We start from the raw sequence: 50,774 nt of genomic DNA, 5'->3' as shown, positions 1-50,774 counted from the left end.
TTCACTACGCCTATGACTGGCTAGGTCGCCTCACCTCTTTTTCCTCTAACGATAACTCTTTGCATTACCATTATACTTATGATGCTAACTCTAATGTTGTAGGTGTGGAGGATAAGCATACAGGAAAGTCTACCACGCGTATTTTCGATAAAAATAAACGTTTGGTCCAAGAAACTTTATCTCATGGGTTAACTCAAAAATATAGTTACGATAATTTAGATAGGATTCAGGAAATTATACTTCCAGACCATTCTTCTATTCAATACTCTTACAAATCACTTTACCTTCATCAAATTAGTCGAGGCCCTTATCGACACACTTATCAGCATTACAATCTTTCGGGGGCATTAGAAGAGGCTAAATTGATGGCTGAAGCAGGCACAATTCAATACGCTTACGATGCCTATTCTCGTCTGATTAGCATTTCGTCTAAGTCTTTAAAAGAAGATATTCCTGAGAACGGTTTTGATCAAGTGGGCAATCTTTTAAAAAGGACAACCCTCGACCCAGTAGGCAAAGTAAACAGTACCTATACATACGATGCTTTATATCAGCTCCAATCCGAAAAAGGCCTCGTAGATCATATTTATCGCTACGACTCCCTCAATAATATGGTGGAAAAAAATAAACGTCCCCATACCGTTAATGCTCTCAATCAGCTCCTTCATGATGGCTTAGACCCACATGCTTATGACCTAAATGGAAACCTTATCCGTAAAGGCTCTTTAAACTTGTCTTACGATGCATTAGATCGCTTGATTGCCATTCATACTTCTACTCATCAGGTCACCTATGCCTATGATGAGCTTAACCGCCGTTTAAGCAGCACCTTCTATTCCCGCTCTAAAGTTGAAAAGAAGTGGATACCTGAGAAAGAAATTCGTTACCTGTACCACGGACTCAACGAAATCGGCGCTTGTGACTCTAAAGGTAACATTCAGCAATTGCGTATATTAGGTAGAGGTAAAGGAGCTGAAATAGACGCTTCGGTTTTGCTAGAACTCCAAGGTAAGGCTTACATACCTATCCATGACACGTTAGGCAATATCCGACTACTGATTAACGCCAAGACCCATACCATAGAAGAAACTTATCGATATACCGCTTACGGGCAAGAGTCTATCTATGGCAAAAATAATAAGCTTATCAAGCAATCGATCAACCCTTGGCGTTTTTCTTCTAAACGCGTAGACGCTGAAACTCAGTTTGTTTACTTTGGACGCCGCTATTACAACCCCGCCACCACACGCTGGGTAACTGCCGATCCTTTAAGCTTTGAGGCGGGCCCTAATCTATATGCCTATCTTTTAAACAATCCTTTAAATGATAGAGACCTGTATGGATTAAGAGGTTCCAGTCCTAGCCGTGGAGAGAAACACCGTGAAAGTGTGATCATGTATGGCAAAGAGCGCGCCTCTTATAGAATAGAAAAAACACCGATTAGAGGAAAAGGTGAAAACACAAGAAGCCTGCCTAGAGTTAGCTTTACAGATAGATTTGAAAGAAGTTTTGTTCGTAGCGAAAGCTCCTCATTAGCCGTATTGCTAGGGAGTAAATCAGAAAATTTTCGTCTGGGTGTTCATAATGGCATTATGACAACCCAACTAGAGGCTATTAATAATGCCATCCACCTTAGAGAATTAGGGTGGGAATATTCAATAGATGTCATCCATAATGCTACGCATAATTTGCTTAACGATTGTGTTGAATCAGGCTTAGGTTTATGTTATATAGCTACGACTCCAGTACGCGTTAATCATGAAACATGGAATAGATTCTTTGACGAATATCCACGCGGAGAGTATTTTCAAATTTGCCATAGCCAAGGGGCCATAAATGTCAGAAATGCTCTTTTAAGTTATGATGAAAAGCTACGCAAGCAAATTACTGTGTTAGCCATTGCTCCAGCAGCTTATATATATGCTGACTCCTGTAGAAAAGCTTATCATTATCGAGCACAAGCTTGGCGCGATCCTATCCCTTATATTGATGTGGGAGGCTTAATACGGAGTAAGCGTGATACAGTGACCTTAAATTCTTGCCCCGGGGCCGCTTTTCATGACCACTCTTTCCAAAGCCCTACGTATGAAGAAGTGATAGATGACCATATTAGTACTTTCCTTAAAAATAAAAGGTGATAGCAAAAAATATGAATAAAATCTCTATCCTCATTTTTATTACTTTAATAGCAGTTTTATCTAGTTGTGCGTTAAGCTTATTGAATAGCTATGAAGAACCAGAACAAGCGAAATTTGTAGGCGACATTTTAAATAACGTCTCTAAAAAGCTTCAAAAAAAATATAGCATGCGTACCATTGGTACAGGGATAGGCATGCCTGACGGAGTGGTGACTATGTTAGCATTAAGTTTTGAAAAAACGGGTCCCTTAAGCCGAGAAGAAGGGCGTAGAATCATTGTAGATTGCGTACAAGAAATGCTTCAAATTATCAATACTCATGAAAGGATTAGACCCCATTTAAAAAATTATCCCTTTACCCCAAGTGATATTGAAATTGCAATTTTTTTAAAGGATCCATTAGGCTACAATATTTTTTACCCCCATTTCGGGGCTCTTTCTTCTACAAATGCCCAAATAGATTATATGTTTACAGCTTCAGAAAACCCCAAAAGGTACTTGAAAATAGAGGAAGAAAAGTTTGAGGAAGCTTTGGAAATGGTTCAAAATGAAAGTAAGAAATAAATTTATATTCGCATTTATATCGCTTTAAGCCACCTGATGTGGTGCTGTACTAAGCTTGCTAGATAGCTATAAAGAAGCTGAACAGGCTAAACTGGTAGGCGAAATTTTAAGTAATACGCTTATAAAGGTAGGCTTGCATACCCAATCCTTTCAAAGCTACCAATCGACTTCAGGGGATGATTTTATAAAGTAGGGAGGTGCATGAGGGGCAGCTTAGAGGTGTATGAGACTTTTCCAAACTTTCTAGGTAAACTCTAATGTGCGTACCAGGGGGTATAGGTATGAACATGCCTGGCGGAACGGTAACAATGTTGATCCAAATTTTATATTTCTTATTATACGCTTTAAAAAAGCCTGCCTACTCAGCCCTCTAATTGATTAGCGATTGTGTTGAATCAGGTTTAGGTCTATGTTATAGAGCTACGCCTCCAGTACGCGTTAATGATGAAACATGTAATAAATTCTTTGACGAATATCCACGCGGAGAGTATTTTCAAATTTGCCATAGCCAAGGGGCTATAAATGTCAGAAATGCTCTTTTAAGTTATGATGAAAAGCTACACGAGCAAATTACTGTGTTAGCCATTGCTCCAGCAGCTTATATGTATGCTGACTCCTGTAAAGAAGCTTATCACTATCGGGCAGAAGCTTGGCGCGATCCTATCCCTTATATTGATGTGGGAGGCTTAATACGGAGTAAACGCGACACAGTAACCTTAAATTCTTGCCCCGGGGCCGCTTTTCATGACCATTCTTTCCAAAGTCCTACGTATGAAGAAGCAATAGATGACCATATTAGTACTTTCCTTAAAAATAAAAGATAAGGATGACAAATTATGAATAAAATTCAAGTTTCCATTTGTATCATTTTAATGTTCATATTATCTGGTTGCGTATTGAGCTTATTGGATAGCTATGAAGAGCCTGAACAGGCGAAATTCGTGGGTGACATTTTAAATAATGTCTCTAAAAAGCTTCAAAAAAAATATACCATGCGTACCATTGGTACAGGCATAGGCATGCCTGACGGGGTTGTAACCATGCTAGCCTTAAGTTTTGAAAAAACGGGCCCTCTAACCCAAGAAGAAGGACGTGCAATTATCGTAGGGTGTGTAGAGGAAATGATTCAAACAGTAAATAAGAATGAAAAAATTAGACCCTATTTGGAAAATTATCCCTTTACCTCTAATAACGTTGAAATTAGGCTTTTTTTGAAGACAAAAGAGGGAAATAAAATTTATGAACCTGATTATGGTGTAATTTCTGAAATCGATGGATCAGTTAACTACAAATATAAATCTTCAGAAAACCCCAAAAAATATTCAAAAATAGAGGAAGAAAAATTTGAGGAAGCTTTAAAAATGGTTCAAAATAAAAGTAAGAAATAAATTTATATTCCCGATTTATTGCTTTAAGCCGTCTATCTGGTGCTATACCAAGCTTGCTAGATAGCTATGAATAAACTGAACAGGCTAAATTTGTAGCAAAATTTTAAGTAATACCGTTTGAAGAAACTTCGCCTGTATACCCTAACAATGGAATGAACCCTTTAAAAGCTAGTTGCTCCTTAAATGCAGGTTTTTTATTAAGCATATGATTGCATAAAGAGCTGTTCAAAAGCGTATAATACGCTTATAAAGGTAGGTTTGCATACCCACTCCTCTCAAGCTACCGATCGACTTCTGGAGATAGTTTTATAAAGTATGGGGGCGCATAAGGGGCAGCTTAAAGGCGTATGAGAATCCGTCAAACATTCCAGGCAAACTATAACCTGCACACCATGGGTACAGGTATAGACAGGCCTAGCGGAGTGGTAACAATGTTGATCCAAATTTTATATTTCTTATTATACGCTTAAAAAAAACTTAACCTGTCTACCCAACCCTCTGAAAGATGACTCTCTACTCAACGAGAGGGCTTTTATAAAGTAACTGGCTGCATAAGGATTAGCTCAAAATCATATTGTTAACCTGAGTTGCGAGGTTTTTTAGGAGTTAATCAGATTTTTTATAAAATCCTTTCAGACGACCTGTTGTTGAGATTTTTCTGCAATAAATCTGCTCCTCCTCCTTCCTTATGTCAATGATAGATAAACCTTTATGAACGTAATAATAGGGCATTACTTAAGAAAGAATTTATCCCTTTGCTACTGTAAATCCATAGGCCCTTAAGATGCATGCGTCGCACTGCCCACAAGGCTTTTGTTGCGGCGTCGGATCGTAACAGCTAAAAGTCATATGCATAGGCACGTTTAAAGCGATGCCGTGACGGATAATTTCGGCTTTATCCCAATGGATTAAAGGTGTTAAAAGCTGAGGCGCGTTTCCTTCAGCAGCTTGCTTAGTGCCCACATTTAAAACCCGCTGAAAAGCTTGAATGTAGCTAAGTGTACAGTCGGGATAGGAGGGAGCATCTAACGCATTAGCACCTAAATAAATTTCCTGGGCATCTAATATTTCAGCTTGCCCCATAGCATAAGCTAGAAAGAGAGTGTTACGCGCTGGCACATAGGTATTGGGGGTTTTCCCTGAGCCTATATCTTCTTTTGATCGATTTTTTGGTACCGCTAGATCTGACACTAAAGAGGAGGATTTAAATACATTGGAGTCAATTTGGACAATACAATGTTTAACCTGGTAGTATGTAGCAATTTTGCTGGCGTGCGTAAGTTCTATACGATGCCTTTGACCATAGTCGAAACTCAGAGCATAGCATTCTCTCCCTTGAGCTAGAGCAAGAGCTAATATAACTGTTGAGTCTAATCCCCCACTCAATAAAACGATAGCTCTTTTCATATCTAAACGCCCCTGGTATGGGAAGGCCATATAAATTTATGAATTTGCAAATTTAAGCGTACTGCTAGCTGATCTTCTAATATCCAATTGACTAAGGTCTGGGAAGGCAACACCTCAAATACAGGCGAAAACAATATCTCACTGACTTTCTTAAATAATTGATATTGACTGCAGACCATCTTAGCATAATCGTAATCTTCCCGATTGCTGATCACAAATTTTATCTGATCATGAAAGCGCAAATGGTTAAGGTTATCCCAAAGGTTTTTATTGCTCATCTGGCTTCCCGGACATTTAATATCTAAAATAATGCGTACGTTTGCATTCACCTTTTGGGTAGACAAAGAACCGCCAGTTTCTAGACTGACAATATATCCTGCCTGGCATAATTGCTCCATTAAAGGGATGACGTTAGCCTGCAAAAGGGGCTCCCCTCCCGTCACACACACATATTGACAGCCAAAAGAAGCTACCTTTGAAAAAATATTTTCTAAGGTATAAGAGACCCCTCGTCCAAATGAATAGGTGGTATCACACCATGAGCAGCGAAGATTACAGGCCGCCAGGCGTATGAAAGTTGTGGGTAGCCCGGCTAAGCTTGTTTCCCCTTGAATGCTACGAAAAATTTCAATAATATTAAGAGAATTCATTTATTTACAAAGAGTAATTTTTTATCAGAAATAATTTGACAATCGATAAGTTATAAGGAAAAAAAAATTTCAAGCCCCCCTAAGCATTTAGCACTTAAGAAAAAGATGCTGGTAGCTAAACACTTAATTTATATAGGCAATAAATATTTTTTGTCTAGATGAGATATCTCATCATATTAAGTAGGCTTTACTCTCTTTTAGAGTTTTACATGCATTAAAGCCATAATTTCCCTCCTCTTAAGAATTTAATATAAGAAAACAATAAAGCTATATATAATTAGCAGTAAAATTATAGAGAGATTGTTAGCAATGAAAATATCAAAATTTTTTTCCTTAATTAACCCTTGTTCTTCTCAACATCATGCTCTTCGAGATTTTAGCATTCTTCAGAGTAAATCAAAGCTATGGGTGGGTAGCCTTACTGCCTTAATTACCTTAGTGGCCCTCCCTCTTTTACCCTTAACTGTGCCCATCGCTGTCTTCTCTTTTCGCACGTTAGTGAAAAAATTTTCTGCTGCTAAAATATCTACAAAACCTAGGCTTCAAGACCAGGCTAATGCGGTGCAATACACTGCCCGCCAAATTATTTTTAAGCGGATAAATGCTGAGCATGTGAATAGAGCTGTCGCCGACGATCTAGACAGCCCTAAGAAAGAAGTGACCTCTACAAGCGAGAATGATATTTCCTCCCTGGTTAGCTCTTCAAGCAATATAGATAGCATCTTGTTGCCAGAAACGGAGGAAATTAATTTAAATGAAGAGAAGCTCCCCCCTTTACACTTGGCAGCAAAAAGAGGAAATCTAGATGAGATCGAAAGACTTCTTTTCATTCATCCCATTAATGAAAAAAGCCCCAAGTCTCAGCGCACGGCTTTAAGTGTAGCCGCTGAAGCTGGGAAACTACATATTGTCAAATATTTATTGCAAAAAGGTGCTAATCCACAACTAAAAGATCAACATTTTCATCGTGCTTTGGAGCTAGCAGCTCAAGCAGGGCATTTAGATATTGTTAAAGCTTTGCACCAGCAGAACACCCATCCATTCAGAGAGCTTTTAAGCGAAGCGTTGCTTTTATCTGCCAGAACTGGAAAAAAAGATGTGGTTAGCTATTTACTAGAACAAAAGGCAGATGCAAATAGTACCGATAGAGAGGGCAATCTGCCCCTGCACCTTGCTACCCAAGCTGGGCATTTACAGGTTGTTGAGATCCTTGCAGGCCTTACTAAAAATATTGATGCTTTAAATCATGACAAGCGCACCCCTTTAAGTTGTGCAGCAGAATCAGGAGAAGTAGCAGTTGTAGAGTATTTATTAAATCAAAATTCCAACCCTGCCATTAAGGACAAAAATAATGAGCTGCCTATCATTTGGGCAGCTAAGAAAGGACATGTAGCTATTGTTGAAATCTTACTTTCAAACATTGATAAGGCCTACGAGCGGGAAAAAGTCTTAACTTTAGCATTGAGATTTGCTTGCCATTATGGAAAGAAAAAAGATATTAAAACCTTACTCACCCTAGGGGGGGATGTTAACAAAGAAGATGATGATGGAAAGCTACCTTTACACCATGCTGCTGAGAAAGGCTCTTTATCTACTGTTAAAATTTTGCTTCCACTAACTCAAAATGTGAATGCCAAAGAAGGGGATAAGGATCAGACGGCTTTAAGCTTGGCAGCTGAGAGCGGAAAAATTGAGATAGTTAATTACTTATTAGAGCACGGTGCGGATGCTAATGAAACTGACCACTTTAAAGCTTTACCTTTACATTATGCCGCTCTGGCAGGGCATTTGCCAGTTATTAAAGCTTTGATAAAAGCGACCCCTCATATTAATGAAAGAGATGATAGCGAAAGCACCGCTTTAAGTTATGCTGTACAAGGAAATCATCGAGAGATTGCCCAATTTTTATTAAAACATCACGCGGATGCAAACATCTCTGATAAAAACTTAAGGTTGCCCTTGCATTATGCTGCAAAGCATGGGAATGTAGAGTTAGTAAAAATTTTGGTAGATAAAACGACAGATATCAATGCCAAAGATTACCGTGGCATTACAGCTTTACGCTGGGCAAAAGAGCATCTTTCCGAAAAAAATCGGATGAACTACGAACAGATAATCCAACTTTTAGAGACTAAAGGCGCCTTAGAATAGCTGCATGGCAAAACTAAATATATAAAGGCATAGACACCATCTTTTAAAAGAAAACATAAAATCTTTAATGAGTGATGGATTGACTGCTGGAGATTTGCAAGATTTTTTACTCTCTATAAAAAATTTCTCTCAAAATATTGAGTGCATCCAGGAAAATCTTAGAGAGAAAAAGCCATTGTAGATGGTACCTTATAGAGGGAAATGACAGCTTCACAGCTATCTTTAGCCCCAAAAGAGTAACAAAGATAAAATTTTTCTTAAATTATGTAGGTAAGCTTCCAACCTTAGGTCCTTAAAGCTCCCTTGGCTCTATAAGTTTAGCTTAGCCAAAATTGAGCTTTACTTTTAGAATCCCCTTATTCTTTAATAGCAAGAAAGAAGAATTTTTATGCCTCTACCTCTGAAACGTATCGCTGTCACAGGCGGAGCAGGGCAAATCGCTTATAGCCTCTTATTCCGTCTAGCCAATGGCGACTTATTAGGCGCTACTCAGCCCATAGGATTGCATCTTTTAGAAATCCCAGAAGCCATGCCTATTCTCCAGAGTGTAGCTATGGAGCTTGAAGATTGTGCTTTTCCCCTTTTAAGAGAAATAATCATTGGAAGCAACGCTGATGAGGTCTTTAAAGAGATAGATTATGCCTTCTTAGTAGGTGCCAAGCCACGGGGTCCTGCCATGGAAAGAAAGGATTTGCTCAATGAAAATGGTAAAATTTTTGTTGAGCAAGGTCAAGCATTAAATAAGTCCGCTAACCCGCATGTCATTGTGCTGGTCGTGGGAAATCCCTGTAATACTAATTGTTTAATTGCCCTCAGCCATGCTCCGCGGATTCCTCAACAAAATTTTCATGCGATGATGCGTTTGGATCAAAATCGTGCCGTAAGCTTATTAGCAAAAAAAGCAAATGTTAATAGCAATGAGGTGACAAGAGCCGTGATATGGGGCAACCATTCTTCTACGCAAGTACCAGACTTTACCCATGTGCATATAAAAAATAAGCCTTTGATAGATTTTCCGATAAGCCAGCATTGGCTGGAAAATGATTTCATGAGTGGAGTACGAGAAAGAGGGTCTGAAATTATTGCCGCCAGAGGAAAATCATCCGCAGCTTCAGCAGCCAGCGCAGCTATTGATGCTATGAAAGCTATTATTAACCCGACTCCTCTAGGAGAGTGGTATTCTTCAGGAGTAATTAGCAACAATAACCCTTATGGAATTCAAGAAAATCTAGTTTTTTCCTTTCCCTGTCGTACTAAGGAAGATAAAACATATGAGATCGTAAAAGATCTTCCTTGGCATAAGTGGATAAGAAATAAGATTATGGCCTCTGAAAGCGAGCTAATTGAAGAGCGCACTTTTGTGAAAGATAAGCTAGGTGCACGTTTACACATAATCTAGCAGCCTAGAAGATGAGTGAATTCTTATTTGGAATAACTTAAGGCCCCTTTAGAGATTAGCTTATACAGCTATCCATATAAATGAGGCCCTCTTGAGTTGATTTCTTCTGGAGTACTAGCTATTTTGAGTATGTGAATAAAATTACATTTGAGCTCTAACCTTTTACGAATACTGAGAAGGCCATAAAAGCAAAGATATCCCTATCATAGGAACTAAATATTTTTTACAAACCTCGAAATGAGATAAAAAACAATTATGACATTCGATGACTTACAATTAATGTTTAATAGAGCGTTAGCCCTCTCTCTTAATAAGAAAAAATTTTTACTAGTCTTTACCATTTTAGCATTATGTGGTGTCTTGGTAGTGTTTTTTCGTGGCCTAGCTCTAGGAGCTAATGAATGGCTGATGATGAGTCTAACTTTTTTACCTATTTTTCTTTGTGCAGGATTTTTGCTTTCCACAGGGATTGTTCTTATTCGTATTTATCATGATGAAATAAAAAAAAAGCAGACCAGTTATACAGAGATATTAGCTAAATCGTGGGAGATCATGATTGGAGCTTCTTATTTTTGCATTCCTATTATTTTAAGCTACCTATTACTGTGGATGCTTTTGGGCCTCTTTTTCTTACTAGAAGAGATTCCTGCAGTAGGCCCCTTCTTCAGTGCTATTTTGGCTTTTGGTCCCTTTTTAATTAATCTAGGTACTCTGCTTTTATGCATATTAAGCCTGGCCATTCTCTTTTTTGTTACACCCGTGATTGCTTTGAAAGGCTTAAATCGCATACAAGTTGCTGACATATTATCTAAAAGAATGAGAGGGGATATATTTAGTAATATTATCTTGTCCCTAATAGCTACCTTTCCTTTATGGTGTCTTGCGGGCTTGCTAATTTTAGCCGCTTGGATGACAGGATCAGTATGTTTTTCGTGCCACAACCCTTTACATGCAATCCTTCAATGGTTTTTTACGATGATACCTTTCACTGCCGTCCTTACACCTGCTGTGATTTTTTTCTTTAACTTTGCGGCTGAAGCCCATGTTTTAATGATAAGAGGCCTCCAAAAAACTTCTCTATAAGTGCCTAACTTCGTATTAAGCTACAAATGAAGAGTTTTAAAATATGAATAAAAAAACTGGTAGAAAATTAGCCGAGCTTGCAAGAGTAGGTTTATAAATCCATTCAAGCATCATCGAGCAATTTGAAAGAAGCCAGCAATATATAATATTTTGATAATTAAAAAGAATGGCATGATTGCCTTTCTTTCATCATATCGACTAGCTTTTCAGCATATAAAGCATGATATAAAAGTCCTTTGGATCCCATGCCGGTAATTGCCCAAACGTTTACTCCTATTTTTTGTATGATAGGCATATGACCAGGAGTAGAAGCACGCACCCCTGCTCTGCAGTTTAACACTGTCGCACCTTCTAATGCAGGCAATAAAGCCAGGGCTTTAGGCATAATTTCTTCTGAAGCCATTCTCAAATTAGCCTGCGCTGATTGAAAGCCACGTTCATAAGTCGCCCCTAATATGCAGCTATTTTTTCCCTTATTCATAATTAGGTAGGCTTGTGAGCTTAAAGGACAGGGTAAAGGTTCCAAACTGTTAGGCCACACAATATCAATAACCTGACCTTTTACTTCGGTCACAGGCAGCTTTTGCGATGTTAGCAACCTATTAACGAAGGCACCCGTAGCTAACACGATATGGTCAAAAGCTTTCAATTCATCCAATGTTTCTATTTCCTGTCTTTCAAGCACAGCTCCTTTTTCATTGCAGGCTTTCCATAGTCCCTCCAAATAAAGAGAGCAATCTACTGCCATGCATTTTTTAATAAAGAGTGCTGGATGAAAAGACAGTCCTGAAATTTTTTGCTTGGCTTCCTTTGCTTCTAGCCATAGCAAATCATCATACTGAAAAGCTGAACGCTGAAAATCCTTTTCTTGTTGAAGTGAAAGAGCTACCCGCAAAAATCCGTTATAGCTGGCCACTGGCATGCCCATTTTTTCAGAGGCAAGGTTTAGCAGCTTCTCTGTGGCCTCAAAACCTTCTAGTCCATAACGATTAAGCTTAGCGGTAGCACCCACATAAGGGTGCAGCAGTCCGGCAGCTACTCCGGAGGCCCCTCCTCCCACCCCTAAATGGTCAAAGAAAGTGATACTAGGTCTTTGCTTGCAGGAAAATTTTTTTAGCAAAAACCATCCTGTGGCTAATCCTGATAGACCTGTTCCTATAATAGCTATACGCATAAGCACAAGAGCTTATTTGATTTATAGTTAAAATACAATAAGCCATCTTGCATTATTCCTCATACACTGTATAATAAGAACTTTTATATTTAAAGCTGATTAGAATTTTAACCATAATTCTTTCGCCCATAAAGCAAATAATAAAATTTTTAAGCAAATCTGAGCAGGATGGCTACATGCATTCTTGCTTGATTACTATAGATAAATAGCCTAACTATGCAAAAGCCTATGCCCGCTGTTATTCTTAAAAGCCGCGAAATCTTTCCCCAAGCTAGTGCAAAATTTCTAGCAAACGATAAAGAGAGTACAGCCTATATTCATTCAATAATAAGCACAAACTTTTCCTTGGGAACTTTTAATAAAGGCAAAACTTATAATTTTTCTATGAGTGTTTTTTCATGAAAATTGCAGGCAAATTTTTATTCTTTGGAACAGGCAGTTCATTGGGAGTACCGGTAATTGGTTGTGAATGTGCAGTTTGCCGTTCAGAATCCCCTTACAATAAACGCTTACGCTCCTCTGGGCTGATTAAAATCCATGATAAACAAATTGTCATCGACTGTGGTCCTGATTTTCGCACTCAGATGCTTCACCATCATATTAAACAGATTGATGGCTTAATCTTAACGCATGCTCATTATGATCATACAGGAGGATTTGACGAGCTTAGGATCCTTAATGCTCGTTCCAAGCAGCCTATCCCTTGCCTACTGGCTGAAGCTACAGCAGAGGAGCTAAAAATGCGTTTCCCCTATGCTTTTGATAAAACTTCTTCCACAGAAAAATTAACGACTCGATCTGTTTTGCATTATCTAAAGTCTGAAAGAGGAAAAGTAAATTTTTTAGGATTACCTATTCATTATGTAACCTACCAGCAAGGTGGCATGTTAGTCAATGGCTTTAAAGTAGGCAATTTTGCCTACATTTCTGACATCCGCCATTACCCTCAAACTATTTTTGAAGATTTGCAAGGAGTAGAGACTTTAGTGGTAAGCTGTCTGCGTCAGCAGTCCTCCCCTTTACACTTCAATGTTCAAGAAGCGATAGATTTTGCTTCCAAAGTGGGTGCTGACCAAGCATGGTTTACTCACATCGCTCATGAGCTGGAGCATGATTATACTAATTCCAAGCTTCCACCAAACTATCAATTAGCTTACGATGGCTTAGAGATTGATTTTGAAATCCCCTTAACCTCCTCAATATAAAGAGTAAATGTATGCCCTCTATTAAACCAAAAATCCTAGAATCCTCGGAAGACGAATATCAGCAGCCTAAAAAAGCTTTACTTGTTTCTGTTTATAAAGGATCTAACTTTCGCACAATCTGCGAAGAGCATCTGGATGAACTAGCCTTACTAGCTGAAACTTATGGCATTCATGTTAACGCTAAAGTTCCTTGTATGGTGCGTAAATATGATGCCTCTACTTTTGTCACGGAAGGTAAATTACAAGAACTTTTGCGGATGGCACAAGAGCAAAAAGTAGATTTAGTCATTTTTGATGATGAAATCTCACCAGGCCAGCAACGCAATTTGGAAAATATTTTTAAAATGCCTGTTATAGACCGTACGGGAGTGATTTTGGAAGTTTTTGCCCAACGAGCACACACTAAAGAAGCGCGTCTACAAATTGAACTAGCTAAAATTAAATATCAAGCACCACGTTTAAAACGCTTATGGTCTCATCTATCGCGCCAAGCGGGTACAGGAGGTAAAAGCGGAGGAGCCTACCTCAAGGGGGAAGGTGAAAAGCAAATCGAAATTGATAAGCGAATTTTAAAAAAACAGATGGATAGCCTTCAAAATGAAATTCATGAAGTACGAGCTAATCGCCTCACACAGCGCACTCTTCGCACTCGATTAGAAATTCCAGTTTTCGCCATTATAGGTTACACAAATGCGGGTAAATCTACGCTTCTTAATGCTTTAACGGATGCTAAAGTTTTTGTCGAAGACAAACTTTTTGCTACTCTTGATACCACTACACGTAAATATTTATTACCTAATAATCAAGAAATTTTATTGATTGACACGGTGGGCTTTATACGCAAACTCCCTCACTTACTTGTTGCTGCTTTTAAAAGCACATTAGAAGAAGCTTTGCAAGCAGATATTCTCCTCCATTTAGTAGATATTAGCCACCCTATGGCTGAAGAGCAAGCCGCCACCACTTACGAGGTATTAAAAGAACTGAATGCTGAAAATAAACCCATCATTACCGTACTTAATAAGATGGATGTATGTAATGATCCCCAGAAAATTACACGCCTACGCATTCTTTATCCCAAATCTGTTTGCATCTCTGCCCTTAATAAAATCGGCTTTGAAGATCTATTAGAGCAGATGATTCAAGAGCTCAATCGAAGACGTACTTCAGTCACCTTAAAAATCCCCCAGCTTGAATACCATAAAGTGAGTGAAGTCATGCGTTTAGGCAATATTATCCATCAAGATTATGAAGAAAATGATGTTTTAATTAGGGTAGATTTACCATGCGCATTAGCTGGCAAACTAAAAAATTATATTATCGAAGGCTCGGCATAATATCGCCTCATTAAGACTTCCATTGATCTATCTATTTAGATTTTTTGTAGAGTATGCTTGAAAAAGATTTTTATCGAATGGTCTCCAAGTTAAGAGGTAGCCTATAAAAAAAGAGGACGGTAAAGATAAAGTTAGAAGGACTTACAAAAAAATTTATGAGAGAGAAAAGGCTGAAAAAAAGTTTACAGAGAAAAATTGAAACCAATTCTTCAGAGAAGGAAGGAGAGGAAAATTTTATAGAAAGCCTCACAAGCAACTTGAGAAGCTATCCGCCCCAGTATTTTTTAGCTCAGTTTTTTGCAGAAAGAAAGTCGATTAATAATCGCACCCCAAACCCTGTAGCATACTTCGGATGGTAGCGTTTTTTCTCACTGAAAAATGCCGTGCTTGCAATATCCAAATGAGCCCAAGGAGTTTTCTCCACAAATTCTTGTAAAAACATAGCTGCGGTAATAGAGCTAGCAGAACGGCCGGAACTATTTTTCATATCCGCAATATCTGATTTTAGATAAGTGTGGTATTCCTCGTACAAAGGTAAACGCCAGACTCTTTCAAACGTTTTTGAGCCTGAGCGCATTAAAGCATTTGCAAGGTCATCATTATTGGAAAACAGGCCGCAAGCTTCGGGACCAAGAGCCACATCAATGCCTCCCGTCAAGGTAGCAACATCGATAAGACGAGTGGGTTTTAAATACTTAATGGCATAAGTGATCGCATCTGCAAGGACTAAGCGACCTTCAGCATCAGGGTTATTAACTTCAATTGTTAATCCCTTGCAACTCTTGTAGACATCCCCTGGTTTAAAACTATTAGAGTCAATACTATTTTCTGTGGCTGGCACTACTACCGTTAGATTAACCTCAAGCCCTAAAGAAGCTGCAGCATAGAGAGCGCCTAGTACGGCCGCACCTCCTGCCATATCAGCTTTCATCGTTTCCATTGAGCCTACAGGTTTTAAATTAAGGCCCCCGGTATCGTAGGTGATCCCTTTACCAATTAATACTGTATGTTCTTTAGATAGGGGATGGCCTTGGTAGGACAAAATAATCATGGCAGGATCGCTGGTTGAGCCCCTATTCACAGCTAAAAGTAATTCTAATTTCTCTTTTTCTATCTGCTTTTTATTAAGGATAGTCGCTTTCACATGAGGAAGCTTACTTTCAAGAGCTTTTGCAAAGCTAGATAAGTATTGAGGGGTAACCTCATCGGCATTCCTATTTACCAAGTCGCGTGCCATGTAAACACCTTCAGCAATTTTACCACAGCGTTGCGCAATCGCTAGCTCTTGCTTAGATAGATTGATAAAGGTCACTTGCTGCAATAATACAGAATGCTCAGCTTTGGTGACTTGCTTAAGTTCATCAAAATTATAATTAGCTAATAAAATTCCTTCCGCTATACCAGTAAGGAGGGCATCTTTTGCTAAAGTATCTACCTGGGGGCAAAAGAGGCAAATATTTTTGATATTTTTTTGATGACATAAGTGAGTTAACTTAGCATATATACGGCGTAATTTTTCTGTATCAATTTTTTCTTTAGCTCCTAACCCTATCAAAGCAAGCCTTTTGCCCTCCTTGGTGCTGGTATCATAGGCTACCAGAATTTCACCTTCTTTTGCGGAAAAATCTTGCATCATAAGGGGAGCAAAATGAAAAGCATATCGATCGATTTGAGCTGCCTTTTCTGCTTGCTTTTTCCCTTGCCAAAAAGGTAAAACAAGCAGCTCAAATTTTTTGCTATCTTCATTAGAGGAGGAAAAAAAACGCATTCACGCCATCCTTAGTTGGATCAAAAGGGAATATTATCATCATCGGGCACATTAGGAGCCGGCTTATAACTTGATTGATTGCCAGGATAGGAAGAATAGCCTGTATTCCCTGTCGATTGAGAGGTATAAGAGGGTTCAGAATAAGCACTCGGGCTAGTGTAGGAAGAAGGAGTAGAAGCTTGGCCATAAGAGGCTTGACCAGAGGGCTCTTGACCAGCTCGGTCTGCTTTACCAAAGGGGCTAAAGCGAATCATTTCTGCTGTTAAATCAAGAGATACTTGAGGACGTCCTTCTTTATCTGTATAGATTTCAGGCTTGCCCATTTCGCCAATTACAATAAGTGCGCTACCCTTTTTTATATAAGGCATCATCTTATCAAAACGCTCTCCCCAAATGGTCACACGCCACCAAACTGTTTCATCTTTCCCACTTTTACGAGTATTCGTTGCCAAGCGTAACATAGTAACTTTTTGGCCACCTGGTGTAAAACGAACTTCGGGATCTGTCCCTAAATGGCCTGCGATTTCAATGATAATCATTTTATTAAACCTCGCTAATTTTGTTCATATTGTACCTTTTCAAGGATACTTTTATTTTAATCTATACAATAGAGTATCAATCGAGCAAAAATCAAGGCAAAAATTAAGGACTGCTCCAAAGATTCACGATATAAAGTAAAACTTTTTTTTTGATCTGAGCTGTTGTAAATCAAAAACAGCTTTTCAGTTAAGTGTCCCCTTAAATAGTTTTTGAAAAATCAACAAAAATGCACCTTCTTTTAAGAGGGGAAGAAAATGTATTTTTAATAATTTTTACAAGGAAGCTTGCTAATAAGCATCTGAAGCTAAGGAAGCTTTAACATTAAAAGGAAAGTTTTTAGAGAATAGAGAAAATTAACAGACATTTTGCAAAGCACCTAAAAACAGGTATACGCAAGACACCTACATGCCTTGCGGTATATCTAGGATTAGATTTTGATAAATCCTGGGGTTTTCCCGCCGGGTCCCATGGAAGGTCCATCTGATAGATCTCCTAATAAAGAAGGTGAATCAGGCTGAAGTGCTTCATCGCGTCCGTCGCATACTTCTTGGCATGTCTTGCGCCATTTTTCAACAGTTTCAACATATAAAGGAGCAAAAGCGCGCAATCTATTGCCTTCAGCATGCTCCATTTCGATGGTGCAGTGAATCAAAATGAGTTCTTCTTTAACAGCTACTCCAACTCCGCCTCCAGCCATTTGGCCACCAAGCATCGAGCCCTCAAGCAAACGCTCATAAAGACGTAGCTTGGTTTTATTATCTTTTGGAAGGCCATCCAGTAGAGGTGAGTACAAATATAGCCTTTTTGAATTAGGCTCATAGGTAAGATGCAATGAAAATTCGTCATCTATCCCTAATATACACGTATTGTTTTCATCGAATTCAAGCCCTTCAAGGCCTAACTCTTTACCAAATTCTTTGAGATTTTCCTTCGCATTTTCAAAAGACATGTTAAAACCTCCTCAGGACATTTCTGCGAATTTTTTATTTATCCTATCATTAAACCAAGGTGGCATCACTTATTAAGCAAAGACCTTTTGAGAGATTACTACTCTCCTGATCTAACTTTAAGCTTCATTAACTCAATTATATTCTTGTTTAGCAATAAGAATCAATTAATTTTAGCAAGCAGAAAAAACCCTTGAAGCTATAGAACATCTAACCAACCTAGAGAATTATTTAAGTTTCTTAAAATCAAGTGCTTAGTAAAAAAATTGGTTATTTACACCTCTCTATGTTTCTAAGGCAGTTTACAATTCATCACCCCCTTATTTTTTTATAAATCCAACCAATAAAGCCTAAAAAAGGCTAAGTTTTTACTTTTCCAGGCTCCAGCATCCTATCTTCTCTATAAGGCTTTACTCCCCTTGGACCCCCAAGCTAGGTTTTCTTTACCCTTAAACCTTTGGGTTTTAAAAAAATCATTTTATAAAATTACCTTTATATTTATAAAATGCAGGAATGAATACTTTTAATTATAAAGTTGGAGCTGGGAGCCCTTTTCCCTTGGGAGTTACTTGGCAACAAGATGGAATTAACTTTTCTTTAGTTTCATCGAAAGCTTCATCGGTCATTTTAGCTTTATTCGATTCTTCCACTAATCAACCCTTTATAGAACTCTCTTTGGATCCTCTTCTAAATAAAACGGGCGATATCTGGCACCTTTTTCTGGCGACTACTCTTAGCAAGCCGTTAGGTTATGCTTATAAGCTAGGAGGCCCCGATAAATATTTTGACGCCTTCAGCTATCTATTAGATCCGTATGCTAAAGCTGTTATTTCTCCTAAAATTTGGGGAGCTAGGCGCCTGGCGCCTAACAAAGATCATCCTCTTTTTTTAGGGCTGCTTTATCCTGAAGAAAAATTTGACTGGGAAGATGATAAAAAACCCCAAATATCGCATAAAAACTTGATTATTTATGAAATGCATGTGAGAGGGTTTACTCAACATCCCTCCAGCCAAGTCAAGGCACCCGGAACATATTTAGGAATGATAGAAAAAATTCCTTATTTACAACAGCTAGGCATTAATGCTGTTGAATTACTTCCCATTCAAGAATTCAATGAATGTGAATACCCATTCCCTCATCTTTCTCTTCAAAAAAATTTATTTCAATATTGGGGATACTCCTCTATCAACTTTTTTGCTCCTATGAATCGTTATGCATTCAGCCTTGCTCCATGGGCAGCTTTACAGGAGTTTAAAAAAATGGTAAAAGCTTTTCACAAAGCAGGCATAGCAGTGATCCTGGATATTGTTCTTAATCACACGAATGAAGGGAATGAAGATGGCCCCCTTACCTCTTTTAAAGGCATTGATTGTAACACCTATTATTTGAAAGATAAAGAAAACAGATTCATGAATTTTACAGGTTGTGGGAATACTTTCAACACTAATCATCCTATTCTTCAGCATTTTATTCTGGATGTTTTACGGTACTGGGTTGTAGAAATGCGCGTAGACGGTTTTCGTTTTGATCTGGCTTCTATATTTAACCGTGGTATGCAAGGGGAAGTTCTTGAAACAGCTCCTATTGTCGAAGCGATTTCTTATGATCCTGTCCTTTCGCAAACAATTTTAATTGCTGAACCTTGGGATGCTGCTGGCCTCTATCAAGTAGGAACATTTTCCCCTAAAAAAAACCGATGGAGTGAATGGAATGCCCTTTATCGAGATACTGTTCGGCGCTTTATTAAAGGAACGCCTTACACAAAAGATCTGTTCGCCTCTCGCCTAGCAGGTTCTCAAGATATTTATAGCTTTCATTCACCTTTAAGCAGCATCAATTTTATAACGGCCCACGATGGATTTACTCTCTACGATTTAGTCGCCTACAATCATAAGCATAACCTAGAAAATGGAGAAAACAACCAGGATGGTACCAACCAGAATGAAAGCTGGAACTGTGGTCTAGAAGGGCCCACGGAGGATTTGCATATTAACGATCTAAGGGAACGGCAGCTGCGTAATTTTCATTTAGCTTTAATGATGTCCCAAGGAATTCCCATGTTACAAATGGGGGATGAATATGCTCATACAAAAAAGGGTAATAATAATACTTGGTGCCAAGATAATGAGCTTAATTGGTTCCTTTGGGATAAACTTCAAGAGAATGCAGCATTTTACCGTTTTTATCGCTTAATGATTAAATTTAGAAAGCAAACCCCCGCTCTGCAACAAGGAAGATTTTTAAACGAGCAGGATATTTTCTGGAGAGGAACTGACGGAGAAAAAATAGAGTGGGATAAAGAAACACAATTTTTAGCTTTTACTTTGCTTGCTAGAGAAGAAAACGCAATTCTTTATTGTGCTTTTAATGCACAAAATATTCCTCAAACAATTTTCATCCCTATGCTTGAGAAGGATCAATGCTGGCAATTAATCATTAACACGGCTAACCCCTCTCCCTATGATTTTTATGAGGAGGGACAAGAGCCGTGGATTGAACAGCCATTATTACAGATGCCAGCTTTTTCAGCTGTTCTACTCAAAAAAAAGCTTAATTAACTCATTAATAGCTAAAAATTTGCTTTTACTTCAAAAACCTTGAGGGGCCAATTTTCCTATCCACCTTATCTAATAAATTTTTTTTCTTGTTTAGCAACAGTTTTCTCTCCCTGTATTTTGTTGGCCTTTTATTTCCCAGCTTTTCTAAAGCACAAGCACACTTTTGCCCCTTTGCTTATCCTAGGATGTATATCCATAGCTTTTGAAGAAACTCTATCTGTATAACGAAAAAGTCAACCTTTCTCTTAAGTGGGCTCTCCTCGTAAAAAACAAGCTCTTTATTAGGTATAGGATGCATAAAGAGCGACTCCAAGAAACCCTAGCACGCATTAACTCTTAAAAGTTAAAAGGAAAGAAAACTTTGTTCTAAAAATCTAAATTTTTTCATCCGTACACTTAAACCCCACTAAATTAAAAATATTTTTGGCAAAGCTTAATTTGTACACGTGGGAGCCAATCTTTATACACTCATACCCTTAGCAAAATCTTAATTTTAAGTAGAAAAATAAGAGGTGGAAAATTATATGCCCAACTAGTTTTTTTTAAAGCCAATCCACTGATTATCTTATGGCAGCTAGCTAGCTTTTTAGCTATTGCTCTCCTAGCAGATAAAATTGGTTTCCTTTGATTTTTTAATATCCCTAGGCATTTAAAGTTCATGCTATTTTAGCCTCCCACTACCAGAAAAAAACCGACCTGCTAACTTTACCTTTATAGTTATTTCCTCTCTAGAGTTTTCCTAATTACGTTCTTTTAGCTTGCAAAGAACATAAGGCTGTATGCTTTAGGCAAAGCTAAATAAATTTATTCATTAAAAGGTTTTTTATGTATATTTAATTTACTTTTTAAAAATCGCCTGCTATACTAATTGTAAACCTAGCAGTGGTATCTCTTATGAATAAAGATTTTCCTTCCCTTCCTCCGGTGGCTCCTCCTCCTTTTGTCAACCCTATTTCTAACACGGAAGAGAGGAAAGTGCCGAATCAACAAGCACAAAGAGTAGATAAAATTGCTTTACCAAAAATAAAGGAAATGACTTTATGGGAAAAGCTTTGCCACAAACTCAATGTAATAGTTACCTGGCTGAAGTCTATACCAAGCAAAATTTTTAACGTTTTTAGGTGCTGCTTTAAAGATTCTCATGAAGATTTCGATGAATTCGTGGAAGATGATGACGAAGAATATATTGGAAGACGCGTAAGCCAAGAAATGCAAATCTTTCCTCATCCTACGAATTCTACCTTAATAGGTAAGGAAGCACCACCTATAATAGAAAATCCTCTTGCTCAAAGATCTTTTCTAGATGAGCTGGAGGCAAATGTTTCCCAGCTGAGGTTAAAGGTCGAGCTGCTAGAGACTGACTCCATGGTAGATAAAGAAGCTTTAAAAAAGACAAACTCTAAGATTAATAACCTCTTAGATAAAATTTCTAATCTACCTGCTTCCTTAAAAGAAGGCGAGACTGACAACAAAATAAGTGCATGGAAAAATACTTTAAAGACCGCCCAGAAAAAGTTAGAACTTATAAGATCTCCTCAGCAGGTGGTTCTCCCTGTAAAAATAGAAAGCGAATTTGCTGACTTCCTACAAGAGGTAAAAAATAGCCTAGAAACAGCTAAGGGCCAAAGAGTTCAAAAAACATTGAACATGCCCCCAGTTTTTAAGAATAAAAAAAATAATTGCTGGTTTCATGCTGCTATCCAGCTAGTATGGGCGATGGGCGATTCATTTCATCAGTTGGTAGCAGAAAAATACCAAGAACGCTCTATATTAGTAGACACCTACAATAAGGAAATGGATGAATATAATGAGTGCTTGTTAAATTACCCGACTAAATGTGAGCAACGCAAACAACTGCTGCTCGACCAACTTAAAGCTTTGAAAAACTTTAGAAAAGAACTTAAAGCTTATTCATTAGCTCAAAAAAGAGCTGAAGCTGAATATCGAAGAACTTTTCAACGCTATGAAGTAGAAAAAGAAGCTTGGGATATTTATTTGGAAGAAAAAAAGAGATGGCAGGCCGCGGACCATGCCACTGCGCCACCTGTAAAACCTCAAGACAATGAGCCTGTGCCACCTGTTATGGAAAACCTTGCTTTTCCTAAGGCTCCTGAGGTTGAAATAGAAGAGATAATTCAAAAGCCTAAGCTGCCCTCAGAGCCTATTGATCCAACACTTTTACTTGATTCCATTCATCTGCTAAGTGAAGCGTTGCAATTAGGCAATCAAGATGCCATCACTTCAGCAGCAAAATGCCTAGAAAAAGCTACTCCCTTGCTGGATGCTGAGTTCGTAAATAGAGGCGCGCAATACGATGCTGATGTTTTTATAACAGCACTCTTTTCCTATCTTTCCTCACCTTTTTTTAAAGTTGAAAAAGAAATCAAAGGTTTACCTGGGACCATTTTTAAGGATATATCCCATTTCCGAGAAGATAGTACATCAATTTTAAGGCTTTTAATTCCTACGGGCCACACAAATTTTCAAGAAGTTTTAAATGAAGCTTATAGCCCACAAGTATTTGATAAAGAGCCTGGGTGCTCTTTTGATCGAGAAGAAAATGGAGAGGTGAGAACAGTAACCCAATATAGTGAGCAAGAGAGATTAGTAGAAATTAAAGAGCGTGGGTTTATTCTTGTGCATGTAAAACGTTATAAATATTTTGTGTCCACCCAGAGAAAAGATAAATATGAACAACTTATTAATAACAGGGCCAAACAATTAATTAAAAAGGATAGAGCAAGCTACATCAGTAAAGAAGAGGCAAAGAAAGCAGCGCTGGAAATGCTAAAAGAGGAAAAGCTCATCCCTCCCTCCTATCCCCAAACGCATTACGAATCTAGAAAAATTTCCACCCCTCTAAACTTCCCTAACAACCATCGCATTAACTTCTCCCAAGCTTTTAAAGAGCAAACAGATAAAGATTACGAATATGAATTAGTAGGAGCTGTCTTACAAGAAGGAACTTTAAATGCAGGCCATTACAAGGCAAATGTTATGGGAGTTAATCCCCATAGTGGAGAATCTCAATGGTATCATGCTGATGATTTGAAAGATCATATAGCTTCCTTTACCCTCTCGGAAGCGCAGGCCTCGAATAGAAATGGCTACATCTATTTATTTAAAAAAGTAGCTAAGGCAAAAGATCCTTCCCCTCAAGCACCTGGATAAAAAAACTTATCTTCTGATAAAAAACCTGTTTTCAAAAAAGTCAGTTTTTAAAAGATAATGCTTTTTTCAACCGTACAGGGGTGATTTCTTAAGCAAAAATGATAAGAGTAGGCATGGGCTTGATGCTTTTGCCGCCCATAAGAGTTTTTTAGCTGCTAGTTATAGCATTGCTTGTAAGATATGTGTGCATACAGGTTTAGCTTCTTGCAGAGTGTATTTCATTAGATTAAACTCCTTCTTTGTAGAAACTTATCTTAACAACGCTTAAGAAGCTTTTATTTTGCAGGTCCTGCTGCTTTCGTCGCAGTTAATCTAGAGCCTAATCCCTTCAAAGCTTAGGTGGCCTTACCTGTCATTCGTGCAAGTTCTTGCTTGCGGGTAGAAGCATCTAATAAATTGACAAAGGTTACTGTCCGATCTCCTACCACCTTTTTAGAGATTTGAAGGTGATAATCAGCATGTTGAGCGACCTGAGGAAAATGAGTAATGCATAATACCTGCAGGTCTTTGCCAATGGCTTTAAGTTTTTCTCCCACGATTGCTGCTGTTGCGCCTCCAATGTTTGAATCCACTTCATCAAATATCAACGTAGGGATACGTTGTTTATCACTTAAAACAGTTTGCAAAGAGAGCATGACCCGAGATAGCTCTCCGCCGCTTGCACAGTCTTTGATAGGAATACGACGTTCTCCAAGATTCGGAAGCAGGAAAAATTCTATTTTATCATCTCCATAACGGTTTCTCTTAGAAGGATGGATATCTATTTGAAAATCTACCTTTGGCATATTCAAAGAACATAACTCCTTTTTCAAAGCAGCAGCTAACCTTACCGCAGCCTTTCGACGGCTATCCGATAATTGCGAAGCTCTCTGATTATTTTTCGTTTTAGCAAGTTCAAGTTTGTCTTTTAGCTCTTCAATTCTATTATCCGCATTTTCTAAAACTTGCAATTTTTTTTTACTTTCCTCTGCAAAGCTTTGCATGTCTTCTACAGTAGGCCCGTATTTCTTCTTCAAACGGGTAATTAATTTTAAGCGTTCATTTATCTCGGAGGTACGCACAGGGTTATATTCTAAGCGCGATTGGTAAAGAGTTAATGCGCTTGCTACTTCTTGGAGCTCTAAAACGGCATTATGGAAAGCTTCAGAAAGGTCTTTTAAGGCAGGATCAAGGCTTGCTAAATAGCCTACAACATGCTGTTGACGATTCAAATGAGGGAGTAGGGCCGCTTTTTCACCATCCAATACTTGGCAGACCTCCTGCACTTTTGTACCCAATTCTTCTGCATGCGTTAAAAGGGTGTATTCGCTAAAGAGTTCCTCCTCTTCTCCTACCTTTAAATGAGCTTCTTCTAATTCTTCAAGTACCATATGGCAGACTTCCATTTCGCGCAATCTTTGAGCTTCGTTATTTATTAATTGCTCTAATTCATTTTGCAAGGCATTTTCTTCTTCCCAGCTAGCTGAAAAGGCTGCCACTTCCTCTTTAATATTACCGAAAAGGTCGAGTAGCTCACGATGGCGATCTAAAGAAAGTAAATCTTGATTAGCATGTTGCCCAACGAGATGAATCAAATGGGTAGATAGAGCACGTAACAAGCTTAACTGCGCTAGCTGATGATTTATGAAAGCACGACTTTTACCGGTAGCAAAAATCTCGCGACGTATATAAAGCTCTGCACCCTCTTCTCTATCAATTCCGCTTAATTCCAGTAAATTCTCTACTTCTACCAAGCCTTTTATATCAAAAACAGCCTCCACAACACCTTTATCAGCGCCTTTACGAATTATCCCTGTTTCTGCTCGCTCTCCCGCAGTTAAGCGAATAGCGTTCATGATCGCAGACTTTCCTGATCCCGTTTCACCCGATAAAACGTTAAAGCCCTCGGCAAAATCTATTTCTGCAGATTCAATAAGTATGATATTTTTAATGCGTAATTGCTTTAGCATAGGTGATATCCTGCGGATAAAAAAATAAATCCACATACGTTTAAGCTGCCCATCATTTCTTTTTTAGCTCTCCCCGATTTTTTAATTTTTATTAGACTTAATTGAAATTAATTTTTAAAAACACACTTTTTAGTGCCGGCTTACTCTTTCCGTATCAAAAAAAGCCTACTTTCATCATCTGGAGTAAGAGATACCTATGATAAAAAACAGGGCTTATTTTCTTTATCTAAAACCATCTTCTATAAAGAATTGTCTACCCTTTAGATTCAACACCTTTTATACATTCTTTAAAGCTTAGAAGCTATCCCTTTTTACCCTTTAATTTTTTAGGCAAAAAGAAATCGACAAGTAAAAGTTAGGGCATTAACAAATATATTTATTCCTGTAGTAAGAAAAGCTCTCCCCTCTTCGTAGCCTTTAGCTTTTTTAACTTCTCTATGGCTTACTTAATTTTTCATAATAGCATCTAGAGTCTTAAAGTGTAATTTAGCCACATGTTCTAACACTTCGCTGCCGTAAGTTTGTACAAGCTTTTTTCCTATCTCAATTGTTTTCATAGATGCTCCTTTAGGAATCTCTATCTTATATTTTTCAGATAATTGATCAAGAGCTTCCACAAATGTTTGGCGGGCAAGTATGGAAGCAGCAGCCACTACTAAATCTTCTTCTCCTCGGTACCTTTGTGTGAGGTTAATCTCCATTTTTTTTCGCTGTAAGGCTCTAATGACCACTCGTTCATCTGCAAACTGATCGATAATTACATTTTGACAACCGGTCCTATTTGCAAGCTGCTCAATAGAGGTAGCGTGTCCCCAAGCTAAAAGATGATTGAGATTTTTAAACTGGATCATCAATTCATTATATTTAGCCGGGTTTATCCTCACTATATGATGCGCATATTCGGCGCGAATCTTATTGCCAATTTTTATAATGGATTGATCGCTTAAAGACTTAGAATCTTTAACCCCTAAGGTTTTTAGATGATGGATAGCGTGGCCTTCAGCTTGCACTCCAGCGATACATAAAGGTCCAAAAAAATCTCCCTTACCTGATTCATCAATTCCTATACGAGCCGTTATATCGATCTCTAGATGCGCGTAACTAAACTTAAAATCCCCCAGAATGTGAGGCTCTAGATAAAATTCCATAAAGGAGGCCATTTCTTTCCCTTGAACCATTAATTTGCCTGATTGGTAAAGGGTGCAACTGATCCCTTTCTTTTTGGCAGAAAATAGAGTATAAAGAGGCTTTGTTATCTCAAAACCCTGATTTATAAGATCTTGCATTAGCTTATCGGCTATTTTTATGTCTAATTGGGTGACAAAGGTAGTGGACTTGCCAGAGGGAGATGAATCGGTCATGCATTAACTTGAGTTATTATTAATTTTATAGTATAAAAGGTAGTTTTGATAACTGTCAACATAAGGAGAAGGTTGATCTTGTAAAGATCGTTACCTAACATATGAAAATCCGAGAAGAATCTATTCAAATGGGTGAAATTTTTAAGCAGCGCCGTAAGGAGCTTAACCTCTCTCTCAAAGAAATTGAGAATGCGACCTCTATTCGCATATCCCATCTTCAAGCTATTGAAGAGGGGGAAATTGATAAACTTAATTCCCCTGTTTATGCTCAAGGATTCATTCGTCAATATGCAGCTTTTCTAGGCATCGATGGGGAAAAAATTGTTCGAGAGAATCCAGCCATCTTCTCGCGTCCAGAAGCGCAAGAATTTGCTTATGGAATAGGAACGCTTGAAGTCCGTGGAAATCCAGGAGCGGGAGTCAAATGGTTTCCTAATGCCATCTGGATAAGTGCTTTTATTTTGCTCATCATTACGGCTTGGTTCACGGCACGGTACTTTGGAGTCATCTAATCATGTCCATATTGCTGCTTAAGCCTTCTCATAAGCTGCCTTTAGCAGCAGCAAGAGGTTGGCTATGCTTAATTTGCTTGGGACTATGCATGGGAACAGCAGACATTATTCCTGGCATTTCTGGAGGTACCATTGCCTTCATCATGGGTTTCTACGAAGATTTTCTTTATAGTTTAAAAACTCTTAATCGCTTAGCATTTAAAACGTTATTAAAAGGTCATTTTCGAAAATTTTTTAATCTTATTGCTTGGAAATTTTTGTTAGGATTGTTAATAGGCATTATCCTAGCTATGCTCTGCTTAGCGCACCTAGTTTCCTACCTTTTAAATCATGAAACTTATCGTTCCTTACTCTATGCCACTTTTTTTGGATTGATTATTGCTGCCACCTTACTATGTATGGGTCAAGTCAAGCGTTGGACCCTGCCATTAATCTTCTTATTTGCAAGCAGTGCTAGCCTAGCTTTTTTTCTAACTCAATCATCTTCCATGATATCTTCATCAAATGCTGATGACCTTTATGATATCAAAATTGATAATATCGTTTCTGATAAGCCTTTGCGCAATTATGATTTTTCTACCCACACGTTAAAAGCAGTTCCTGCCTCAATGCTCTCCGCCATGCTAGCTAAAGAGGCGATTCCACCTACAACGCTTGCCTACAGCTATAAGCTTGCCACTTGGGGGCCCCTAGAATTTTTTCTCCCCAATAGTAAGAGTAAAAGTTTGGACCCATGGATTATCTTCTGCGGAGCTTTGGCTGTGTGTGCCATGATTCTGCCGGGAATATCAGGAAGCTATCTTTTATCTATTCTAGGCATGTATACCCTTGCGGTAGGAGCTTTAGCAGATTTTTCTAGTAGCTTAAAAAATGGGCATTTTGATCAACCCTCGTTTCTTATTTTAGCCAACTTATTATTAGGTATTTTTTTAGGCGCCCTTTTTTTCTCACGCTTTATAAGCTGGATTTTAGATAAGCACCATGATTTAGCTATCGCTTCCTTAACAGGCTTTATGATTGGCGCCATAAAAGCAGTATGGCCTTTTTGGAGTTATCAATATGCTCTTTTACCTCTCCATCTTGAAAAAGGTGCTCAGCTAGAGACCCTTGAGCCTATCCTACCCCCATGGACTTCTTATGAAACATGGCTGGCCTTAGGACTTACTGTCTGTGGAGCCCTCTTAGTTTTTGGCCTGCATATTGCAGCCAAAAGTTTACAAAAAAGGTCTGCTTGATTAGCTGAGCTATAAAGCTTGCGAGAATGTGAATAGACAATTTTAAGTAAACAAGCCGTTTTAAGTAGATGAATAGTTTCCCGCTTTTTTCACAAGCAGTTATGTAAGATAAGACGGTAAAGAAGCAAAAGTCTGTCCTTCAAAAGGAAATTATCCCTTCAGCAACCTACCCCTCCTTAAAGGCCTATTTTTTTAAATATAATCCTATAAAACACGGCCTGAAAAGCCTAGAAATATCTTTAATCTTTATGCAGGCTAATATTTGACTTGGTGGAGGCAAAGACCATGAGCCGGGGCAGTAATGCCAGCTAGTCTTCGATCACGATTTGCTAATATAGCAGGTATCTGTGACCCTAGCATTTTTCCCATGCCTACATAGGCTAAGGTGCCTACTATATTGCGTACCATTTTATATAAAAAGCTTTGACCTGCTACCTTAAATAGCAGCCGATCAGGAAATATTTCCTGAATCTCTATCCTATCCACCTGGCGCACAAAGCTAGCATAATGTACATGCTTTTTAAAGTTACAAAACGCGGAAAAATCTTTTTTTCCTACCAATAATTTTGCAGCCGCTTTCATTTCGGCAAGCTTAGACAAACGAGGGCAATGCCAAGAGTAAAGCCTATTTTGAGGCATTTGCACGGCTCCCCTGCAGATGAAATAGTGGTATTCTTTCTGAATACAATCTAAAGTAGGATGAAAATTTTGAGGGGCTTCTTGAGCTTCTAGGACTACAAGGGAGGGCGGTAAAAGCTGATTTAAGCTAATCTTAAAGCTTTTGTAATTTAAAAGCTCTTTGTTGGTAAAAAAATTGATGACTTGCCTATGAGCATGAACACCTGCATCCGTACGGCTAGCAGCTTGCAAAGTGACGGGATGCTGAAGAACTCTTTCAAGGACTTTTTCTAAAGAAGCTTCAATAGTGGGTCCTGGAGAGGTTTTTTGCCATCCTAAATAGTTTGTGCCATCATAAGCAATTTGTAGCTTAATATTTTTCATTAAACCTCTCGGCTTATTGCCCGTGCTTCTAAGAAAAAAGAGCTATAAATTCTTGGATTCCTTCTAGGCATCTTTGCACAGCTAACATGACGAGCAGCATTCCAGTCAACCTCTCAGCTGCCATTAATCCATTATATCCTAAAGCGCGCTGCAATTGGCGAGCGAATAGCAAAACAAAGGTGGAAACTACCCAGGCTATTAATATGGCAATTAGCATCTTGGGTTGACTAGACTCTAGATGAGCTAGCATAAGGATAGTAGCTAGCAATGAAGGTCCAGCAATTAGAGGAACAGCTAAAGGTATGACAAAGGGTTCACCTTTGGGCCAATTTGCCCGCAAACTATTGGAGGCAGGAAATAAAATTTTAATCGCTGTTAAAAATAAAATGATGGATGAGGCCATTTGAACAGTCGGATTATCCAACTGTAGAATGTGAAGAATAAATTCTCCTAAAAAATTAAACACGAGCATAAATGCTAGAGCAATCAGCATTTCTCTAGCCACTAACCATCTTACTCTTTTAGATGGCAGCTCATCTACCATCTGTAAAAATGTAGAAATATTGCCGATAGGATCCATGATCAAAAAAAGAATCATTGTCATCGTGAACAAAGGAATTTCTATCATATTTCACTTCTTATGAATGTTTATAGTGTTCTATAAATAATTTAAGGCCCGTAAGTACCATACCCGCAGACATCATAGCTAAAAGCATACCCATTAACTGCTCTAAAGCCACCAGCCCCCTTTTACCTAGAAGCTTGTGTAAGTAAGGAGCTACTGCAATAATAAGGAGCACAAAGATCCAAGCTAAAAGAAGCGCTAGTGTTATCTTTATATTATTACCTTCTTGCCGAGAAAATAGCATGATAATCGCCATCAATCCAGGCCCCGATAGTATAGGGGTAGCGATAGGCACAATAAAAGGTTCTTGCTTTCGTTGATTTGCAGATTTAGTGGAAGGCGCTGTGGAAAAGATCATTCGTAATGCAACCAAAAATAGCAAAATGCCTCCGGTTATGCTAACAGCAAAATCATGCACAAAAAGGACACCTAAAAAAATTTCTCCCAAATACTGAAAGAAGATAGCAATAAGAAAAGCTATTAGGCCTTCGCGCATTAATATTTTTTTTTGATGCTCGAATTCAAAATCCTTAACTAGCGCTAGAATAGTTGGCGAATTTCCAATAGGATTGGTAACTAAAAAAAAAGTTAAAGCTATTTGAAATAAAGACACAGGATGAACCTATCATTTAACAAACGTGCTATAATAGGCTTTTAGGAAATTAAATACAACTTGCTCATTTTCATTCAGCTTTTTTAGTTCTTATCTAAATGAGTTTAAATAATTAGATCCCGAGAGAGCTACGTGCAAGTTAATTATTTCTCTTCAAACTAAATTTTAATGCTACGCAAGGTTAACCTTTAAATTTTCTTTCTCAGGCCTACTCTACCCAGAAATTTATAGTCTATCGTTTCAGCTTTATAATTCGCTGAAAGACTGCAAATAAAATAAAAACCCTCTTATCTTTTAATATTTTTTTATCCTTTAAAAATGCTTAAACCTTTAATACCTGCCTACCTACTCAATGCGGTAGCCTTGCTATGTATATCGATAAAGGATAAACAGCGACTTAAAAAAATATAAAAATTGTAAATTTTACATAGACTTACTCTTGAAAAGGCGCTTTATAGTTTATCGACTTTTTTAAATAAAGATCGGCTCTATAGAAGCTTCAAAACGATCAAAATTGGTCGAGACAATGAAAGCTTTTCTTATCCTACGCTTGGCTAGACCCAATAATATATCAAAGGGAAAAATTAAATTTTTTTAGATTTAATTATTTATGAGCATTTAACTTCTAGACAATTCGATAAGCTCCATATCCTTTTGAAGCTTATGGCTAGCATACTTAATAGACTGGCTAGAATGCTTAACGGCAGCAAGAACAACCTCCTTATCGCTCCTAAGAGCGGGGCTAGCATATTGAAGAGCCCAGCCAAATTTCTGGACGATAAGGAGTACTAATTCTTTATTATTTTGAAGCTCTGGACTAGCATACTTAAGTGCTAATCCATTTTGCATAGCGGCAGCCAAGATAACGTCCGCATCGTTTCTCAGCTCTTCGCTGGCAAACTCAAGTGCTAATCCATTTCTGTGTACAACACCCTGTACTAATTCTTTATCGTTTTGGAGTTCTTGGCTTGCATACTTAAGCGCCAAACCATTCTGTAAAGCAGCTGCCAATACTAGGCTCTTATCATTCTGAAAATCTTCACTGAGATACTCTAGCATCAAGCCATTATGTTGAAGAGTAGCAAGAATGAAATCTTTATCTTTTTGTAGCTTTTGGCTAGCAAATTTAAGCGCTGCGCCATCATTCCTCGCCGCCACAAACACCACTTCTTTATCATTTTTAAGCTTTTGACTAGCATATTCAAGAGCCAAGCCATTTTGCTCTACAGCAAGAAGAACTATTTCTTTATTGTTTTTAAGTTCGGCGCTAGCATGCTCAAGAGCCCAGCCATCTTGCAAAACAGCCGCCTCCACCACTGCCTTGTCATTCTGGAGTTTTCTGCTTGCAAACCTTAGCACCCAGCCATTTTTCTGGACAAGTGCATGGATTAGGCCCTTATTACTTTTAAGCTCTTTGCTAGCATATTTAAGCGCCCAGCCATTTTGCTCTACAGCAGCTACCATAATTTCATGATCTTTTTTTAATTCTTTGCTAGCGCTTGCGAATGCTAAACCATCTTTTTTAACAGCAGAAAGCACGACCTCTTGATCATTATTTAGCTGTGGGCTAGCATACTTAAGAGCCAGGCCATTGCGTTGGACAGCGGCAAGAACAATTTCTCTATTGTTTCTAAGCTCTTGGGAGGCATATTTAAGGGCTAAGCCATCCTGCCTGACAGCTTCAAGGACTACCTCTTTATCATTTTTAAGTCGTTCGCTAGCAAAATAAAGTTTACGGCCTCTTTTGCGCACTGAGGCAAGGATAAACTTTTTATCATGGAAAGATCGAGGCGTAAAGTCTTCCATCCCAATGAAAATATTTCCTAAGATGGGAATCAGTAAGATCAGACAACGTCTAAAGCTTTTCTTGTTAAGATGGGTATAATAGCGACTTTTTGATATACTTTCTTTGTTTTTAAAAGGTAAGCAAACACATTTTTGAAAAATATCCATTAAATTAGTTAAAGTACTAATTAAGGGTAGATAGTCTGCTGTATTATCTATGAAAACACCTACGTTTGAAAATGTATCTATTTTCATAGCAAACCTTAAAATTTAGTCTATCTAAGACTATAGAATAAATTCATTTTTTGATCTTTAGAAAAAGCTATTTACGCAAAAAACATCCCATTCAGTAGGAGGTATAATTGCATGAGAAGTTCTCCCCTTGGAAAACAGAAAGAAAGAGAGAGTCAATTCAAAATCCCTCTTTCCTTTAATGCTTTTATTAAACATGAAAAAATTCTTTTATTTTCTTTGGCTAGAGCAAACACTTTAATGAATAAAGTTCGGAAGATTGATGAACAAGGCCTAGCAAGGATTTGCAAGCCCAAGCAAGGGTGTTCATGATAGAAGAAAAGTCATTTATCATTCTTATGTAATAATGACAAATGACTTGGAAAAAAACTAAAATGCATTAAAACAGGCTATTTTTTTACTTTAATATATTTTTTGAAAACTCCTGACATTTCTTTACCAAGGGCTTTGACGGTAGATTTTTTCAACTTCTCTTGAAGAGGATTTTGTAAGCAGAGTTGGGTAATCGATTTCTTCTTTAATTTTCCCTTTTTGATATAACCTGAGTGAATGATTTTACTCGCATATCCTGCAATATCGCGACGATTTAAGGAGACTAATACGCAATTATTTTTACATTTTGCAGCTATTTCTGATTGGCGTCTATTTAACTTAGGAAAATCAGGCTGCCCAGAATTAAAGTAAATATGAAAGGCTAGCATATGGTCAGGAACATCTGTATTTAACTGGTCTGGAGTTATTTTATGGATCATGACCCGACCTAATTGCTTTTTCATCTCCTTTTCAATTTTTCTTACCCTTTCGTGAAGAGCTTTTTCACGAATAATAACGATCGTATACTCTACGCGATTTTTTTCTTTTATTTTAGTCTCTTTAGATTGCTCAGCAGATTCAATAGAAGAAGCTTGGTACTCGGCAGATGAGAGGTCATTGTTAAGCTTAATCTTTTCCTTCTTTTTCGCTTGTTGAGTGCTTTCAAGCTCTTTCTGCGCCAGAGCAAGCGAATCGCCGTTTTCTGGGCCATTAATTTTAAGGCCTAAGTTATTTATAACTAGCTGCTTTTTCTTATTTTTGCGTGGTTTACCCCTAGCTGCAAAAATTGCTGCTTCTACAAAACCTACAGCACTCCCTAAGGCTGGCACAAACTGGGCAGCTGCCATTAAATTATGAAACCGAATAGCAGATTTCATTTTTTTCTTTTCGTTTAGCTCATTTTTATCTAAACGTTTAATCTTACTAAGAAGCTGCCTGGATTTAAGGTAATGCAACACTCCCCCTACTAGAGGAATAACTCTTATAAATTCACTACCGACAGCACCGCAAATGCGAGGAATGTATATTCTTTCGTAATCTATCCGTTTTTCTAAACATGTAACATTGTTGCCTATTGACATAGCTACTCCTTAAAGGTTGTTATAAATAATTTTCTTTATAAAAAAATTTGATTTATATCAAACACTTTTTAAGTTGTATCTAGATAAAATTATAAAAAAAATTAACAAGCTGAAAAAAATTTAAAAATTTTATTTCTTTAGACTAGAGGGTATATTAGAAAGAGAAACCTTTTTATAAGGTCCCTCAAATTAACCTGCGCGAGCATTAAGCTAGATAAAGATCCACGGATAAAAAAAAGAAATTAGCAAGAAACGGTGCTTTTACAGCACCGTTAGCAAGATTAAACAGCTGCAGCTCTCTTCACTGATTCAGTATGAGTACGTGCTAGCTCATTCATAATCGCAAATAATTGCTGACTAGATTGATGAATTTTTTCTATGCTTCGATCACGGTCATGGCGAGTCTGTTTTAACTTCTCCCCTTCATGATCATGTTCGGTACGAGCAGCCATTTTTTTCTCAGATTCAATGTCCCCAATTTTGCTAGTAGCATGTCCAAATGAACTTATTCCCTGCGAAGTTTGTCCTAAATTTGTTAAGACTTTACCAAGCATCGAAGTGTCTCCTAGTATTTGACCCCCTAAAGGAGCAAAGGAAAGAGCAGCTCCTGTCCCTTGTAGAAACACGGAAACATAGGTCCAAGCACGCCCACCTTCAAATGTTTTCACTCTTTTTTTCACATTTACTTCTAGATGCTTAAATAAATCATCGATCTCTTTCTTGTTGTAACGATGACCAAGGGATCCTAACAAAATGGAAATTTTGCACATCATTTCCATCATGGCTTTCATATTGCCGCCATTAGCATTTTGTAGCTCTAGTTCATAAGCAACAAGCGTATCTTCAATTTCTTTAATACGGTGAGCTTCGATATCCTCTTTTTTGTTAATTTTAGCAGGAGCTAGCTCACTAGTCGGCTCGATTGTCAAGGGGGCTGTTATCGAGGCGTTTTTAATGTTAGCTAGTTTGTTTTTTCCAAAAAAGTTAAATGCCTTATCTTTCCAGCTAACTAAGGTTTCTTTATTAAAAAGTTGCCAAAAACTTTTTTTATTTCTTTTTAAAATTGCTTCCTTTTGCTTAGCTTTTTGCATTTCAGCTATTTTTGGATTAGCTTCTTGTTCTGATTCAATAAAAAAATCTTTAGCAGCGTAAATAGGGAGGGGGAAATCTTTGCAAGATGCGACTGAGCTAGAGTAACGCTCGGTAGCTTGAATGGCATCGCTAGCTTTAAAATCTAACGGATAGTCTTCACTTAATGGGCCGCGAGGCGCATAAGAGGAATAGTTTTCTTTTATTGCATCTTCACGCATAATTAATTCTCCTCAAAAATTATTATTTATTTACCATACTGGGCAGAAAGAAGTCCACTTCCCATTTCCGCATGGCTTATCAAAGAACCCAGCGCTTTTTTAATCTCTTGAACATCCACTTTAAGTTGAAATTGGTATTCATCGCGTTGGGAGGATTTTGCTAGCATCTCACCTTGAAGTTTATTTAATTTATTTTTAGTGTCACCTTTTAACCAAGTATTAAAGGTTTGGCCTGCTCCTGCCATACCATTAAAAACTCCTGTTACAATTAAAAGGGGTGCGGCAGCACCACCTGTAGCTATTGTAGCTGCAGCTGCCACTACCATAGCAGCAGAGGCTATCCCCCCTAGGGCTTGCGTGACCGTTAATCCCACGCTAACTTTTTCTAAAACACCAGCGCGTTTACCTATCAGAGCAAGTTCAGCTTGAATTTGCATACGTTCGGCGTGCAGCGCTTTTAAGTCTTGCTGCCTGTGAAGAATTTGCTGATTGATTAGCGTAGCCTGCTCTTGGCGCAGCTCCCCTTGCTTAACTAATATGGCTAACATAGCTTTTAGAGGATCCATAACGGTGATATCTAAATATTTAAAATCTTCATCGATCTCTTTAGGAGAACGGCGTACCAGAGGCTTAGCTTGTGAAGAATACTCACGCTCAATGATTTTTTCAGCGGGCTTACTGCCTTTTGAGCTTCCGATAAAAAAACTCCATTTTTCTTTAATCCAGTCACCTAGCTGGTATAAAAAGCCTTTCTTTTGTTTTCCTAAAGCTTCTATTTTAATCGTTTCAGGTTGCTTATGAATAGCGGATGGTCTATTTTTTAATTCCTCAAGTGCGCAGGCTTGGGTAGTCGACTCAAGTGAAATCTTCATTTTTTGCTGAGCTTCTACTAATACAGGTACAGAAGCCTTTTTTTGCTGAGCTCCTAGATAACTCATTAAAGTATTTCGCAGATTCTCCATCCAGGCAAAGGCACTTTTATTTTTCTTTCCGTGAAGTTGTTCATTTTGCACCGCTTGAGTAGCAACTTCAATAGGTTTTAAAGAAGTAATCGAACTTGCATACAGAGAAGGCTGAACCTCAGCAGGTGCAGAACCTTGCCTTTTCAAGTAACTGCTGCCATGCGTTTCGGCATTTGTATTTAATTCCCAAGTCCTTTCCAAACTTGAGTTAAGTTTATCTAACGGCATATGATCCTCCTCAATTAACGGCCCATGATAGCACGCGCTTTGCTCATCTTATCGTCATGGATAGGCTTTAAGATAGCGCGAGCCATTTGGTAAGATTCATAACGTTCATTAATTAGTCGATTGACAGTCTGCATTTGCATATCATTTTTAGTATTATAATCGTCAATGGTCATCCGGATATTATCAATTAACCTATCACGTTGATCTTTCGTATAGATCATTTTACCGTTTTTAATAGAGCCTTCCTGAATATCAATCCCTAATTTCTCTCTAGCGTCTTTCAAATGGTGAGTTAAGTCATGCGAGGTATCAAAAGATAATTCACTGCGATCAGTAGTCTGGCTGTTAATCAGCTTTAATACCTTATGCATCTGTACCACTTCTTCCTGGCGTTTTTTCAATTCTTGAAATTCATCATTGCTTTTTTGCTGGAGTTGATTAAGTCGTTCGGTGAGCAGAAGAAACACGAGCTGTTCTAGTTCCATTTCTGTCGTCTCTTTGGAATCTTCGCTTTTAACTGCATTTAAAGCCTTCGTCCTCGACACTTCACTATTAAAACTTGTCATCACTTTTCTCCTTGAAAGATATGCCTAAACAAAACCTGCCCTAAATAAACCGGTTAATGTTTAATATTACATTTTAATTAAAAACAAAAACGTCATAAATTCCGATTGTATCATCAAACTCCCAATTAAAGCAATTTTTTTTAAGTTATGCAGTTATTCTTTTTACTGCCGCTATCTAAAATTATCCCCTCTGCCATTAGAAGATGACAGGCAAGATAATAAAAAGCTTAAAGTGTTCAAAAGGAAAAACTTTTTTAATATCTAAAGTTAACTGTAGCTTGCCAATCTCTTAGAATGGTTTATTACATCCCATCTGCTTTGAACTTACCAGCTATCGAATAGATTTTATAATGCAAATATTTAAAGACTTCGCTACACTTTTGGCAACCCTAAAAAAATACACCGCGCCTTTTAGATTATAAGCGGCCAAATTGCCAAGCTGAATAGATGATCAATGCCGGTTAACAAACAGGAACACTGAATGACAAGACCTTTATGGGGTTCTCGCCTCGGCTTTATCTTTGCCGTGGCAGGATCAGCGGTTGGACTCGCTAATATCTGGCGCTTTCCTTACATTGTGGGGCAATATGGAGGCTCTGCTTTTATTATCGTTTACTTATTGTGCTTATTCCTGATTGGATTTCCAGTCTTTATGGCAGAGATGTTAATCGGTCGAACAGCACAAACAAGTCCCAGCGGAGCTTTCCGCCTTTTAGGAGGCAAATTAGCATGGTCCTGGGCAGGAAAGCTAACCATTTTTACAGGATTTATTGTTAGTTCTTTCTATAGTGCAGTCGCTGGGTGGGTGCTGGGATATCTGGTAGAGGCAGTCCAAGGAAATCTTTCAAATTTTACCTCGGCTGCTCAAGTGGCTGATCATCATCGCAACCTTATGAATAACCCACTATGGGGAATAGGCTTTCATTTTTGTTTTCTCCTTATCTGTATTGGCATTCTATATCTTGGAGTGCGTAACGGCATTGAGCGAGGTAACAAAATTATGATGCCCTTACTATTTTTAGTCCTTCTTTATTTAGTGGGCACCGGCTTAAAGATGCCAAATGCTCAGCGAGGGCTAGAATTTTTACTCAAACCAGATTGGAGCCTTATCACTCCCGCTGCTATCTTAGCCGCGCTAGGTCAATCATTTTTTACCCTTAGCATAGGGCAGGGCACTATAGTAACTTATGGAAGTTATTTAAAGCCTGATGAAAATTTAGTAAAAAGTAGCTATCCTGTTGTGCTTATGGATACACTAGTCTCCTTGCTTTCAGCGGTCGCTGTCTTCACCATTGTTTTTTCTGTAGATTTAAAACCTGATCAAGGTTCGGGCCTTATTTTTCATACTCTCCCTTGGGTATTCAGTCACCTTCCTGGTGGGCATTTTCTAGCAAGCATGTTCTTTTTGCTCGTAGTTTTAGCAGCAACTACCTCAGAAATATCTGCAATGGAGCCTACAATCGCTTATTTAATGGACGAATGGGGGTGGAAACGTCGGCAAGCCGTACTCATTTGTGGCTTAGGTGCTTTCTTAATAGGTATTCCTAGTGCTCTTTCAAGCAGTATCCTAGCTGATATACGCTGGCATGGGATGACTTTTCTTGCTCTTACTGATTTTCTTGCTAACGCTATCCTTATTCCGGTAGGAGGCTTTTTAGCCGTAATCCTTGTAGGATGGATATGGGGCACTACACATAGCTTAAATAGTTTAAAATTAGGCTCTTCTCATTTTTTTGACAATCATCCTTGGCTCTTGCATTATTTTAGGTTTTGCTTTAAAATTATGTCTCCTATCTTAATAATATTTGTTTTCCTAAACGCCTTAGGGTTCTTTTCCTAAAGATAAATTATGGAATCAAAAAATTACATTGAATCTACTCTAAGTCAAGAAGATGTTACTTTTGAAGTCCCCTTACGCCCTCAATCATTGGCTGATTTTATCGGCCAAGATCAGCTACGTGAACGGCTAACTGTTCTTATAGAAGCTGCCAAGCAACGTAAAGAAGCATTAGGGCATTGCCTTTTTTCTGGGCCACCAGGTTTAGGAAAAACAACGCTTGCTAATATTCTTGCTAAGGTAATGGGCACTAATATAGTGATAACCTCAGGCCCAGTCATTGAGAAACCTGGCGATCTTGCTGGCTTGCTCACTAACCTCAAAGATGGCGATATCCTCTTTATCGATGAAATTCATCGCCTCAACCGCACCATCGAAGAATATCTTTATCCTGCTATGGAAGACTTTGTGCTCGATCTTATGATCGATAGTGGACCCAATGCTCGTAGCGTTCAAGTTAAATTAAGCAAATTCACTTTAGCAGGCGCAACTACCCGCTCAGGACTGCTTTCTAGCCCTTTAAGATCTCGTTTTGCGCTTAATTGTCGCTTGGAACTTTATCCTCCGGAGATCTTGGTACAAATCTTAATGCGTACAGGGCGCATTTTAAACTTAAATATTGCGCCTGAAGCGGCTTTAGAAATTGCCCGCCGTGCACGCGGGACCCCACGAATTGCTAATAACCTTTTGCGCTGGGTCCGTGATTACGCTCAAATCCGTGCAAATAATAAAATTAACCCAGAAGTTGTTTCAAAAGCGCTAGAAATGCTCTCCATCGACCATAAAGGTCTAGATGAAATGGATATTAAGATTTTAGAAACGATGATTCATCATTATAAGGGTGGCCCGGTGGGACTCAATACTATTGCTGTTGCTATTGGAGAAGAAGCTCATACGATTGAAGAAGTGTACGAACCTTACCTTATCATGCAAGGTTTTATTAAAAGAACTCCGCGCGGTCGTGAAGTCACATCTCTTGCCTACCAACATTTAAAATTAACGATCAATAATTAGGAGAACGACTATGATCAAAAAAATGTTCATCGCTTTCTTGGGTTTCATTCTACTGTCTAATGCAGCCCATGCAGGCATAGCAGATTCTTTATCTACATTTTTTAATAAGCCCTTGCCGGCAGCAAAGGACACCTTAAAAATTCTAATTACGCATAATAAACCAGGAGCTATGTTGGAGGTTAAAGGTAAATACAAAATCTATGATCCTCATACCAACAAGCATATAAGCACACGTTTTATCGGTAAAAAAAAATATATTCAGCCCTTAAGCGAAGGATTAAAATGGCAGGAAGAGTTTCCAGGCCTTTACCAGCTCATGATTCTGCCTGATGACAAAGCTACAACCATAATAGTCGACGGCATTGAATATAAAGGACGTATTTACATCTATGATATTGGAGGTACGATTAGCATTGTTAATGAAATTCCTTTTGATGAATATGTGAAAACAATCTTAGCAGCAAGATTGCAAGCGCCTCTGCCAGGAGAGGCTTTAGCTGCAGTGGCCATTGCGGCACGCACAAATGCCTATTATCTAAAGCAAAAAGCTCCTAGTGATTATTGGGACGTGGAAGCTAAACAAATAGGCTATCAGGGATATGCTCTTTCTCCTCCTTCTAAGCTTATCGAGCAAGCTGTTAAAGCAACTCACCATATGGTAATGACTTTCTCTTCAAGCCCGTTGATGGCTAAGTGGGATAGTATAGAAGCAATAGATGGAGGACATGCACAAGTTATCCATTCTAAAATTTCTTTAGATCAAGCTGCCATGCTTGCCCATCAAGGTGAACATGCCGCTCAAATTCTTAAGAAAGCTTTTCCTGGTGCACAAATAGATTTAATCGCGAATTAATTAACATAGTAAAGCTCATTTAATAACCTTGCCTATAAAAGCTAGACAGAGATAGAAATAGAAAGCCAACCTAAAAAAAGTAAAGTTTAAAAAGGCCTGCGATTAAAAGACATTTTAAGGCTGAGCTAAAAGGAGATGGATATTCTCAACAAATTTTCATTCCTAGTAAACTTTTTAAATTTTTTCGATCCATCCTATAATGGTTTCTTGCTCTATTCCCTGTCACTTTTAAGGGCTTCATATCTAACCTCTTATGAAAGATTGGCATTCGCTAAATAATTATCTATATGATTTACCCGAAGAGTTGATCGCTCAATACCCGTGCGAGCCTCGCGATACTACAAGGCTACTCGTAGTCGACCGCGCCTCAGGAAATATGCATGAAATGGTTTTTCATGAATTAGCTAACTTCTTAGGTAAAGGAGATAGCCTAGTATTCAATAATACCAAGGTTCTTCCCTCTCGCCTTATCGGTTCACGTTCTAGCGGTGGCAAAGCAGAGATATTTTTGATTAAAAGGCTTCCAACAGGCGATTGGGAAGCTCTAGTAAAACCAGGCAAAAAATTAGGCAAGGGAAGCAATGTGACCTTTAATGAAGGTTTTTCCTGCAAAATTATAGACGTTCTAGCCGATGGCAAGCGTGTAGTCAATTTCGATTATGAAGGTGATATTGCACAAGCTTTAGAAAAATTTGGCCATATCCCTCTCCCTCCTTATATGCGTCGCGCAGCTATTCCTGCCCTAGATAAGGAGCGCTATCAAACCGTCTATGCGCAGCATCCTGGCTCTGTAGCTGCACCTACGGCAGGCTTGCACTTTACAGATAATTTGCTACAAAGACTTGAAGAAAAAAGCGTTCAGGTAGATAAACTTACATTGCATATCGGTTTAGGAACTTTTCTGCCCGTTAAGGTAGAGGATATACGTGAACACCAAATGCACGATGAATCCTTTGAAATTAGCCAAGAAACAGCCGAGCGCCTTAATAAAAGACCTATCAATAAACGACAAATTTGCGTAGGAACCACCTCTTGCCGTGCTCTGGAGGCAGCATCCTCCCCTTCTGGCATGATAACTGGAGGAAAATATAACACCAACATCTTTATTCATCCCGGCTACCAATTTAAATATGTGCAACATCTACTCACCAACTTTCATCAACCCGGTTCAAGTTTACTCATGTTAGTCAGTGCCTTTGCTTCACCAGAATTAATTAAAGAAGCTTATAATAAAGCTATTAAAGAACGTTACCGTTTTCTTTCTTACGGCGATGCCATGTTAATTTTATAGCAATCCTCCTTTAGAGCTCATCTTTTTGATCCCTAATGATAAATGCTGGCAGTTAAGTTGAAACAGAGCACCAAGCTTTTAGGTCTATTTTTATGGAAATTCTAGTAAAAGATTTTTTAGTTATAAATGTTGGGTAGGTAGCTTTTTTAACCCATGCCAAGATAGCCTTAGATTTATAAGTACTCTCGTTGGTAGAATGATTTTAACGCGGAATGCGTTGTATAGCCTAAAATTATATTTTTCCATTCCAGTAGGAGCAACCACCCTTTTGCTCTTTTTAGGCCACACTTTGGCTGCTTAACAGGCTAGCAAAATAATCTTCTATACATTCCTAATATAGCACTTATCTATTCAGCAAAGTAAGCTTGGCCATGCTCTTACCTCTACAAATATTAAGCTTTTTCACCTAAAATAGCAAACTCACTAGAAAGCTAACCTAGTAAAATTAAGAAACTTATCTCCTTTAGCTTAACTATTTGAAATTCGAGAGAAGTTATGCTAGACTAACCCCCTAATTTTCAAAACCAAGGACCTTATTATGAAGGTAGCCAACAGCCCTTTCACCGCTGCCCCTTCTGCTCCCTTTTCTTCTGTAGGTTCGCCTCCCCCCGCTATTGAAAAACGTTTTCCCACTCCTAAAGCCCAGCAGCCTTTTTGGGATTCCCTAGGTAAAAAGCTATTGAAATGGATAAGAAAGGAAGAAACTCCTTTGATAAAAAACATCAACGCTCTTGCAAAACAAACGGATATAATAAAAGAGAGCAGTCAAAAAGTTTCTCTTTTCTTAGAAGCCTTAAATTCTAAGCATTTATCTAGGCTCAAAAAAAATCTAAGAATCATTATAAAAAACATGTCTGATCTAGAGAGAAAATTGCTTTTAGAAGAAGCACTGAAAACAGATTTTGATAAAGCTCAACGTTTTCGAGGGAATCAGTGTATTCAATGGATGTCTCTTAAGCACTTGCACTCTTTAATCTCGTTACCATCAGGTGAAGGAGAAGAATCCCCTCCAATAGATCAAAAAGCTTTCGATGCCCACCTAATAGCTAAACATGTTTATACTGTTAGGCAAATTATCAAAAAATATGAAGGGGAGGATGCACGCATAAAACTCCTGCATACCTCTAAACAATTCTTTCTTTTTAGAATCTTTAATAATCTTATTCGTACACTTATTGTAGCTTTTAATTTATTAGAATTAGGCAAAGAACCCAACACCTATTTTGAAACAAAATATATGTTGGATATTTACTGGAGGCTTCTTGAAATTCCTCTTCATATTATCAAATTTGTTCTTCATCTAATCGTTAATCCCCTTATCTCTATAGCAGTTATTGCCGGAGGCACGGTAGCAAGTGGAATTGCCAGCCTCTTCTTTAAACGATGGCTAAATAGATGTCCTAATCAGCTTCCTTATTGCATAAATCTAACCCAACAGATTAAAAATGGCTTGATTAAACCTATCTATGGAAGAGAGCAAGAACTTGATGAAATCATTCAAGCTCTAGCCTGCAACAATGAAACAGGTCGTAAACATCCGCTGCTTATTGGTAAATCAGGAATTGGAAAAACCGAGCTTATGAAAGGCTTAGGCTGGCGTTTAGCTACTGGAGAAGTTCCTGCCATCCTTAAAAACAAAAAGCTTTTTTATGTTAATAGTGGGGAATTAGCTCGAAATGGAAATCTATTTGATTTTAAATCTCCTCTAAAACAGCTTATAGACAAGATTGGAAAACATAGAAAAGATATTATTCTTGTGGTTGAAGAAGCTCATAACTTAAGTGATATTTCAGGCCAACGCTTCAATAGTGTGATAGACACTTCCCCCGACAGTTTATTTTATGTAGTAGGGATTACCACTCCTGAAGAATACGAAGCGAAAATTGAAACGACCACTTTAGACAGACGTTTTAAGAAAATACCTATTCAGGAAGCGTCATTAGAGCAGACCCGCACCATTCTAAGGCATATGAACCGCCAAGAAGCTAAGGATATCAAAATTTCTAAAAAGGTTTTAAATCATATCTATGAACAAACGAGTACTAAAATTATTAAACGTCACCAACCTGATAAATCGATTTTCGTATTATCCGAAGGCATAAAAAATGTGCGCTCTTTACAAGAAGGTGGTAGCTTTAAAGATAAATTGAACCAGCTAATGGCTAAAAAAGAAGATTTAGCTTCTAAACTTTCTCAAAAAAAATTGCATGGGCTTGCTTTACAATCTCCTCATCTTCGTAAAATTTCTCTTGATTTGCAAACAGTTGAAAGAAAAATTGAAAAGTGTCTTAAAAAGATAGAGGTAAAACAGAAAGCTTTTCAGACTTTTTTAGATTTAAAAAAGCAACAAGATTGGCATGAAAAATGGTTTTATAATACGAGCGAAGTCCTAGTTGATCAAGCCACAAAAGGAGAAAAAACCCCTAAAATTTTAGAAAAATTATATCTTTTTAATGCCTATTTTTTACTTCCGCAACTTGATCAGCATCTTTCTAATTTTGTAGCTAAGCATCAAATGGAAGTGGAAGTAACTAAAGAAATCATCACTACAATTGTCGATCGCCTAGCTAAACAAGAAAAGATTGAGCCTACAAAGGCTTCTTAAAAGGTCGAAGGCATGTGCATTAGTAAAAAGCCTTTGAAAGCTAATTACTTAAAGATAAAAAGTGTTTTTTATAAAAAAACTTGCCTTGATTATTAATAATACGCTTTCAAGCTACTTCTTATGTAATCCTGTACTTTATAAAATTCCTCTCATTAAGTAGAGAGGCAACTTTCATAAGGTTAGGTATGCAGACTTAGTTTTTTTAAAGTGTATAACCAAAAAGTTTGTTGATTGCTAATAGTAAAAGGTATGTAGAAAGCTTATTCTTATTTTTTGAACTCTTCTTCTTAAGAATGTTTTAAAGCCGCCCAGACCTCTCTTTAGAAAATCAGGGAAATTAAGAGAAATTTTTCCATATTTAAAACAAATAACTTCTAAACCGTTTAAGAATGTATTCTTTCCTATAGAATATAACCACTAGAAATTGCATGCAATTTAAAGAGGTAATAAAATGAGCCCTAACTCCACCCATCTTGAAGACTTACCTAATGAAATACTCACCCCCATTTTAAAGGCCTGCGCTAGCCCTTCTTTATCTAGCGTTTGTATAAAATGGCATCATCTACTTGCTACGGAGGTAATGCCCTCTCTTTATGAGCAAATAGGTAAAATTCACTTTCCTGAAGGAAGTGCTACTGAACAAGCTCGTATTTTAGATAAGCTTTATAAACTAGAAGCTAAGCTCTCCAAGTTAGAAAAGATAAATAAAATATTTAAAAAAATCTTTACTCAGGTTAGCACTCTTTTTCCGTTAGATTTCAAAGGAATAACAGAAGAAAAGAAATATTTTACTTTGGCTAATTACTCCTTTTATCTCGTAAATATTAATCGCCTCTTAATTTGGAAAAAATTTCCAGGGGGAAAGGAATACTTAGAACAAGAAAAAATTAAGCATTTGCCTTTAGTAAAAAAAGGAGAGCTTTTCAGAGATTGGATTGAAAGTTATAGCAAAAATATTACCCTATTAGATTTAGAAAGAAGTGGTGTGACCTTTTTACCTTTGGAAATAGGACAGCTATCCAACCTCCATTATCTTTTCTTACAGAATAACCAGCTTACCTCCCTTCCTGAAGAAATAGGGCAGCTTTCTCAGCTACAAGAGCTCGACTTAAGCAACAACCAGCTCATCGCTATTCCTGCAAAGATAGGGCAGCTAATACAACTACAACACCTTGGCTTAAGCAACAACCAGCTCACCACTCTTCCTGCCGAAATAGGACAGCTTTCTCAGCTGGGGAGCCTTAACTTAATTAATAATCAGATTCTCACTTTTCCCAGCGCAATAGGAAGGCTATCTCAGTTACAAGAGCTTTACTTAAATAACAACCAACTCACCTTCCTTCCTAAAGAAATAGGGCATTTGATTCAGCTAAGGAGTCTTTACTTAAATAGCAACCAGCTTACTACCCTACCTGCTGAGATAGGGGGACTTGTTAAACTAGACGAGCTCTACTTAAATGACAACCACCTCGCCTCCCTACCAGCAGAGATAAGGCAGTTATCACAACTCCAAACACTATGCTTAGACAAAAACCAGCTAGCTTCCCTTCCAGCAAAGATAGAGCAGCTTTCTCAGCTGCAAACGCTTTCCATAAATAATAACCAGCTTACTACCCTTCCTGCAGAGATAGGGCTACTGTCTCAGCTGCGAACACTTTTCTTAAATAATAACCAGCTAACTTCTCTTCCTACAGAAATTGGCCAGCTTTCTCAGCTGCGAACGCTTTCCTTAAACCACAGCCGGCTTACCACTCTTCCTGCAGAAATAGGGCAGCTTTCTCACCTGCAAATACTTTACTTAAACAATAACCAACTTACCTCCCTTTCGTCCACAATAGGGCAGTTATTTTCATTGGAATACCTTGAGTTAAATTACAACCAGCTCACTGCCCTTCCGATAGAAATAGGGCAGCTTTCTCAGCTGCGAACGCTTTCCTTAAATAACAACCAGCTAACCATTCTTCCTGCAGAAATAGGGCAAATATTCCAGCTAGAAGATCTTAACTTAGAGCACAATCAACTCGCCTCCCTTCCTATAGAGATCACACGGTTATCTAGATGGTTAACTCTTAATTTAGATGAAAATCTACTCCAAGATATTTCAGAGGAAATAAAGCAGCATTTTAGGTTGTAGCTGCCAAAGCTTGTTTCTCCATTACTTAATATGTTAAAGACAGGCATAGCTGTTCAGAAAAATATAAAATATAGATAACCTTTAGCTTGCTATAAAGTCATTTACCCCGCGAAGGTTCTAATTTTATTTCGGTGTGAGCCAGAAAGGTTTTGACTTATAAGAGATGATTTTGCTGGAGAAATGCCCTTTTTTTAAGTCATTCTTGCTAAAAAACACTTAAACAATAAGAAAAAAACATGTCTGAATTGGAGATAAGTTAACTTCAGATCCAATTTACTCAGCACTTTACTGATAAAACCAGCTCTAGCAGGGTAAGGTTTTATCGAAAAGACTCTTCAACAAGCAATAAAGATTTTTATTTTTAAAACTCGCTTTTTCTGATATGGATTTCTCAATGTCGTTAGCAAAAAAAGCATCTTACATGCTAAAGTCAAACATTTAAAGAATTCAAAGTAGGAACTATGGCATCTGTCCAAGCACAAAAAGATTATGAAGCCTTGCATGAAAAGTCCCGTTATAGTCGAATTTTAAGTGGAATAACATCTATATTAGACTGGGATCAAGAGACTTATATGCCCCATGCCGCCTCCGCTATTCGCTCCGAGCAGCTAAAAGTACTTGCAGGAATTATTCACAAATCCAAAACCTCTCCTGCATTTGCCAAATCTCTTGCAAAGCTTATCGACCTTGAGACGGGTAAAACAATTGCTAAAGGATTAAGTGCTCAGCAAAAGGCTGCTTTGCAAGTTTGGAGAAGAGACTACCAACAAGAAAAATGTCTTAGTGCCAATTTTGTAGAAGAGTTTACTGCTACTACGTCTCAAGCCATCATGGCATGGCGTACCGCTAAACAGCAGAACAACTTTTCTATTTTAGCCCCTTATTTAGAAAAGATCATTTACATGAATCGCAAAAAAGCAGATTTACTAGGCTATCAAGATCACCCTTATGATGCCTTATTAGACCTTTACGAACCTCATACCTCTACCGCTGAAGTGGCTACTATCTTTGCAAATTTACAGAACTCTCTCACAAATCTTCTAAAAAAAATTAAAAGTTCTAAAAAAATAGACAACAGTTTCCTATTCGGAAGCTTTGATCCAAAAAAACAGTTAGAATTTGGACAGCAGTTGATGAACGCGATGGGCTATGATCAGAGTAAAGGGCGACTGGATATATCCTCTCATCCCTTCTCTTCTGCTAGCCATCCTACGGACAGCCGTATCACCACTCGCCTACACCCTCATTCATTAATGAGCAGCATTTCTGCTATTATGCATGAAGCGGGCCATGGATTATATGAAATGGGATTACTTCCAGAACATTATGGAAGTCCTTTAGGAGAAGCTGTTTCTTTAGGGGTCCATGAAAGTCAATCAAGATGGTGGGAAACTCGTATTGGACAGAGCAAGCCTTTTTGGAAGCATTTCTTTCCATTATTACAAAAAATGTTTCCTCAACAATTAGAAAAAATTTCAATAACTTCATTTTATAAAGCAATTAATAAGGTGGAATCCTCATTGATTCGTGTGGAAGCGGATGAAGTTACCTATAGCTTACATATCATTTTGCGCTTTGAGCTAGAAAAAGCGCTGATTGAAGGCTCTTTATCAGTCGATGAAATCCCTGAGGCATGGAATGCTAAGATGCAAGAGCTCTTGAATTTAACCCCCTCCAATCCTGCGGAAGGATGCCTTCAAGATATTCATTGGTCAACAGGCTCTTTCGGCTATTTTCCTACCTATACCTTAGGTAATCTATTCGCCTCTCATCTTTTTTCCGCTTTTGAAAAACAACACCCTGATTGGCAAGAACAGGTTTCCAGAGGAGACTTACTATTTATAAAAGAATGGCTTAATCTGCATGTTCATCGTTATGGCAGGCAATATGATAGCAAAAAGTTGCTAAAGCTTGTAACAAAAAAAGAGTTTAACGAGGAGGCCTATATAGATTATTTGTACAACAAATATAAAAGCATTTATAACTTCTAAAATAGATCTATAAAGGCAATTGTAGCAAATCTTAACCAGCGATTTAACTAAAACTTGCGCTTCTCATAAGCTCACGTGGGAGCTACCTTAGGATTTAATTTTTAGTGTCTAAAAGAGAAGATAAGAAGAAATGCCAAATAGCCTATAAGATAACTACAAAAAAGTTAAAGATCTGCAGATAACCTTAAAGACATGGTGAAATGAATTCAATTTTTTCTAGCCCCATTGAAAGGCTTCCTAATGAAGTACTAATTCCTATTTTAGAACATTGTGCTTTATCCTCTTTGTTTAGTGTTTGTAGACGCTGGCAGCATCTTTTAACTACTGAAGTCATGCCCTCTTTATACAAAGGAATAATTAAGCTACATTTTCCTTCAAGTTCAAGGTATGATAGCACCCCCACTTGTATCCTCAATCAGCTTTACCAAATAGAAGAAAATCTTCCTATAGTAAAAAAGGTAAGCTCAATTTTTCATCAAATTTTTATCTTAGCTACCTCTCTCTCCCCTTTTGAGTTTAAAGAGAAAACTGAAGAAAAAAGAACTTTTACTTTGGGTAATTATTTTTCTTACCTTTTAAATATTAATCGTCTTTTAATTTGGAAAGAAATCCCTGGTGGGGAGAAATTCTTAAGCCAGAAAAAAATCAAGCATTTACCTTTAAAAGAAAAGGGAGAGCTTTTTAGAAAATGGATTAAAAATCATAAAAAAAATATTAAGCATTTAGATTTAAATCTTAGTGGGTTGACCTATTTACCTCCCGAAATAGGACAGCTGTCTCAGCTTCGCATTCTTTACTTAAGCGAAAACCAACTGACCACCCTGCCGGTAGAGATAAGCAAGCTATTTAAACTTCAAAATCTTAACTTAAGCAGCAATCATCTCAACACCCTTCCTCCTGCTTTAGGACAGCTGTCTCACCTGAAATGGCTTAACTTAAATAATAACAAGCTTACCTCCCTTCCAGCAGAGATAACCCAGCTCTCTTGCCTACAGTGGCTTTGCCTAAACAGCAATCAATTAACTTCTCTTTCAATTAAGATAGAACGGCTACTTCAGCTGCACACGCTTTATTTAATGGACAATCAGCTAAACACACTTCCTCGATCGGTGGGACAGCTCTCTCAGCTGCAATGGCTCGATTTGGAGAAAAATGATTTCGCCTTTCTTCCACCTGAGATAGGACAGCTCTCAAATCTACAGGATTTAAATATAAGCAATAACAAGCTTACTTTCCTTTCTTCCACGATCGGACAGCTTACTCAACTGCGCTGGCTTCGCTTAAACAACAACCAGCTCACATTCCTTCCTTCAGCAGTAGGTCATCTCTCTCAGCTATACACCCTTTATTTAAGCCATAACCAGCTCACTTCTCTGCCCGAAGAAATAGGTCAGCTTTCTAAGTTGCAAGAGCTTTACTTAGACAATAATCAACTTACCCGCCTTCCCATTTCAATAGGCAGTCTACCTCAGCTACAGATCCTCTATTTAAACGACAACCAACTGAAGGTTCTTCCGGAAGAGATAGGCCAGCTCCCCCAGCTACAAGAGCTTTACTTATACAACAATCCCCTTACCCTTCTTCCGTCCTCAATAAACAGCCTACTACCTCAGCTGCGAAACTTTGAGATAAGTGACAACTTATTAAAATGTGTTCCAAAGGAATAAAACAGCATTTTCAACTTTAAAGAAACAAAAACGGTCTTCATTCGATTAAGATCCCTTCCCTCTAAAGCAAAGAAGATTTAAGCCAGCTATATCTTGTTAATAAATAAG

General features: G+C 38.0%; 37 protein-coding genes. 21 read left to right on the top strand and 16 right to left on the bottom strand.

Going from position 1 to position 50,774, the window contains the following annotated elements; translation table 11 throughout:
• The 4 genes from DB42_RS05255 to DB42_RS05240 all read left to right on the top strand — a co-directional run.
• On the top strand, positions 1 to 2,138 hold a 2,138-nt coding region (locus DB42_RS05255), incomplete at its 5' end, for an RHS repeat domain-containing protein (RefSeq protein ID WP_044882041.1).
• An 11-nt stretch (positions 2,139 to 2,149) separates the two neighbouring features.
• The gene (locus DB42_RS05250) at positions 2,150 to 2,701 is read left to right on the top strand and encodes a hypothetical protein (protein WP_044882040.1); all 552 of its coding nucleotides are present in this window, start codon (positions 2,150 to 2,152) and stop codon (positions 2,699 to 2,701) included.
• A gap of 374 nt (positions 2,702 to 3,075) precedes the next feature.
• Positions 3,076 to 3,525 (top strand): hypothetical protein, encoded by a 450-nt coding sequence (locus tag DB42_RS05245; protein WP_044882039.1) that lies wholly within the window; start codon positions 3,076 to 3,078, stop codon positions 3,523 to 3,525.
• Positions 3,526 to 3,537: 12 nt separating this feature from the next.
• Positions 3,538 to 4,089 (top strand): hypothetical protein, encoded by a 552-nt coding sequence (locus DB42_RS05240; RefSeq protein WP_044882038.1) that lies wholly within the window; start codon positions 3,538 to 3,540, stop codon positions 4,087 to 4,089.
• A gap of 747 nt (positions 4,090 to 4,836) precedes the next feature.
• On the opposite strand, the gene queC is transcribed toward DB42_RS05240, so the two are convergent.
• Both queC and DB42_RS05230 read right to left on the bottom strand, forming a co-directional pair.
• A complete protein-coding gene (queC, locus tag DB42_RS05235; RefSeq protein ID WP_044882037.1) occupies positions 4,837 to 5,496 on the bottom strand; it encodes a 7-cyano-7-deazaguanine synthase QueC in 660 nt (219 codons plus the stop codon).
• Between the two features lie 2 nt (positions 5,497 to 5,498).
• On the bottom strand, positions 5,499 to 6,146 hold the full coding sequence (locus DB42_RS05230) for a radical SAM protein (protein ID WP_044882036.1): 648 nt from the start codon (positions 6,144 to 6,146) through the stop codon (positions 5,499 to 5,501).
• Positions 6,147 to 6,455: 309 nt separating this feature from the next.
• On the opposite strand from DB42_RS05230, the gene DB42_RS05225 reads away from it, so the two are divergent.
• The 3 genes from DB42_RS05225 to DB42_RS05215 all read left to right on the top strand — a co-directional run bounded on the left by DB42_RS05225 (position 6,456) and on the right by DB42_RS05215 (position 10,779).
• Positions 6,456 to 8,297, top strand: coding sequence for an ankyrin repeat domain-containing protein (locus DB42_RS05225; protein WP_044882035.1), 1,842 nt, complete (start codon positions 6,456 to 6,458; stop codon positions 8,295 to 8,297).
• A gap of 388 nt (positions 8,298 to 8,685) precedes the next feature.
• The gene (locus DB42_RS05220; protein WP_044882034.1) at positions 8,686 to 9,696 is read left to right on the top strand and encodes a malate dehydrogenase; all 1,011 of its coding nucleotides are present in this window, start codon (positions 8,686 to 8,688) and stop codon (positions 9,694 to 9,696) included.
• 255 nt (positions 9,697 to 9,951) lie between these two features.
• Positions 9,952 to 10,779 carry a hypothetical protein gene (locus DB42_RS05215; RefSeq protein ID WP_044882033.1) on the top strand — a complete coding sequence of 276 codons (828 nt, stop codon included), beginning with the start codon at positions 9,952 to 9,954 and terminating at the stop codon, positions 10,777 to 10,779.
• A 157-nt stretch (positions 10,780 to 10,936) separates the two neighbouring features.
• On the opposite strand, the gene DB42_RS05210 is transcribed toward DB42_RS05215, so the two are convergent.
• Complete coding sequence (locus DB42_RS05210; protein ID WP_044882032.1) at positions 10,937 to 11,953, bottom strand: FAD-binding oxidoreductase; 1,017 nt, start codon at positions 11,951 to 11,953, stop codon at positions 10,937 to 10,939.
• A 398-nt stretch (positions 11,954 to 12,351) separates the two neighbouring features.
• Between DB42_RS05210 and DB42_RS05200 the strand changes: the two genes are divergently transcribed.
• Together DB42_RS05200 and hflX are read left to right on the top strand one after the other, a co-directional pair.
• Complete coding sequence (locus DB42_RS05200; RefSeq protein WP_039385429.1) at positions 12,352 to 13,158, top strand: MBL fold metallo-hydrolase; 807 nt, start codon at positions 12,352 to 12,354, stop codon at positions 13,156 to 13,158.
• Positions 13,159 to 13,169: 11 nt separating this feature from the next.
• Positions 13,170 to 14,495 (top strand): GTPase HflX, encoded by a 1,326-nt coding sequence (gene hflX, locus DB42_RS05195; protein WP_044882030.1) that lies wholly within the window; start codon positions 13,170 to 13,172, stop codon positions 14,493 to 14,495.
• A 289-nt stretch (positions 14,496 to 14,784) separates the two neighbouring features.
• Here the strand turns inward: hflX and DB42_RS05190 are convergent, their stop codons facing one another.
• From DB42_RS05190 to DB42_RS05180, 3 genes are all read right to left on the bottom strand, one after another.
• Positions 14,785 to 16,263, bottom strand: coding sequence for a leucyl aminopeptidase (locus DB42_RS05190; RefSeq protein WP_044882029.1), 1,479 nt, complete (start codon positions 16,261 to 16,263; stop codon positions 14,785 to 14,787).
• A gap of 20 nt (positions 16,264 to 16,283) precedes the next feature.
• Positions 16,284 to 16,802, bottom strand: coding sequence for a single-stranded DNA-binding protein (gene ssb, locus DB42_RS05185; RefSeq protein WP_044882028.1), 519 nt, complete (start codon positions 16,800 to 16,802; stop codon positions 16,284 to 16,286).
• 428 nt (positions 16,803 to 17,230) lie between these two features.
• A complete protein-coding gene (locus DB42_RS05180) occupies positions 17,231 to 17,752 on the bottom strand; it encodes a CesT family type III secretion system chaperone (protein WP_044882027.1) in 522 nt (173 codons plus the stop codon).
• Positions 17,753 to 18,263: 511 nt separating this feature from the next.
• Between DB42_RS05180 and DB42_RS05175 the strand changes: the two genes are divergently transcribed.
• Both DB42_RS05175 and DB42_RS05165 read left to right on the top strand, forming a co-directional pair.
• The gene (locus tag DB42_RS05175; RefSeq protein WP_044882026.1) at positions 18,264 to 20,309 is read left to right on the top strand and encodes a glycogen-debranching protein; all 2,046 of its coding nucleotides are present in this window, start codon (positions 18,264 to 18,266) and stop codon (positions 20,307 to 20,309) included.
• 894 nt (positions 20,310 to 21,203) lie between these two features.
• Complete coding sequence (locus DB42_RS05165; protein WP_044882024.1) at positions 21,204 to 23,480, top strand: hypothetical protein; 2,277 nt, start codon at positions 21,204 to 21,206, stop codon at positions 23,478 to 23,480.
• A gap of 335 nt (positions 23,481 to 23,815) precedes the next feature.
• Here the strand turns inward: DB42_RS05165 and recN are convergent, their stop codons facing one another.
• Entirely contained in the window at positions 23,816 to 25,429 is a 1,614-nt protein-coding gene (recN, locus tag DB42_RS05160) for a DNA repair protein RecN (RefSeq protein WP_044882023.1), read from the bottom strand.
• 446 nt (positions 25,430 to 25,875) lie between these two features.
• Positions 25,876 to 26,790, bottom strand: coding sequence for a ribonuclease HIII (gene rnhC / locus DB42_RS05155; protein WP_044882022.1), 915 nt, complete (start codon positions 26,788 to 26,790; stop codon positions 25,876 to 25,878).
• A 101-nt stretch (positions 26,791 to 26,891) separates the two neighbouring features.
• On the opposite strand from rnhC, the gene DB42_RS05150 reads away from it, so the two are divergent.
• Positions 26,892 to 27,302 (top strand): RodZ family helix-turn-helix domain-containing protein, encoded by a 411-nt coding sequence (locus DB42_RS05150; RefSeq protein ID WP_039385455.1) that lies wholly within the window; start codon positions 26,892 to 26,894, stop codon positions 27,300 to 27,302.
• Between the two features lie 2 nt (positions 27,303 to 27,304).
• The gene (locus DB42_RS05145; protein WP_044882021.1) at positions 27,305 to 28,537 is read left to right on the top strand and encodes a DUF368 domain-containing protein; all 1,233 of its coding nucleotides are present in this window, start codon (positions 27,305 to 27,307) and stop codon (positions 28,535 to 28,537) included.
• A gap of 255 nt (positions 28,538 to 28,792) precedes the next feature.
• Here the strand turns inward: DB42_RS05145 and truA are convergent, their stop codons facing one another.
• The 8 genes from truA to DB42_RS05100 all read right to left on the bottom strand — a co-directional run bounded on the left by truA (position 28,793) and on the right by DB42_RS05100 (position 37,274).
• Positions 28,793 to 29,539: a tRNA pseudouridine(38-40) synthase TruA gene (truA, locus tag DB42_RS05140; RefSeq protein ID WP_044882020.1), complete on the bottom strand. Its 747-nt coding sequence runs from the start codon at positions 29,537 to 29,539 to the stop codon at positions 28,793 to 28,795.
• Between the two features lie 28 nt (positions 29,540 to 29,567).
• Positions 29,568 to 30,167 (bottom strand): MarC family protein, encoded by a 600-nt coding sequence (locus DB42_RS05135; RefSeq protein ID WP_042241866.1) that lies wholly within the window; start codon positions 30,165 to 30,167, stop codon positions 29,568 to 29,570.
• 10 nt (positions 30,168 to 30,177) lie between these two features.
• The gene (locus DB42_RS05130) at positions 30,178 to 30,777 is read right to left on the bottom strand and encodes a MarC family protein (RefSeq protein ID WP_044882019.1); all 600 of its coding nucleotides are present in this window, start codon (positions 30,775 to 30,777) and stop codon (positions 30,178 to 30,180) included.
• 618 nt (positions 30,778 to 31,395) lie between these two features.
• On the bottom strand, positions 31,396 to 32,817 hold the full coding sequence (locus DB42_RS05125) for a DUF4116 domain-containing protein (protein ID WP_044882018.1): 1,422 nt from the start codon (positions 32,815 to 32,817) through the stop codon (positions 31,396 to 31,398).
• Positions 32,818 to 33,203: 386 nt separating this feature from the next.
• Positions 33,204 to 34,208, bottom strand: a complete 1,005-nt coding sequence (locus tag DB42_RS05115) for a hypothetical protein (protein WP_044882016.1) — start codon at positions 34,206 to 34,208, stop codon at positions 33,204 to 33,206.
• Positions 34,209 to 34,489: 281 nt separating this feature from the next.
• Positions 34,490 to 35,518, bottom strand: coding sequence for a hypothetical protein (locus DB42_RS05110; RefSeq protein WP_044882015.1), 1,029 nt, complete (start codon positions 35,516 to 35,518; stop codon positions 34,490 to 34,492).
• Between the two features lie 26 nt (positions 35,519 to 35,544).
• Positions 35,545 to 36,708, bottom strand: coding sequence for a hypothetical protein (locus tag DB42_RS05105; protein ID WP_044882014.1), 1,164 nt, complete (start codon positions 36,706 to 36,708; stop codon positions 35,545 to 35,547).
• Positions 36,709 to 36,722: 14 nt separating this feature from the next.
• Positions 36,723 to 37,274, bottom strand: a complete 552-nt coding sequence (locus DB42_RS05100; protein ID WP_042241884.1) for a hypothetical protein — start codon at positions 37,272 to 37,274, stop codon at positions 36,723 to 36,725.
• A gap of 481 nt (positions 37,275 to 37,755) precedes the next feature.
• Between DB42_RS05100 and DB42_RS05095 the strand changes: the two genes are divergently transcribed.
• The 8 genes from DB42_RS05095 (at position 37,756) to DB42_RS05060 (ending at position 50,666) form a co-directional block, all read left to right on the top strand.
• Positions 37,756 to 39,114: a sodium-dependent transporter gene (locus DB42_RS05095; RefSeq protein WP_044882013.1), complete on the top strand. Its 1,359-nt coding sequence runs from the start codon at positions 37,756 to 37,758 to the stop codon at positions 39,112 to 39,114.
• A gap of 9 nt (positions 39,115 to 39,123) precedes the next feature.
• Positions 39,124 to 40,125, top strand: a complete 1,002-nt coding sequence (gene ruvB / locus DB42_RS05090; RefSeq protein WP_039385476.1) for a Holliday junction branch migration DNA helicase RuvB — start codon at positions 39,124 to 39,126, stop codon at positions 40,123 to 40,125.
• Positions 40,126 to 40,135: 10 nt separating this feature from the next.
• Complete coding sequence (locus DB42_RS05085) at positions 40,136 to 40,978, top strand: SpoIID/LytB domain-containing protein (protein WP_042241892.1); 843 nt, start codon at positions 40,136 to 40,138, stop codon at positions 40,976 to 40,978.
• A gap of 253 nt (positions 40,979 to 41,231) precedes the next feature.
• Positions 41,232 to 42,269, top strand: coding sequence for a tRNA preQ1(34) S-adenosylmethionine ribosyltransferase-isomerase QueA (gene queA, locus DB42_RS05080; RefSeq protein ID WP_044882012.1), 1,038 nt, complete (start codon positions 41,232 to 41,234; stop codon positions 42,267 to 42,269).
• Positions 42,270 to 42,807: 538 nt separating this feature from the next.
• Positions 42,808 to 44,874 carry an ATP-dependent Clp protease ATP-binding subunit gene (locus tag DB42_RS05075; protein ID WP_044882011.1) on the top strand — a complete coding sequence of 689 codons (2,067 nt, stop codon included), beginning with the start codon at positions 42,808 to 42,810 and terminating at the stop codon, positions 44,872 to 44,874.
• A 451-nt stretch (positions 44,875 to 45,325) separates the two neighbouring features.
• Positions 45,326 to 47,008, top strand: coding sequence for a leucine-rich repeat domain-containing protein (locus DB42_RS05070; protein WP_052436007.1), 1,683 nt, complete (start codon positions 45,326 to 45,328; stop codon positions 47,006 to 47,008).
• Between the two features lie 461 nt (positions 47,009 to 47,469).
• Positions 47,470 to 48,999: a carboxypeptidase M32 gene (locus tag DB42_RS05065; protein WP_044882010.1), complete on the top strand. Its 1,530-nt coding sequence runs from the start codon at positions 47,470 to 47,472 to the stop codon at positions 48,997 to 48,999.
• 200 nt (positions 49,000 to 49,199) lie between these two features.
• Positions 49,200 to 50,666 (top strand): leucine-rich repeat domain-containing protein, encoded by a 1,467-nt coding sequence (locus DB42_RS05060; RefSeq protein ID WP_052436006.1) that lies wholly within the window; start codon positions 49,200 to 49,202, stop codon positions 50,664 to 50,666.
• Positions 50,667 to 50,774 lie beyond the last annotated feature (108 nt).

The sequence above is a fragment of the Neochlamydia sp. EPS4 genome (genome assembly GCF_000813665.1).
GTDB lineage: Bacteria > Chlamydiota > Chlamydiia > Chlamydiales > Parachlamydiaceae > Neochlamydia.
Note: the sequence above shows the minus strand (reverse complement) of the source record. Positions and strands in the feature narration are given on the sequence as shown.

Bases quoted from the DNA above. Each gene is read 5' to 3' on its own strand.
- DB42_RS05250 (WP_044882040.1), top strand. From the start codon at position 2,150: ATGAATAAAATCTCTATCCTCATTTTTATTACTTTAATAGCAGTTTTA.
- DB42_RS05240 (WP_044882038.1), top strand. From the start codon at position 3,538: ATGAATAAAATTCAAGTTTCCATTTGTATCATTTTAATGTTCATATTA.
- queC (WP_044882037.1), bottom strand. From the start codon at position 5,496: ATGAAAAGAGCTATCGTTTTATTGAGTGGGGGATTAGACTCAACAGTT.
- DB42_RS05230 (WP_044882036.1), bottom strand. From the start codon at position 6,146: ATGAATTCTCTTAATATTATTGAAATTTTTCGTAGCATTCAAGGGGAA.
- DB42_RS05225 (WP_044882035.1), top strand. From the start codon at position 6,456: ATGAAAATATCAAAATTTTTTTCCTTAATTAACCCTTGTTCTTCTCAA.
- DB42_RS05220 (WP_044882034.1), top strand. From the start codon at position 8,686: ATGCCTCTACCTCTGAAACGTATCGCTGTCACAGGCGGAGCAGGGCAA.
- DB42_RS05215 (WP_044882033.1), top strand. From the start codon at position 9,952: ATGACATTCGATGACTTACAATTAATGTTTAATAGAGCGTTAGCCCTC.
- DB42_RS05210 (WP_044882032.1), bottom strand. From the start codon at position 11,953: ATGCGTATAGCTATTATAGGAACAGGTCTATCAGGATTAGCCACAGGA.
- DB42_RS05200 (WP_039385429.1), top strand. From the start codon at position 12,352: ATGAAAATTGCAGGCAAATTTTTATTCTTTGGAACAGGCAGTTCATTG.
- hflX (WP_044882030.1), top strand. From the start codon at position 13,170: ATGCCCTCTATTAAACCAAAAATCCTAGAATCCTCGGAAGACGAATAT.
- DB42_RS05190 (WP_044882029.1), bottom strand. From the start codon at position 16,263: ATGCGTTTTTTTTCCTCCTCTAATGAAGATAGCAAAAAATTTGAGCTG.
- ssb (WP_044882028.1), bottom strand. From the start codon at position 16,802: ATGATTATCATTGAAATCGCAGGCCATTTAGGGACAGATCCCGAAGTT.
- DB42_RS05180 (WP_044882027.1), bottom strand. From the start codon at position 17,752: ATGTCTTTTGAAAATGCGAAGGAAAATCTCAAAGAATTTGGTAAAGAG.
- DB42_RS05175 (WP_044882026.1), top strand. From the start codon at position 18,264: ATGAATACTTTTAATTATAAAGTTGGAGCTGGGAGCCCTTTTCCCTTG.
- DB42_RS05165 (WP_044882024.1), top strand. From the start codon at position 21,204: ATGAATAAAGATTTTCCTTCCCTTCCTCCGGTGGCTCCTCCTCCTTTT.
- recN (WP_044882023.1), bottom strand. From the start codon at position 25,429: ATGCTAAAGCAATTACGCATTAAAAATATCATACTTATTGAATCTGCA.
- rnhC (WP_044882022.1), bottom strand. From the start codon at position 26,790: ATGACCGATTCATCTCCCTCTGGCAAGTCCACTACCTTTGTCACCCAA.
- DB42_RS05150 (WP_039385455.1), top strand. From the start codon at position 26,892: ATGAAAATCCGAGAAGAATCTATTCAAATGGGTGAAATTTTTAAGCAG.
- DB42_RS05145 (WP_044882021.1), top strand. From the start codon at position 27,305: ATGTCCATATTGCTGCTTAAGCCTTCTCATAAGCTGCCTTTAGCAGCA.
- truA (WP_044882020.1), bottom strand. From the start codon at position 29,539: ATGAAAAATATTAAGCTACAAATTGCTTATGATGGCACAAACTATTTA.
- DB42_RS05135 (WP_042241866.1), bottom strand. From the start codon at position 30,167: ATGATAGAAATTCCTTTGTTCACGATGACAATGATTCTTTTTTTGATC.
- DB42_RS05125 (WP_044882018.1), bottom strand. From the start codon at position 32,817: ATGAAAATAGATACATTTTCAAACGTAGGTGTTTTCATAGATAATACA.
- DB42_RS05115 (WP_044882016.1), bottom strand. From the start codon at position 34,208: ATGTCAATAGGCAACAATGTTACATGTTTAGAAAAACGGATAGATTAC.
- DB42_RS05110 (WP_044882015.1), bottom strand. From the start codon at position 35,518: ATGCGTGAAGATGCAATAAAAGAAAACTATTCCTCTTATGCGCCTCGC.
- DB42_RS05105 (WP_044882014.1), bottom strand. From the start codon at position 36,708: ATGCCGTTAGATAAACTTAACTCAAGTTTGGAAAGGACTTGGGAATTA.
- DB42_RS05100 (WP_042241884.1), bottom strand. From the start codon at position 37,274: ATGACAAGTTTTAATAGTGAAGTGTCGAGGACGAAGGCTTTAAATGCA.
- DB42_RS05095 (WP_044882013.1), top strand. From the start codon at position 37,756: ATGACAAGACCTTTATGGGGTTCTCGCCTCGGCTTTATCTTTGCCGTG.
- ruvB (WP_039385476.1), top strand. From the start codon at position 39,124: ATGGAATCAAAAAATTACATTGAATCTACTCTAAGTCAAGAAGATGTT.
- DB42_RS05085 (WP_042241892.1), top strand. From the start codon at position 40,136: ATGATCAAAAAAATGTTCATCGCTTTCTTGGGTTTCATTCTACTGTCT.
- queA (WP_044882012.1), top strand. From the start codon at position 41,232: ATGAAAGATTGGCATTCGCTAAATAATTATCTATATGATTTACCCGAA.
- DB42_RS05075 (WP_044882011.1), top strand. From the start codon at position 42,808: ATGAAGGTAGCCAACAGCCCTTTCACCGCTGCCCCTTCTGCTCCCTTT.
- DB42_RS05070 (WP_052436007.1), top strand. From the start codon at position 45,326: ATGAGCCCTAACTCCACCCATCTTGAAGACTTACCTAATGAAATACTC.
- DB42_RS05065 (WP_044882010.1), top strand. From the start codon at position 47,470: ATGGCATCTGTCCAAGCACAAAAAGATTATGAAGCCTTGCATGAAAAG.
- DB42_RS05060 (WP_052436006.1), top strand. From the start codon at position 49,200: ATGAATTCAATTTTTTCTAGCCCCATTGAAAGGCTTCCTAATGAAGTA.